The 54,923-nt window shown below is 70.3% G+C and carries 58 protein-coding genes (2 of these 58 running past the window's edge); 22 read left to right on the top strand and 36 right to left on the bottom strand.

Going from position 1 to position 54,923, the window contains the following annotated elements:
* From tkt to BMZ47_RS18140, 5 genes are all read left to right on the top strand, one after another.
* Positions 1-17: the end of a transketolase gene (gene tkt, locus BMZ47_RS18160; RefSeq protein ID WP_007562438.1), read on the top strand. The gene continues 2,059 nt to the left of window position 1, outside the view; the window shows 17 of its 2,076 coding nt (coding positions 2,060-2,076); its start codon lies off the left edge, out of view; the stop codon is at positions 15-17.
* A 281-nt stretch (positions 18-298) separates the two neighbouring features.
* On the top strand, positions 299-3,145 hold the full coding sequence (locus BMZ47_RS18155) for a bifunctional transaldolase/phosoglucose isomerase (RefSeq protein ID WP_091863684.1): 2,847 nt from the start codon (positions 299-301) through the stop codon (positions 3,143-3,145).
* A gap of 54 nt (positions 3,146-3,199) precedes the next feature.
* Complete coding sequence (gene gnd, locus BMZ47_RS18150) at positions 3,200-4,180, top strand: phosphogluconate dehydrogenase (NAD(+)-dependent, decarboxylating) (protein ID WP_007562434.1); 981 nt, start codon at positions 3,200-3,202, stop codon at positions 4,178-4,180.
* 25 nt (positions 4,181-4,205) lie between these two features.
* The gene (gene pgl / locus BMZ47_RS18145) at positions 4,206-4,931 is read left to right on the top strand and encodes a 6-phosphogluconolactonase (protein WP_091863683.1); all 726 of its coding nucleotides are present in this window, start codon (positions 4,206-4,208) and stop codon (positions 4,929-4,931) included.
* Positions 4,932-5,268: 337 nt separating this feature from the next.
* A complete protein-coding gene (locus tag BMZ47_RS18140; RefSeq protein WP_091863682.1) occupies positions 5,269-5,790 on the top strand; it encodes a cysteine dioxygenase family protein in 522 nt (173 codons plus the stop codon).
* 106 nt (positions 5,791-5,896) lie between these two features.
* On the opposite strand, the gene BMZ47_RS18135 is transcribed toward BMZ47_RS18140, so the two are convergent.
* Positions 5,897-6,358, bottom strand: coding sequence for an Lrp/AsnC family transcriptional regulator (locus BMZ47_RS18135; protein WP_007562427.1), 462 nt, complete (start codon positions 6,356-6,358; stop codon positions 5,897-5,899).
* 38 nt (positions 6,359-6,396) lie between these two features.
* Complete coding sequence (locus BMZ47_RS18130; protein WP_091863681.1) at positions 6,397-7,536, bottom strand: 2'-deoxycytidine 5'-triphosphate deaminase; 1,140 nt, start codon at positions 7,534-7,536, stop codon at positions 6,397-6,399.
* A gap of 263 nt (positions 7,537-7,799) precedes the next feature.
* On the opposite strand from BMZ47_RS18130, the gene apaG reads away from it, so the two are divergent.
* From apaG to speG, 3 genes are read left to right on the top strand one after another with little or no spacing between them, the layout of a single operon-like run.
* Positions 7,800-8,192, top strand: coding sequence for a Co2+/Mg2+ efflux facilitator ApaG/CorD (gene apaG / locus BMZ47_RS18125; RefSeq protein WP_007562424.1), 393 nt, complete (start codon positions 7,800-7,802; stop codon positions 8,190-8,192).
* Positions 8,193-8,227: 35 nt separating this feature from the next.
* On the top strand, positions 8,228-9,397 hold the full coding sequence (argE, locus tag BMZ47_RS18120; protein ID WP_091863680.1) for an acetylornithine deacetylase: 1,170 nt from the start codon (positions 8,228-8,230) through the stop codon (positions 9,395-9,397).
* Positions 9,394-9,960: a spermidine N1-acetyltransferase gene (speG, locus tag BMZ47_RS18115; protein WP_007562420.1), complete on the top strand. Its 567-nt coding sequence runs from the start codon at positions 9,394-9,396 to the stop codon at positions 9,958-9,960. Before argE ends, speG begins: the two co-directional genes overlap by 4 nt.
* Before the next feature lie 45 nt (positions 9,961-10,005).
* Here speG and BMZ47_RS18110 read toward each other — a convergent pair whose 3' ends face one another.
* The 4 genes from BMZ47_RS18110 to BMZ47_RS18095 form a co-directional block, all read right to left on the bottom strand.
* On the bottom strand, positions 10,006-11,148 hold the full coding sequence (locus BMZ47_RS18110) for a hypothetical protein (RefSeq protein ID WP_091863679.1): 1,143 nt from the start codon (positions 11,146-11,148) through the stop codon (positions 10,006-10,008).
* A 172-nt stretch (positions 11,149-11,320) separates the two neighbouring features.
* Positions 11,321-12,325 carry an Hsp33 family molecular chaperone gene (locus BMZ47_RS18105; RefSeq protein ID WP_047170784.1) on the bottom strand — a complete coding sequence of 335 codons (1,005 nt, stop codon included), beginning with the start codon at positions 12,323-12,325 and terminating at the stop codon, positions 11,321-11,323.
* A gap of 308 nt (positions 12,326-12,633) precedes the next feature.
* Entirely contained in the window at positions 12,634-13,614 is a 981-nt protein-coding gene (argF, locus tag BMZ47_RS18100; RefSeq protein ID WP_091863678.1) for an ornithine carbamoyltransferase, read from the bottom strand.
* 179 nt (positions 13,615-13,793) lie between these two features.
* The gene (locus tag BMZ47_RS18095; RefSeq protein WP_007562412.1) at positions 13,794-14,984 is read right to left on the bottom strand and encodes an aspartate aminotransferase family protein; all 1,191 of its coding nucleotides are present in this window, start codon (positions 14,982-14,984) and stop codon (positions 13,794-13,796) included.
* A gap of 283 nt (positions 14,985-15,267) precedes the next feature.
* On the opposite strand from BMZ47_RS18095, the gene BMZ47_RS18090 reads away from it, so the two are divergent.
* From BMZ47_RS18090 to BMZ47_RS18070, 5 genes are all read left to right on the top strand, one after another.
* Positions 15,268-15,741, top strand: coding sequence for a RidA family protein (locus BMZ47_RS18090; protein WP_007562410.1), 474 nt, complete (start codon positions 15,268-15,270; stop codon positions 15,739-15,741).
* A 2-nt stretch (positions 15,742-15,743) separates the two neighbouring features.
* Positions 15,744-16,493, top strand: a complete 750-nt coding sequence (locus BMZ47_RS18085) for a glycerophosphodiester phosphodiesterase family protein (protein ID WP_091863677.1) — start codon at positions 15,744-15,746, stop codon at positions 16,491-16,493.
* Positions 16,490-16,918: a lysozyme inhibitor LprI family protein gene (locus tag BMZ47_RS18080; RefSeq protein WP_091863676.1), complete on the top strand. Its 429-nt coding sequence runs from the start codon at positions 16,490-16,492 to the stop codon at positions 16,916-16,918. Before BMZ47_RS18085 ends, BMZ47_RS18080 begins: the two co-directional genes overlap by 4 nt.
* A 215-nt stretch (positions 16,919-17,133) precedes the next feature.
* Positions 17,134-18,411, top strand: coding sequence for a GNAT family N-acetyltransferase (locus BMZ47_RS18075; protein WP_091863675.1), 1,278 nt, complete (start codon positions 17,134-17,136; stop codon positions 18,409-18,411).
* Positions 18,408-19,565 (top strand): M20 aminoacylase family protein, encoded by a 1,158-nt coding sequence (locus tag BMZ47_RS18070; RefSeq protein WP_091863674.1) that lies wholly within the window; start codon positions 18,408-18,410, stop codon positions 19,563-19,565. The genes BMZ47_RS18075 and BMZ47_RS18070 overlap by 4 nt, the downstream gene beginning before the upstream one ends.
* A gap of 9 nt (positions 19,566-19,574) precedes the next feature.
* Here the strand turns inward: BMZ47_RS18070 and BMZ47_RS18065 are convergent, their stop codons facing one another.
* Both BMZ47_RS18065 and BMZ47_RS18060 read right to left on the bottom strand, forming a co-directional pair.
* Positions 19,575-20,129 carry a TetR/AcrR family transcriptional regulator gene (locus BMZ47_RS18065; RefSeq protein WP_091863673.1) on the bottom strand — a complete coding sequence of 185 codons (555 nt, stop codon included), beginning with the start codon at positions 20,127-20,129 and terminating at the stop codon, positions 19,575-19,577.
* Positions 20,130-20,134: 5 nt separating this feature from the next.
* Complete coding sequence (locus BMZ47_RS18060) at positions 20,135-20,602, bottom strand: nuclear transport factor 2 family protein (RefSeq protein ID WP_091863672.1); 468 nt, start codon at positions 20,600-20,602, stop codon at positions 20,135-20,137.
* 597 nt (positions 20,603-21,199) lie between these two features.
* Here BMZ47_RS18060 and BMZ47_RS18055 point away from each other — a divergent pair.
* Positions 21,200-21,802, top strand: coding sequence for a PAS domain-containing protein (locus BMZ47_RS18055; protein WP_091863671.1), 603 nt, complete (start codon positions 21,200-21,202; stop codon positions 21,800-21,802).
* 17 nt (positions 21,803-21,819) lie between these two features.
* Here the strand turns inward: BMZ47_RS18055 and BMZ47_RS18050 are convergent, their stop codons facing one another.
* From BMZ47_RS18050 to modC, 3 genes are all read right to left on the bottom strand, one after another.
* The gene (locus tag BMZ47_RS18050; RefSeq protein ID WP_091863670.1) at positions 21,820-23,469 is read right to left on the bottom strand and encodes a TadG family pilus assembly protein; all 1,650 of its coding nucleotides are present in this window, start codon (positions 23,467-23,469) and stop codon (positions 21,820-21,822) included.
* Positions 23,466-23,870, bottom strand: a complete 405-nt coding sequence (locus BMZ47_RS18045; protein WP_244536858.1) for a TadE family protein — start codon at positions 23,868-23,870, stop codon at positions 23,466-23,468. Before BMZ47_RS18045 ends, BMZ47_RS18050 begins: the two co-directional genes overlap by 4 nt.
* 164 nt (positions 23,871-24,034) lie before the next feature.
* A complete protein-coding gene (modC, locus tag BMZ47_RS18040) occupies positions 24,035-25,141 on the bottom strand; it encodes a molybdenum ABC transporter ATP-binding protein (protein ID WP_091863668.1) in 1,107 nt (368 codons plus the stop codon).
* 65 nt (positions 25,142-25,206) lie between these two features.
* Here modC and BMZ47_RS18035 point away from each other — a divergent pair, with 65 nt between their 5' ends.
* Complete coding sequence (locus BMZ47_RS18035; RefSeq protein WP_091863667.1) at positions 25,207-25,863, top strand: glutathione S-transferase; 657 nt, start codon at positions 25,207-25,209, stop codon at positions 25,861-25,863.
* A 39-nt stretch (positions 25,864-25,902) separates the two neighbouring features.
* Here BMZ47_RS18035 and modB read toward each other — a convergent pair whose 3' ends face one another.
* The 4 genes from modB to BMZ47_RS28635 form a co-directional block, all read right to left on the bottom strand.
* Positions 25,903-26,595 carry a molybdate ABC transporter permease subunit gene (gene modB, locus BMZ47_RS18030; RefSeq protein ID WP_091863666.1) on the bottom strand — a complete coding sequence of 231 codons (693 nt, stop codon included), beginning with the start codon at positions 26,593-26,595 and terminating at the stop codon, positions 25,903-25,905.
* Positions 26,596-26,605: 10 nt separating this feature from the next.
* A complete protein-coding gene (gene modA / locus BMZ47_RS18025) occupies positions 26,606-27,412 on the bottom strand; it encodes a molybdate ABC transporter substrate-binding protein (protein WP_091863665.1) in 807 nt (268 codons plus the stop codon).
* A 115-nt stretch (positions 27,413-27,527) separates the two neighbouring features.
* Positions 27,528-27,845, bottom strand: a complete 318-nt coding sequence (locus BMZ47_RS28995; protein ID WP_007562373.1) for a hypothetical protein — start codon at positions 27,843-27,845, stop codon at positions 27,528-27,530.
* Positions 27,846-27,888: 43 nt separating this feature from the next.
* Positions 27,889-28,032 (bottom strand): hypothetical protein, encoded by a 144-nt coding sequence (locus BMZ47_RS28635; RefSeq protein WP_167369063.1) that lies wholly within the window; start codon positions 28,030-28,032, stop codon positions 27,889-27,891.
* Between the two features lie 309 nt (positions 28,033-28,341).
* Here BMZ47_RS28635 and BMZ47_RS18015 point away from each other — a divergent pair, with 309 nt between their 5' ends.
* Both BMZ47_RS18015 and BMZ47_RS18010 read left to right on the top strand, forming a co-directional pair.
* A complete protein-coding gene (locus tag BMZ47_RS18015; RefSeq protein ID WP_039902755.1) occupies positions 28,342-29,262 on the top strand; it encodes a 50S ribosomal protein L11 methyltransferase in 921 nt (306 codons plus the stop codon).
* 30 nt (positions 29,263-29,292) lie between these two features.
* Positions 29,293-29,481, top strand: coding sequence for a ribosome modulation factor (locus BMZ47_RS18010; protein WP_091863664.1), 189 nt, complete (start codon positions 29,293-29,295; stop codon positions 29,479-29,481).
* A gap of 12 nt (positions 29,482-29,493) precedes the next feature.
* Here the strand turns inward: BMZ47_RS18010 and BMZ47_RS18005 are convergent, their stop codons facing one another.
* A complete protein-coding gene (locus BMZ47_RS18005) occupies positions 29,494-29,754 on the bottom strand; it encodes a hypothetical protein (protein ID WP_007562364.1) in 261 nt (86 codons plus the stop codon).
* Positions 29,755-29,954: 200 nt separating this feature from the next.
* On the opposite strand from BMZ47_RS18005, the gene BMZ47_RS18000 reads away from it, so the two are divergent.
* The 4 genes from BMZ47_RS18000 (at position 29,955) to BMZ47_RS17990 (ending at position 35,015) form a co-directional block, all read left to right on the top strand.
* Entirely contained in the window at positions 29,955-31,787 is a 1,833-nt protein-coding gene (locus BMZ47_RS18000) for an aminopeptidase P family protein (RefSeq protein WP_091863663.1), read from the top strand.
* A 131-nt stretch (positions 31,788-31,918) separates the two neighbouring features.
* Positions 31,919-32,212 (top strand): hypothetical protein, encoded by a 294-nt coding sequence (locus BMZ47_RS17995; protein WP_139221016.1) that lies wholly within the window; start codon positions 31,919-31,921, stop codon positions 32,210-32,212.
* Complete coding sequence (locus BMZ47_RS28105; RefSeq protein WP_139221015.1) at positions 32,184-32,708, top strand: hypothetical protein; 525 nt, start codon at positions 32,184-32,186, stop codon at positions 32,706-32,708. Before BMZ47_RS17995 ends, BMZ47_RS28105 begins: the two co-directional genes overlap by 29 nt.
* A gap of 156 nt (positions 32,709-32,864) precedes the next feature.
* Entirely contained in the window at positions 32,865-35,015 is a 2,151-nt protein-coding gene (locus BMZ47_RS17990; protein ID WP_091863661.1) for a protein-disulfide reductase DsbD family protein, read from the top strand.
* 13 nt (positions 35,016-35,028) lie between these two features.
* On the opposite strand, the gene phoB is transcribed toward BMZ47_RS17990, so the two are convergent.
* The 6 genes from phoB to pstS all read right to left on the bottom strand — a co-directional run bounded on the left by phoB (position 35,029) and on the right by pstS (position 40,851).
* Positions 35,029-35,724: a phosphate regulon transcriptional regulator PhoB gene (gene phoB / locus BMZ47_RS17985; protein WP_007562354.1), complete on the bottom strand. Its 696-nt coding sequence runs from the start codon at positions 35,722-35,724 to the stop codon at positions 35,029-35,031.
* Between the two features lie 177 nt (positions 35,725-35,901).
* A complete protein-coding gene (gene phoU, locus BMZ47_RS17980; protein ID WP_007562352.1) occupies positions 35,902-36,624 on the bottom strand; it encodes a phosphate signaling complex protein PhoU in 723 nt (240 codons plus the stop codon).
* Positions 36,625-36,999: 375 nt separating this feature from the next.
* Complete coding sequence (gene pstB / locus BMZ47_RS17975) at positions 37,000-37,815, bottom strand: phosphate ABC transporter ATP-binding protein PstB (RefSeq protein ID WP_007562351.1); 816 nt, start codon at positions 37,813-37,815, stop codon at positions 37,000-37,002.
* A gap of 22 nt (positions 37,816-37,837) precedes the next feature.
* Positions 37,838-38,734, bottom strand: coding sequence for a phosphate ABC transporter permease PstA (gene pstA, locus BMZ47_RS17970; protein ID WP_091863660.1), 897 nt, complete (start codon positions 38,732-38,734; stop codon positions 37,838-37,840).
* A 12-nt stretch (positions 38,735-38,746) separates the two neighbouring features.
* Positions 38,747-39,724, bottom strand: a complete 978-nt coding sequence (gene pstC, locus BMZ47_RS17965; RefSeq protein ID WP_007562346.1) for a phosphate ABC transporter permease subunit PstC — start codon at positions 39,722-39,724, stop codon at positions 38,747-38,749.
* Positions 39,725-39,810: 86 nt separating this feature from the next.
* Positions 39,811-40,851, bottom strand: a complete 1,041-nt coding sequence (pstS, locus tag BMZ47_RS17960; protein WP_007562343.1) for a phosphate ABC transporter substrate-binding protein PstS — start codon at positions 40,849-40,851, stop codon at positions 39,811-39,813.
* A 334-nt stretch (positions 40,852-41,185) separates the two neighbouring features.
* Between pstS and BMZ47_RS17955 the strand changes: the two genes are divergently transcribed.
* Positions 41,186-41,377 carry a hypothetical protein gene (locus tag BMZ47_RS17955; protein ID WP_244536860.1) on the top strand — a complete coding sequence of 64 codons (192 nt, stop codon included), beginning with the start codon at positions 41,186-41,188 and terminating at the stop codon, positions 41,375-41,377.
* A 67-nt stretch (positions 41,378-41,444) separates the two neighbouring features.
* Here the strand turns inward: BMZ47_RS17955 and BMZ47_RS17950 are convergent, their stop codons facing one another.
* From BMZ47_RS17950 to murG, 14 genes are all read right to left on the bottom strand, one after another.
* Positions 41,445-41,645 (bottom strand): hypothetical protein, encoded by a 201-nt coding sequence (locus tag BMZ47_RS17950; RefSeq protein ID WP_050732823.1) that lies wholly within the window; start codon positions 41,643-41,645, stop codon positions 41,445-41,447.
* Positions 41,646-41,762: 117 nt separating this feature from the next.
* Positions 41,763-43,436, bottom strand: coding sequence for a DNA repair protein RecN (gene recN, locus BMZ47_RS17945; protein WP_091863658.1), 1,674 nt, complete (start codon positions 43,434-43,436; stop codon positions 41,763-41,765).
* 200 nt (positions 43,437-43,636) lie between these two features.
* Positions 43,637-44,518, bottom strand: coding sequence for an outer membrane protein assembly factor BamD (locus tag BMZ47_RS17940; RefSeq protein WP_007562336.1), 882 nt, complete (start codon positions 44,516-44,518; stop codon positions 43,637-43,639).
* Positions 44,519-44,710: 192 nt separating this feature from the next.
* Positions 44,711-45,658 carry a UDP-3-O-acyl-N-acetylglucosamine deacetylase gene (gene lpxC / locus BMZ47_RS17935; protein WP_007562335.1) on the bottom strand — a complete coding sequence of 316 codons (948 nt, stop codon included), beginning with the start codon at positions 45,656-45,658 and terminating at the stop codon, positions 44,711-44,713.
* 440 nt (positions 45,659-46,098) lie between these two features.
* Entirely contained in the window at positions 46,099-47,877 is a 1,779-nt protein-coding gene (ftsZ, locus tag BMZ47_RS17930; protein ID WP_091863657.1) for a cell division protein FtsZ, read from the bottom strand.
* A 91-nt stretch (positions 47,878-47,968) separates the two neighbouring features.
* The gene (ftsA, locus tag BMZ47_RS17925; RefSeq protein ID WP_007562333.1) at positions 47,969-49,291 is read right to left on the bottom strand and encodes a cell division protein FtsA; all 1,323 of its coding nucleotides are present in this window, start codon (positions 49,289-49,291) and stop codon (positions 47,969-47,971) included.
* 52 nt (positions 49,292-49,343) lie between these two features.
* A complete protein-coding gene (locus BMZ47_RS17920) occupies positions 49,344-50,300 on the bottom strand; it encodes a cell division protein FtsQ/DivIB (RefSeq protein ID WP_091863656.1) in 957 nt (318 codons plus the stop codon).
* Positions 50,267-51,190, bottom strand: coding sequence for a D-alanine--D-alanine ligase (locus tag BMZ47_RS17915; RefSeq protein ID WP_091863745.1), 924 nt, complete (start codon positions 51,188-51,190; stop codon positions 50,267-50,269). The genes BMZ47_RS17920 and BMZ47_RS17915 overlap by 34 nt, the downstream gene beginning before the upstream one ends.
* 35 nt (positions 51,191-51,225) lie before the next feature.
* The gene (locus tag BMZ47_RS17910) at positions 51,226-51,582 is read right to left on the bottom strand and encodes a type II toxin-antitoxin system PemK/MazF family toxin (protein WP_091863655.1); all 357 of its coding nucleotides are present in this window, start codon (positions 51,580-51,582) and stop codon (positions 51,226-51,228) included.
* Positions 51,569-51,802: an AbrB/MazE/SpoVT family DNA-binding domain-containing protein gene (locus BMZ47_RS17905; RefSeq protein WP_091863654.1), complete on the bottom strand. Its 234-nt coding sequence runs from the start codon at positions 51,800-51,802 to the stop codon at positions 51,569-51,571. The genes BMZ47_RS17910 and BMZ47_RS17905 overlap by 14 nt, the downstream gene beginning before the upstream one ends.
* 30 nt (positions 51,803-51,832) lie before the next feature.
* Positions 51,833-52,765, bottom strand: coding sequence for a UDP-N-acetylmuramate dehydrogenase (murB, locus tag BMZ47_RS17900; RefSeq protein WP_091863653.1), 933 nt, complete (start codon positions 52,763-52,765; stop codon positions 51,833-51,835).
* Positions 52,762-53,301, bottom strand: a complete 540-nt coding sequence (locus BMZ47_RS17895) for an endonuclease domain-containing protein (protein WP_091863652.1) — start codon at positions 53,299-53,301, stop codon at positions 52,762-52,764. The genes murB and BMZ47_RS17895 overlap by 4 nt, the downstream gene beginning before the upstream one ends.
* Before the next feature lie 5 nt (positions 53,302-53,306).
* Positions 53,307-54,713 carry a UDP-N-acetylmuramate--L-alanine ligase gene (gene murC / locus BMZ47_RS17890; protein WP_091863651.1) on the bottom strand — a complete coding sequence of 469 codons (1,407 nt, stop codon included), beginning with the start codon at positions 54,711-54,713 and terminating at the stop codon, positions 53,307-53,309.
* Positions 54,714-54,848: 135 nt separating this feature from the next.
* A protein-coding gene (gene murG, locus BMZ47_RS17885) for an undecaprenyldiphospho-muramoylpentapeptide beta-N-acetylglucosaminyltransferase (protein WP_091863650.1) crosses the window boundary here: on the bottom strand, positions 54,849-54,923 show its 3' end. 1,035 nt of this gene lie beyond the right edge of the window; the window shows 75 of its 1,110 coding nt (coding positions 1,036-1,110); its start codon lies off the right edge, out of view; the stop codon is at positions 54,849-54,851.

Genomic DNA, 54,923 nt, shown 5'->3' with positions numbered 1-54,923 from the left:
CCAAGCATAAGGCATAACGGGCGTGCGCGGCGTGATCCGTTGCCCCGATCGGGGCTTGGGCGGTGATCGTCGCACCGGGCGCGTGTCCCCCCTCTCGAAGGGAGGGGGACAGGGTGAGGGGTGGGACTTCTGCGGAAAGGTCTCGACCCTCACCCCAACCCACTCCCACACGGGAGAGGGGCCTGTCGCGGCCGGTTCTGCCGGCCGTGGCCCTGATCGGTAGGAACCAAGGCCTGCCTATCGGCGAATCAGAGCGTTCCGGACGAGAGAACGCGGTACGGGACAACGAGGAACCGACATGAACGCGCTCAAGGCCCTGCACGACGAACAGGATCAGGCGGTTTGGCTGGACTTCGTGGCCCGGGGCTTCATCCAGAAGGGTGAGCTGAAGCGCCTCGTCGAGCAGGACGGCCTGCGCGGGGTGACGTCCAACCCGTCGATCTTCGAGAAGGCGATCGGCCACTCGGACGAGTACGATGCCAGCCTGAAGGCCGTGCAGGAGACCGGCGACAGCCGGGTCATCGACCTCTACGAGGGCCTGGCGATCGCCGACATCCAGGCCGCCGCCGACGTGCTCCGCCCGGTCTACGAGGCGAGCGACGGAGCGGACGGCTATGTCAGCCTCGAAGTGTCGCCCTACCTGGCGCTCGACACCGAGGCGACCCTCGTCGAGGCGCGGCGCCTGCACAAGGCGGTCGCCCGCGACAACCTCATGGTGAAGGTGCCGGCCACCCCCGAAGGCATCCCGGCGATCCGCCAGCTGACCAGCGAGGGCATCTCGATCAACGTGACGCTCCTGTTCTCGCAGGAGGCCTACGAGGCGGTCGCCCGCGCCTTCATCGACGGGCTCGACGAACGGGCGAAGGCCGGCCACGACGTATCGAAGGTGGCGAGCGTCGCGAGCTTCTTCATCAGCCGGATCGACGTGCTGGTCGACAAGCTGCTCGACGAGAAGATCGCCGAGGCCAACGACCCTGACGAGAAGGCGGCGCTCGGCCAGCTCAAGGGCAAGGTGGCGATCGCCAACGCCAAGCTGGCCTACCAGCGCTACCGGAAGATCTTTTCCGAGGCGAAGTGGACGGCCCTGGCCGAGAAGGGCGCTAAGGCGCAGCGGCTGCTCTGGGCCTCGACGGGCGTGAAGAACAAGGCCTATTCCGACGTGCTCTATGTCGAGGAGCTGATCGGGCCGAACACCGTCAACACCATGCCGCCCGCCACCATGGACGCGTTCCGCGACCACGGCACCGTGCGGGCGACGATCGAGGAGGACGTGCCGGGCGCCGAGGCCGTCATGGCCCGGCTGGCCCGCGCCGGCATCGACATCGAGGCGGTGGCCGAGCAGCTGGTGAAGGAGGGCGTGCAGCTCTTCATCGACGCCGCCGACAACCTGCTCGGCGCGGTCGCCGGCAAGCGCGCCGCGCTCCTCGGCCAGCGCCTCGACGGCCAGAGCCTCGTCATGGACGACACCCTCGCGGCCGAGGCGAAGAAGACCGTCGAAGCCTGGCGGGCGAGCGGCGCGATCCGCCGGCTCTGGGCCGGCGATGCCACGGTCTGGTCCGGCCACGACGAGGCGAACTGGCTCGGCTGGCTGCATATCGTCGAGGACGAGCTCAAGAAGGCCGCGGACTACGCCACCTTCTCCGACTGGGTGAAGCAGGAAGGCTTCACCGATGCGGTCGTGCTGGGCATGGGCGGCTCCAGCCTCGGCCCCGAGGTGCTGAGCCTGACCTACGGCCAGCGCGAGGGCTTCCCGAAGCTTCAGATCCTGGACTCGACCCATCCGGATCAGGTGCGCGCGCTGGAGGCGAGCATCGATCTCGGCCGGACCCTGTTCATCGTCTCGTCCAAGTCCGGCTCGACGCTGGAGCCCAACGTGTTCCGCGACTACTTCCTGGGGCGCGTGAAGGAAACGCTGGGCGACCGGGCGGGCGACCATTTCGTCGCCGTGACGGACCCTGGCTCCGATATGGAGCGCGCCGCGCAATCCGATAAATTCAAGAAGATCTTCTACGGCGTGAAGCAGATCGGCGGCCGCTACTCGGTGCTGTCGGCTTTCGGCCTGGTCCCGGCGGCCGCCCTCGGCCTCGACGTGAAGGCGCTCTTGGAGACGGCCCGGATCATGGTCCGCTCCTGCGGGCCGGTGGTGCCGCCGGCCCAGAACCCGGGCGTGCTGCTCGGCACCGCGATGGGCGCGGCCGGTCTCGCCGGCCGCGACAAGGTGACGGTCATCGCCTCGCCGGGCATCGACAGCTTCGGCGCCTGGGCGGAGCAGCTCATCGCCGAATCGACCGGCAAGCAGGGCAAGGGCCTCGTGCCCGTGGACGGTGAGCCGGCGAGCGTCCCGGCGGTCTACGGCCGCGACCGGTTCTTCATCTACCTGCGCCTCGACGGCCAGGCGCAGGAGGCCCAGGACGAGGCCCTGCGCGCCCTGGAGCGCGACGGCCATCCGATCGCCCGCATCACCCTCGACTCGATCGAGCAGCTGCCGCAGGAATTCTACCGCCTGGAAATGGCCACCGCGGTGGCCGGCGCGGTGCTCGGTATCAACCCGTTCGACCAGCCCGATGTCGAGGCCAGCAAGATCGAGACGAAGAAGCTGTTCTCGGAGGCCGAGCGCAACGGCGCCCTCCCCGCCGAGACGCCGCTGTTCGAGGACGACGCCATCGCCCTGTTCGCCGACCCGAAGAACGCCGAGGCCCTGCCCCAGGCTTCCGACGGCCTGGAAGCGGCGTTGAAGGCTCAGGTCGCCCGCCTGAAGGACGGCGACTATCTCGGGCTCCTCGCCTACGTCCCCCGCGACGCGAAGACGGCCGGCATCCTCCAGGAGGCCCGGCTTGCGGTGCGCGATGCCCGGAAGGTCGCGACCTGCCTGGAATTCGGGCCGCGGTTCCTCCACTCGACCGGCCAGGCCTACAAGGGCGGCCCGAACACCGGCGTGTTCCTTCAGATCACCTCGGCGCCATCCGAGGACCTGCCGATCCCCGGCCGGGCTCTGGGCTTCAGCACCGTGGTGGCCGCGCAGGCGCGCGGCGACTTCGCGGTGCTGGCCGAGCGCGGCCGCCGGGCGCTGCGGGTCCATATCAAGGGTGATCTCGAGACCGGGCTGAAGCGCATTGCGGCGGCGCTGAAGGCCGCGGTGGCCTAGGCGACGACGCGCCCCGCGCCGCGACGGCGAGGGGCAATCCTGAGGAGATCAAAGATGCAACTCGGCATGATCGGCCTCGGCCGGATGGGCGGCAATATCGTCCGGCGCCTCCTGCGCGACGGGCACACGGCCGTGGTGTTCGACCAGAACCCGGCGGCGGTGGCCGGACTGGTCGAGGCCGGGGCAATCGGCGCGTCGAGCCTGGAGGATCTGGTCTCCAAGCTCGAAGCCCCCCGCACCGCCTGGGTGATGCTGCCGGCGGGCGCGATCACCGAGGAGGCGGTCACCACTTTGGGCGGCCTGATGCAGGCGGGCGATTGCATCATCGACGGCGGCAATTCCTTCTACGGCGACGACGTGCGCCGGGGCATCGAACTCAAGGCCAAGGGCCTGCACTACGTCGATGTCGGCACATCGGGCGGCGTCTGGGGGCTGGAGCGCGGCTATTGCATGATGATCGGCGGCGACACCGAGACCGTCGACCGCCTCGACCCGATCTTCAAGACCCTGGCGCCGGGCATCGGCGACATCCCGAAGACGCCGGGCCGCGAGGGCCGCGACCCGCGCGCCGAGCAGGGCTACATCCATGCCGGGCCGACCGGGGCCGGCCACTTCGTCAAGATGGTCCATAACGGCATCGAGTACGGCCTGATGCAGGCCTATGCCGAGGGCTTCGACATCCTGAAGCACGCCAATTCGGAGGCGCTCCCGGCCGAGCGCCGGTTCGACCTGAACATGGGCGACATCGCGGAGGTCTGGCGGCGCGGGAGCGTTGTCTCCTCCTGGCTCCTCGACCTGACCGCCCAGGCCCTGGCCGGCGACGAGAGCCTCCACGATTTCTCCGGCTACGTGGAGGATTCGGGCGAGGGCCGCTGGACGATCAACGCCGCCATCGAGGAGAGCGTCCCGGCGACGGTGCTGTCCGCGGCCCTGTACCGGCGCTTCCGCTCCCGCGAGCAGGAGAGCTACGCCGACAAGCTGCTCTCGGCCATGCGCAAGGGCTTCGGCGGCCACCAGGAACCGAAGAAGTCGTGAGGCCGGGAAACGCCGAGATTCGCCGATGAGCCTTCCCACCGGAACCCACGTCCTGCCCGATCCGCAGGCGGTCGCCCGCGAGGCGGCCGAGCGACTGATCGTGGCCTGCAGCGAGACCGAATCCGAGCGGATCGCGATCTGCCTGGCCGGGGGTTCGACCCCGAAGGTGCTCTACGGCCTGCTCGCCGGGCCGGACTACGCCGCCCGGGTGCCGTGGGAGCGGATCCACTGGTTCTTCGGCGACGACCGGGTGGTCCCCTGGGACGATGAGCGCAGCAACGTCCGGATGGTCCGCGAGGCGTTCGGCCACGGATCCCGGATCCCCGCGACCCACCTGCATTTCATCCCCTCCGACGCGGGCGCCGAAGCCGGGGCGCGGGCCTACGAGCGGATCCTGCTCGACTTCTATGGGGCCGACAGGCTCGATCCCGCCCGTCCGCTGTTCGATCTCGTCCTGCTCGGCATCGGCGAGGACGGGCACACCGCGTCGCTGTTCCCCGGCAAGCCGGCGCTCGGCGAGACGGACCGGCTGGTCGCTCCGGTAACCGAGGCCGGCCTGGAGCCGTTCGTGCCGCGCATCACCCTGACCTTCCCGGCCCTGGCCTCCTCGCGGCACGTTCTGTTCCTGGTGACCGGTGCCGGCAAGCGCCGCGCCTTGGCCCGGCTTGCCGCGGGCGAGGCATTGCCCGCCGGCCGGGTGACCAGCCAGGGCGACGTGGCCTGGCTGCTCGACGAGGCCGCCGCCGGCTGAGCCCCCGACCGCACATTCCGGTCTGATCCGGCGGCGCTGCCCCGGGGCGCGCCGACGGATCGATCGTGCTGCGCGCGCGACGATGGTGCGACGGGCCGCGAACGGATCGACCGGTCACCCCATCGACTCGTCCGCGGCGTCGTTGCGTCGGTAAGCCCCCTCGCGCCAGCAAACAGCGGGTTTGTCGACCGTCGGGAAACGGGTTTCGGCTCTCCCGCGATTTGACGAAATGTCATTGCTCGCCCGGGCGATCCGAGCCCGAACTTCGCAATCCGTCTCCGGCCCCGCCGCGCTAGGCTTCGCCCAGCCTGACGGAGGGCATTTGAGGAGGCCGCGCATGACCCCGCTGACCCAGCCGGCTGACGTCGAAGCCATGATGGCGGATCTCGCTCTCTCGGCTGAAAGCTCCGCGGAGGCCTATCTGGCCTCGGCCCGGGCGACCCTGCTGAAGATCCTGGCGCGGCCCGATCTGCTGGACCGGACGCGACTGGTCGCGCCGCCGGGAGGGCTCGGCCGCAACCTGTTGTTCGGCACGCGGGCGATCAGCGTCTGGGCCATGGTGTGGAGCCCGGGAGCGGTCACGCCGGTCCACGACCACCATTGCTCCTGCTGCTTCGGGCTGCTCAACGGCAGCCTGCGGGAAACGTGGTATCGCCCGATCAGCGACACCCACGCGGTCGCGACCCTGGATGCGGTCCGGGTCCCCGGCTACGTGGCCTGCATGATGCCCACCGGCCCGAACCTGCACCGGATCGCCAACGCGGGTCCGGACACGGCGATCTCGATCCACGTCTACGGCTACGATCACCGGGAGCAGGCCTCGTCGATCCACCGGACCTACGAGGTCGCGCCGGGGTGATGTGAGGCCCGCGCCGCCATGGCCGGGGCAGCGCGCGGTTTCAGCGCGCCGGGGTGCCGCGTCGCGCTCGCGATGACGGGGGCGCCGACGCTCCAGGTCGAAACCGTCAATCCATGTAGATCGTCGGCACGGCGGTCGTGTACTTCATCTCCTCCATGGCGATGGACGAGGACAGGTTCGAGAATTCGAGCTTGGCGATGAGCCGCTGGTAGACGGCGTCGTAGGCCTCGATATCGGGCACGACGATGCGCAGCAGGTAGTCGATCTCGCCGGTCAGGCGCCAGGCCTCGACGATTTCCGGGAAGCCCGCGACGACCCGGCGGAACGCGTCGGACCAGTCGGCCGCGTGGCGCGGCGCCTTCACCGCCACGAACACCGTCGTCGGGACGTTGACCTTCCGGCGATCCACCAGGGCGACCCGGCCCCGGATCACCCCCGACGCCTCCAGCTTCTTGACCCGGCGCCAGCACGGGGCGGCGCTCACCCCGACCCGCTCGGCCAGCTCGGCGACCGGCAGCGTCGCGTCCTGCTGAAGGACGTCGAGAATCTTTCGGTCCACCGCGTCCATGCGAAAGCTGCTCCCGCGCGGGGTCCAGGCTGCCGGGGCTACAGGAAGAAGTGCTTCGAGAGCTTCAGCCCCTGGGCCTGGTAATTCGAGCCGGCCCCGGCGCCGTAGAGCGTGCCGGGGATGGCCAGCATGCGCTCGTAGACGAGCCGGCCGACGATCTGGCCGTCTTCCAGCAGGAACGGCACGTCGCGCGATCGGACCTCGAGCACCGCGCGGGCGCCCGCGCCGCCGGCTCCGGCATGGCCGAAGCCGGGATCGAAGAAGCCGGCGTAATGGACCCGGAACTCGCCGACCAGGGGATCGAACGGCACCATCTCGGCGGCGTGGTCCGGGGGGACCTGCACCGATTCCTTCGAGGCCAGGATGTAGAACTGGCCGGGATCGAGGATCAGGGCGCCCGAGCCGTCGGCCGGCAGGGGCTCCCAGAAATCCACGGCCCGGTGGCGACCCGGGGCGTCGACATCGACCAGCCCCGTATGGCGCTTGGCCCGGTAGCCGATCAGGCCATCGAACCCGGACAGGTCCACCGAGACCGCGACGCCGCCCTGGAAGGACGGGGCGTCGGAATCGACCAGCGGGGAGCGCAGATGCAGCTGGCCGAGTTCCGCCTCGGTGAGGCGCGGCGAACCCTGGCGGAACCGAATCTGCGACAGGCGCGAGCCGGTCCGGACCAGGACCGGAAAGGTGCGCGGCGAGATCTCGGCGTAGAGGGGCCCGGTATAGCCGGGCTCGACCTGATCGAACGCCTCGCCGCGGTCGGTGATCACCCGGGTGAACACGTCGATGCGTCCGGTGGAACTCTTCGGGTTCGCGGCCGCGGCCAGGTCACCGGGCAGCGCCAGGCTTTCCTGCAACTCGGCGATGTAGACGCAGCCCGTCTCCAGCACCGCGCCCGGCCGCAGGTCGATCCGGTGCAGCGACAGGCGCTCGACGCAGGCCTGGACCGTGCGGGCGGCGCCGGGAAGGAAGCTGGTCCGGACCCGGTAGGCCGTGGCGCCGAGGCGCAGGTCGAGACTGGCCGGCTGGATCTGGTCGCCCGCGAAGGGCTCGGCCGCGCGGATGCCGCCCGTCCGGGCCAGGGCCGCGATCGCCTCGGCCGGCAGGATGCCGGAGCGGGTCTCTACGGCCGAATCGGTGGCCTGCGAATCGGCGGCATCCATGCCTGCGCCCGCGTTCATCGCGCCTCGACTCCTTCGCGCGCCTCCGGGTGGATCCGCGTCCGGGAACGTTCTCCGCCGGGACTGGCTAATGCCGGCTTAATCCTATCGGCGCAGACCCGGGTCGGCGACCGCGATGCCCGTCCGACCGGCCTGCGGCATCATCCGCGCGAGGTAGTCCGCCGCAATTGACGGCGATTTCACCGCCCACTACCACCGCCAGTGAAGCGTGTTCAATCCGTGTTCATCGGATCGCACCGTTCGAAGAAGGGCCTTATAGGGCGATGTACAAGGCCGAGACGCGAGGAATTCGAGTGACCGTTCAGCCTCGCTTCGTCGAGGAGGAATCCTCGCCGAATGAGAGCCGGTATTTCTTTGCCTACACGGTCGAGATCGTGAACACCGGCAGCGAGCAGGTCCAGCTGCGCTCCCGCCATTGGCGCATCATCGACGGGCACGGGGCCTGCCAGGAAGTGCGCGGGACCGGCGTGGTCGGCAAGCAGCCCGTGCTGGAGCCGGGCGAGTCCTTCTGCTACACCAGCGGCTGCCCGCTCAACACGCCCGATGGCCTGATGGCCGGCAGCTACACCATGGCGACGGTGGCCGGCGAAAGCTTCGAGGCCGAGATTCCCGCCTTCTCCCTCGACAGTCCGCACGTCCGCCGCAGCCTGCACTGAGGTCCCGAGCCCGGGGCTTCGCTCCGGAGGGATTTATGTCTGGGATCGGCGAGCGGCTCAGCCCGCTCGACATGCTCGCCCGCCTCGTGTCGTTCGATACCGAGAGCGACAAGTCGAACCTCGCCCTGATCGATTCCGTCTGCGCCTATCTCGACGGCTGGGGTGTCCCGTATCTCCGCCTGCCGAACGCCGCCGGCGACAAGGCGGCCCTGTTCGCCACGATCGGCCCGATGGTCGAGGGCGGCGTCGTCCTCTCCGGCCATACCGACGTGGTCCCGGTGGCGGGCCAGGCCTGGACCAGCGACCCCTTCACCCTGCGGGTCGCCGACGGCCGGGCCTATGGGCGCGGCGCCGTCGACATGAAGGCGTTCGACGCCCTGGCGCTGGCCCTGGTGCCCGACATGCTGGGCGCCGATCTCAGGCGGCCGATCCACATCCTGCTCTCCTACGACGAGGAGACCACCTGCCTCGGCTCGATGGATGCGATCACGCGGTTCGGCGCCGACCTGCCGCGGCCTAATGCGGTGATCGTCGGCGAGCCGACCGGGATGGAGGTTGCCGACGCGCACAAGAGCATCGTCACCTGCCTGACCATCGTGCACGGCCACGAGGCCCATTCGGCCCGGCCGGCGCTCGGGGCGAACGCGGTGGCGGCGGCCTGCGAGCTGGTCGCCGGCCTCAGCCGGATCGCCGACCGGATGGTCGAGCGCGGCGACGCTTCGGGACGGTTCGATCCGGCCGCCACCACGATCCATGTCGGCACGATCCAGGGCGGCACGGCCCGCAACATCCTCGCCAAGGAGTGCCGCTTCCACTGGGAGTATCGCGGCCTGCCCGACCTCGACCCGGGCGAAATCCCGCGCCTGTTCGCCGAGGAGGTCGAACGGGTGACGCGGGAGCGCCTGAACCGGTACGGTGATTACGGGCGAATCGAGACGATCGAGGAGGTCGACATTCCCGGGCTCGCACCCGAACCCGGCTCCGAGGCCGAGCGGCTGTGCCTGCGGCTCGCGGGGCGCAACCGCACCATCGCGGTGCCCTACGCCACCGAGGCCGGGCGGTTCCAGCGGGCCGGGATCCCGACGGTCGTGTGCGGACCCGGCGACATCGCCCAGGCCCACCAACCCGACGAATTCATCACCCTCGACGCGCTCGGCAAGGGCGAGCGGTTCCTGAGGGCCCTGATCGAGGCTTCCGCGTCATGAACGCGCTTACCGGCATCACCATCAAGCTGCGACCGCTGGAACGCGAGGACCTGCGCTTCGTCCACCAGCTCAACAACAACGACAGCATCATGCGCTACTGGTTCGAGGAGGCCTACGAGTCCTTCGCCGAACTGCAGCAGCTCTACGAGCGCAACATCCACAACCAGACCGAGCGCCGCTTCATCGTGGCCGATCCGAGCGGCGAGCCCGCGGGCCTGATCGAGCTCGTCGAGATCAATCACCTGCACCGGCGCTGCGAGTTCCAGATCGCGATCCACCCGAGCTTCCAGGGCCGGGGCTATGCCTGGCAGGCGACCCGGATCGCCATGGATTACGCGTTCAGCGTCCTCAACATCCACAAGCTGTACCTGCACGTGGACCGGGACAATGCCCGGGCGGTGCGCATCTACGAGCGCTGCGGCTTCCGGCCCGAGGGCGTGCTGAAGGACGAGTTCTTCGTGAACGGCCGCTATCGCGATGCCGTGCGGATGTGCCTGTTCCAGCCGGATTATCTGAAGGCCCGCGGCGGCGGCGACATCGCCGAGCCGGTGCTGAAGGTCTGACCCGATGATGCGGGAGGGGCCACCGAGGCCCCTCCCCATTCGTGCTCAGTTGCGGCCGGCGCCGGACTCGCGGCCGGCCTTGCCGGCGCCCTGCGCTGCGCCGCCCTGAGACGGGCTGGCATTCATGCCGCCGCGCTCGGCGCCGCCCATCCGGCCGCTGTCGGTGCCGGCCGGCCGCGCGCCGCCCTGCGGGTCACCGCGCTCCGAGGCGTTGCGGATGCCGTCCTGCTGGCCGCCCCGCATGTCGCTGTTGCGGGTACCGTCGTTCCGGCCCTCGCGATTGGCGGCCCGGTCCGTGTCGCGCCCTTCATTGCGCACCGCGTTGCGGGTTCCGTCGCGCGCGTCGCGGCGGTCGCTGCGGATGCCGGCGCGGGTCTCGGTCCGGAAGCTGGCATTGACCGTGCCGCCGCCGCTCAGCCGGCGATATTCATCCGAACCGTAGCGCACCCGCTGGCCGCGGATCGTCACGAACCGCTCCTCGCGCACCGATACCAGACGGCGGTATTCGGGCGAGCCGTAGACGACGCGCTGGCCCCGGATGGTCACGAAGCGCTCGCGCGGTCGGCTCTCACGGGTGCTGACAAGGCGGCGGTACTCGGGCGAGCCATAGAGGACGCGCTGGCCGCGGATCACGACGTAGCGGACCCGGGGGCCGCGATTCTCGGTGACGATGAGGCGCCGGTACTCGGGCGAGCCGTACACGACCCGGCGACCGCCGATGAACACGAACCGGCCCTCGCGGCGCAGACCGCCTTCGACCCGATCCGACCGGATATCGGTCCGGCGCTCCGTACGGCTCTCCGTCCGGCCACGGATATCGGCGCGGTCGCCCCGTTCGGCGCGCGCGCCATCCCGGTCACCGCGCGGATCCCGCTCGGCGCGGTCGCCGCGGCGCTCGCCGGCTTCCGGGCCGGCTCGGCCGCGATCCTGGGCCATCCGGTCGCCGGATTCCCGCCCGCCATCCCGGCCCTGCGCGGCCCGTCCGGTTTCGGCGCCGGCGCGACCCGAGGCAGCCTGGTCGCCATTCTGCGATCCGCTCCGGTCGGCCCCGCTCCGCATGCTCGATTCCGAGCCGCCCGCCCCGGCCCGGCCGGCCATCCCGCCACCGCGATCGGCTCCCGCCGATTGCTGCGCATAGGCCGAGGTGCTGATCAGCAGCGCGGCCAACCCGATCGACAACGTTCGCATGGCGTCTCCTCCGATATTGAAGCAGCCACGCAACGTCGAAGGTCCGGAAACGGTTCGGTTCGCGATCCTCAAAAATTCACGCAACGAATACTGATGCATCCGCGTTTCGCGTGCAGAAGCTTGGCCGTTGTTGGCCGAAGAGCCGCGCCGATCGTACGCGCGGCCCGGGCCTCTACTGGTTCGGCTGCGCGCCGATCTCGGCCTCGACCTCCTGCGGGTCGAGATCGTAGCGGCGGGAGCAGAATTCGCAGGTGATGACGATGCGCCCGTCATCCGCCACGATGTCGCGCCGCTCCTCGGGCGAGAACGAGCGGATCATGCCCATGACGCGCTCCCGCGAGCAGCGGCAGGCCTCGTGCACCGACTGGCGGTCGAACACCCGCACGCCCCGTTCGTGGAACAGCCGGTAGAGCAGGCGCTCGCTCGACACGCTCGGATCGACCAGCTCATGATCCTCAACGGTGCCGACGAGCGAGCGCGCCTCGACCCAGGCATCGTCCTCGACCGCCTGCCCGGACAGGTGCGTGTGCCCCTCCGGGATGTCGCCCGGCGGCAGGTCTGCGAGGCGAGCCCGGTCGATCGACTGGGGCAGGAACTGCACGATCAAGCCGCCGGCGCGCCAATGCCCGGCGCCCTCCTCCACGGCCTCGGCGACCGCGAGGCGCACCTGCGTGGGGATCTGCTCCGACTGGCGGAAATACTGGTGCGCGGCCTCCTCCAGGCTCTGACCCTCCAGGGCGACGACGCCCTGGTAGCGGCTGGCGGCGGAGCCCTGGTCGATGGTCATGGCCAGATGGCCGGCACCGATCAGGTCGGCATCCTTCAGCGGACGCGCGCCCAGGGCCGCAACCTTTTCCGCGTCGAACCGCGCGGTGGCGCGCAGGCGGTCGGGCGCCTCGAAATCGACCACGATCATCGCCACCGGGCCGTCGGTCTTGGTCTGGAGCTGGAACCGGCCCTCGAACTTGAGCGACGAGCCGAGCAGCACCGTCAGCGCGGCGGCCTCACCCAGGAGCCGGGCGACGGAATCCGGGTAGCCGTGGCGGCGCAGGATCGTGTCCACCGAGGGCCCCAGCCGGACCAGGCGCCCGCGCACGTCGAGCGCCTCGACCGCGAAGGGCAGCACGGCGTCATCCGTACCGCCATGGCCGTTGCCGACAGGTTGCCCGGCCTGCATCTGGGATTGCGACTCTGGTCCTGAGGTCATGCCCGCTCCGATCGATACGCCCGGCTCCGGCGGCGGCCGCTCCGACGTGCCGGGGCGCAGATCCCGCTCCGGCGAGGAGCGGGATGGCGTGAGGAACAGGGCCCGTTCGGAACGATCTGATCCCTCACCCCGCCCGCGCCCGCACGGGAGAGGGGGCGCGTCGCGCCACATCCGTCGCCGGGGTGCTGCCGTCCGGCAGCCGTGATGGGGAGGCGGGCCGCGAGAGCCGCCCGCTCACCCCCATATGGGGCGCGGTCCCGAAAAGCGCGAGCCCGGGATCAGGGCGTGCCCGCGCCCAGGCACCAGGCCAGGATCCCCTTCTGCGCGTGCAGGCGGTTCTCGGCCTCGTCGAACACCACGGAGCGCGGCCCGTCCATGACGTCGGCCGTGACCTCCTCGCCGCGATGGGCGGGCAGGCAGTGCATGAAGATCGCGTCCGGGTTGGCGGCCGCCATCAGCTTGGCGTTCACCTGGTAGGGGCTCAGCAGGTTGTGGCGGTGACCCTCGTCGTCGTCGCCCATCGAGACCCAGCAATCCGTCACCACGGCATCGGCGCCCTGGACGGCTGCGAAGGCGTCGGTGGTGACGTTGATCTTCGCGCCCTCGCGCTTGGCCCAGGCGACCAGAGCCGGCGGGGGCGCGAGTTCGGGCGGGCTGGCGATGTCGAGGCTGAAATCGAGCCGCGCGGCGGCGTGGACCCAGCTCGCCAGGACATTGTTGGAATCGCCGGACCAGGCCACCTTGCGGCCCTTGATCGGCCCGCGATGCTCCTCGAAGGTCATCACGTCGGCCATGATCTGGCAGGGATGCGAGACCTTGGTCAGGGCGTTGATGACCGGCACGGTGGCGTACTCGGCCAGTTCCAGCATCTGACCGTGGTCGAGGATGCGGATCATGATCGCGTCGACGAAGCGCGACAGCACCTGGGCGGTGTCGCCGATGGTCTCGCCCCGGCCGAGCTGCATCTCGGATCCGGTGAGCATCAGGGTCTCACCGCCGAGTTCGCGCATCGCCACGTCGAACGAGACGCGGGTGCGGGTCGAGGGCCGGTCGAACACCATGGCGAGGGTCTTGCCCACGAGCGGGCACTCGGCGGCGCGCTCGCCCTTGCGGCGGCGCGCCTTCATGGCGGCGCTCGCATCGAGCACCCCGCGCAGCTCCGCCCCGGAGAAGTCCTTGAGGTCGAGGAAGTGGCGGGGGCCGGCACCGTTCAGGTGCGGGACTGGGGCACGCGCCCGGCCGTCAATCTGGGCTTTCATCGCGTCACGTTCGCTAGAGCCTGCTCCACGATCACCTGATCATGAACGACACTCTATCTCCTGGTGAGGGGCATTCTCGTCACGCGCGGCGGGGATCGACCGCACCCGAAAATGCTTCGCACCGCCCTGCGCCGGAACGCGGCGCAGGGCGGTGATTCTGAAACTGCGGGATCGACGTGCTATTCGGCGGCCCCGCGCAGGGCTTCGAAGGATGCGGCGGCCTCGTCGAGCCGCCGGACCGCCTCGTCGATCTCGCTGTCGCTGACGATCAGCGGCGGCAGCAGGCGGACGATGTTGTCGCCGGCCGGGATGACCAGGAGATGGGCAGCCCGGGCGGCGGCGGCGAAATCGGTGTTCGGCACGCCGAGCTTGAGGCCGAGCATCAGGCCCTCGCCGCGGATCTCCTGGAAGACATGCGGGTGGCGGTCGCGCAAGGACGCGAGCTTCTGCTTGAGCAGGAGCCCGGCATGGGCGACGCGGTCGAGGAAGCCGTCCTCCAGCACCACGTCGAGCACGGCGTTGCCCACCGCCATGGCGAGCGGGTTGCCGCCGAAGGTGGTGCCGTGGCTGCCGGCGGTCATGCCGCGGGCCGCCTCGCGGGTGGCGAGGCAGGCGCCCATCGGGAAGCCGCCGCCGATGCCCTTGGCCACGCTCATGATGTCCGGGGTGATGCCCGACCATTCATGGGCGAACAGCTTGCCGGTGCGCCCGACGCCGGTCTGGACCTCGTCCATGATCAGCAGGAGGCCGTTCGCGTCGCAGATCTCGCGCAGGCGGCGCAGGTCCGCATGCGGGATCACCCGCACGCCGCCCTCGCCCTGGATCGGCTCGATCATCAGGGCCGCCGTTTCCGGGCCGATCGCGGCCTCCAGCGCGGCGTAGTCGCCGGCCGTGACCTGGTCGAATCCGTCGACCTTGGGGCCGAAGCCCTCGATGTATTTCTGCTGCCCACCGGCCGCCAGCGTCGCCAGGGTCCGCCCGTGGAAGGCGCCCACGAAGGTGACGATCCGGTAGCGCTCCGGATTGCCGCCGGCGGCGTGGTACTTCCGGGCGATCTTGATCGCCGCCTCGTTGGCCTCGGCCCCCGAGTTGCAGAAGAACACCACGTCCGCGAAGGTCGCGTCCACCAGGCGGCGGCCGAAGCGCTCGCCGCCCGGGATCTCGAACAGGTTGGATGTGTGCCAGATCCGGCTGGCCTGCTCGGTGAGCGCGCCGACCAGGTGCGGATGCGCGTGGCCGAGGCCGTTGACCGCGATGCCGGCGCCGAAATCGAGGTATCGCTCCCCGGCTTCCGTCACGAGCCAGGCGCCCTCGCCGCGCTCGAAAGCGAGCGGCGCGCGGACGTAGGTCGGCAGAAGGGCTGACGTCACGGATCCCGTCTCCGTCGTTGTAAAGGCTTGGAGCAAGCGTTAGCCGGCTCCAAATGAAAGTGCCGCCTCGTCATGGGCGGCACGCGCGCGATTACTATGAATCAACCGCCTCCTGTCAACGTTGCAGGGACCATGCCGTTCGCCCGGCCGCTCTGCGCGAGGCTTGCGCGGACCGGATTTCAGTGACGCCTTAACGGGCTAGTCCGCTTGGCCTATCCCCTTGCGCGGCGGGGGGCGGGCATGCTCCTGCTCCCGCAGATTCGAGTCAGCGCGGGAGAATCGCATGAGCACGATCAAGGACCGTCTCGAGAAGCTGGGCCTCACCCTGCCGAAGGCGGCGGCACCGGTGGCGAATTACGTGCCGTTCGTCCGCACCGGCAATCTCGTGGTCATTTCCGGCCAGGTCTGCTTCGGGCCGGACGGGACCATCGCCCCCGAGCACAAGGGCAAGGTCGGCGGCAACGTCTCGGCCGAGGCCGGCAAGGCGGCGGCCCGGCTCTGCGCCCTCAACGTGCTGGCCCAGCTCGAGGCCGCGGTGGGCGACCTCGACCGCGCCCTGGAGCAATGCGTCCGACTCGGCGGCTTCATCAACGCCGCGCCCGGCTTCTCCGCGGTGGCGGGCGTGATGAACGGCGCCTCGGACCTCATGGTCGAGCTGCTGGGCGATTGCGGCCGCCATGCCCGCTCGACGGTCGGCGTCGCCGAACTGCCCCTCGACGCCGCCGTCGAGGTCGAGGCGATGTTCGAGGTCCGCTAGACGTGGCCGCTCCCGACTGGCTCACCGCGCGGCCGATCGCGCATCGCGGGCTGCACGACCGCGCGGCGGGCCGGCCGGAAAACACCCTGGCCGCCGCCCGCGCCGCTGTGGCGGGCGGTTTCGCCATCGAGTGCGACGTCCAGCTGAGCGCCGACGGCGAGGCCATGGTGTTCCACGACGCCGCGCTCGGCCGGCTCACCGGGGCGAGCGAGGCGATCGGTGCCAAATCCGCAGCCGAGCTGGGCACGTTGTCCGTCGCCGGGACCTCTGAGACGATCCCGACCCTGGCGGACTTCCTGGCGGCGGTCGCCGGGGCGGTGCCGGTCGTGATCGAGGTCAAATCCCGCTACGACGGCGATCCCCGGCTGGCGGCCCGTGCGGCCGAGCTGGCCGCCGCCTATGGCGGTCCCGTGGCGCTCAAATCCTTCGATCCGCAGGTGATCGCGGCTCTGCGCGACCTGTGCCCGCCGGCGATGCCCCGCGGGATCGTCGCCGAGACAACCCAGGACGACCCGGCCTATGCCGCGATGCCCTGGGCGACGCGCCGGGCCTTGTCGAACCTGCTCCATTTCGCCGACAGCCGGCCCGATTTCCTGTCCTGGCGGGTCGATGATCTGCCCTGCGCGCCGACCTACCTGTGCCGGCTCCTCAGCCGCATCCCGGTGATGGCCTGGACGGTGCGGAGCGAGGATCAGCGCGCCCGCGCGGGCGCACACGCCGATCAGATTGTGTTCGAGGGTTTCGTTCCATGACAGCGACGATCGCGGTGCGCCGTCGGATCGTCGGGGCGGCGGCCGGCCTCGCCGCAATCCTGCTCGCGTCGATCCCCGCTTTGGCGGCCGATCCGTGCGAGAGCATGGTCCAGTCCGACCTCAACGAATGCGCGCGTGCCGATTATCGCACCGCCGACGCCGCGCTGAACGCGGTCTATGTCCAGCTGATGAAGAAGGTCGGTCCGAAGACCAAGGACGCGCTGCGGGCTGCGCAGAAGGCCTGGCTCTCGTATCGGGATGCGACCTGCGCCCTCGAAACCATGGGCCTGGAGGGCGGCTCCGCCTACCCGATGGAATTGAGCGGCTGCCTCAAGGGGCTGACGGATGCGCGCACCAAGGCGCTGACGGCATATCTCGCCTGCAAGCCGGATGACGTGAACTGCGTCGGCGCATTCCAGGAGTAGGCCGGGGTCGAACGCGAGGGGCTCGGTGCGCGGCCGCCTCCGCAGGCCCGGTCCAGGCGCGCCCGGACGATCACATCGTCGCGCCGGGTTCCGGCAGCCGCCCATCGCCCAGCTGCGCCAGAGGGCGTGACGCGACCGGCGATCTGACAAGGCCGCCGGGCAGCCGCGCGCATCCGCCCGCTTGCCCGGCTGCCGACCCCGGTTAGATTGAGCCCATGAAGCAAGAACCCGGGCCGGCGCCGGAGACTCCCACACTCACCGTGCGGGCGATCCCCGGCTTGAAGGAGATCGGCGCGGCGGCCTGGGATGCCTGCGCGTTCTCCCCCGAGACCCTGGCGGCGGGCGACGAGACCCACAACCCGTTCGTCTCGCACGCCTTCCTGTCGGCGCTGGAGGAATCCGGCTGCGTCTCGCGCAAGACCGGCTGGCTGCCGCTTCACGTGTCGGTGGAGCGCGACGGCACGCTGCTCGGCCTGGCACCCTGCTATCTGAAGTCCCACAGCCAGGGCGAATACGTGTTCGATCACGGCTGGGCCGACGCCTACGAGCGGGTCGGCGGCTCCTATTACCCGAAGCTGCAGGTGAGCGTGCCGTTCACGCCCGTGACCGGTCCGCGCTTCCTGATCGCCCCGGACGCGGATCCCGATGAGGCCACCGCCGGCCTCGTCGCGGGCCTGCGGGCGCTGCGGGGCGAGACCAAGGCGTCCTCGGTCCACGTCACCTTCATGCGCGAGGCCGAGTGGGACCGGGCCGGGGCGGCGGGTTTCCTCCAACGGACCGACCAGCAGTTCCACTGGGAGAATGACGGCTACGCGAGCTTCGACGATTTCCTCAACGCCCTCGCCTCGCGCAAACGAAAGAACATCCGCAAGGAGCGGCGCGACGCGCTCGCGCCCGGGATCACCGTCGAGCACCTGACCGGCGCCGCCATCACCGAGGCCCATTGGGACGCGTTCTACGCCTTCTACATGGACACGGGCGCGCGCAAATGGGGGCGCCCCTACCTCAACCGCCGGTTCTTCTCGATCCTGTCGGAGCGCATGGCCGACCGGGTCCTGCTGATCATGGCCAAGCGGGACGGCGCGTACATCGCCGGCGCGATCAACCTGATCGGCGACACGGCGCTCTACGGGCGCAACTGGGGCTGCATCGAGGACCACCCGTTCCTGCATTTCGAGATCTGCTACTATCAGGCGATCGATTTCGCGATCAGCCGCGGCCTAAAGCGGGTCGAGGCCGGGGCGCAGGGGGAGCACAAGCTCGCCCGCGGCTACAAGCCGGTGCTGATGCACTCCGCCCACGACATCGCCGATCCGGCCTTCCGCCGCGCGGTGGCCGATTACTTGCAGCGGGAGCGCGCCCACGTCGCCGAGGCGGTGGACGTCCTCGACACGCTCACGCCGTTCCGGCGGACGGCCGAGGTCCGCGCGCCCGGAGCATGCGACGCCGCGGCAGACCCCGCACGAAACGCCCCCGAGAGCCCGAACACATGAGCCCCATCGACCACATCAAGACCTTTGCCGACGAGCTGACGGCCCTGCGCCGTGACCTGCACGCCCATCCGGAACTCGGCTTCGAGGAGGTCCGCACCTCCGGCATCGTCGCCGACCTTCTGGAGACGTTCGGCTGCGAGGTGCATCGTGGGATCGGCGGCACCGGGGTGGTCGGGCTGCTCAAGGGCCGCACCGACAACGGACGGCGGATCGGCCTGCGCGCCGACATGGATGCCCTGCCGATGGATGAGGAGACCAACCTCCCCTATCGCTCGACCTATCCCGGCAAGATGCACGCCTGCGGCCATGACGGCCACACGACCATGCTGGTCGGCGCCGCCCGTTACCTCGCCGAGACCCGCAACTTCGACGGCACCGCGGTCTTCGTGTTCCAGCCGGCCGAGGAGGGCCGCGGCGGCGCCCGGGCGATGCTCAAGGACGGGCTGTTCGAGAAATTCCCCTGCGACGAGATCTACGGCCTGCACAACCAGCCGGGCGGCCACGGGCGGATCAAGCTGCGCCCCGGCCCGGTCATGGCGGCGGCCGACTTCTTCGACATCCACATCCGCGGCACGGGCGCCCACGCGGCCCAGCCCCATGGCGGCAACGACCCGATCATCATCGCCACCGGCCTCGCCCAGGCGCTGCAGTCGATCGTGTCGCGCAACGCCGACCCGCTGAAGTCGATCGTGCTGTCGATCACCCGGATCGAGGCGGGCACCGCCTACAACGTCATCCCGGAGACGGCGCACCTGGCCGGCACGATCCGCACCTTCGACAAGGAGATCCGGGCGCTGGCGGGGACCCGCATGCGCGCGATCGCCGCCGGCTTCGCGGCCGCCTACGGGGCCGAGGTCAAGGTCGAGATCCACGACATGTTCTCGGTCCTGGAGAACGCCCCCGAGCAGGCCGCCGCCGCCACCGCGGTCGCGACCGAGCTGCTCGGGGCCGCGAATGTCGAGCCGAACGCCGTCCCGAAAATGGGCAGCGAGGATTTCGCCGACATGGCCCAGGTGGTGCCGGCCGCCTATGTCTGGCTCGGCTCCAACCCGGGTCCGGGGCTGCACAACGCCAGCTACAATTTCGACGATTCGATCATCCCGATCGGCAGCGCTTTCCTCGCCCGGATGGTCGAGAGCCGCACCGCCGCCTGAGGCGGCCGCTCAACCCGCTGCGGTCGCCATCCGCGACCGCAGCGTCGCCAGGGCGCGCGCGAAGAGCGCGGGCTGATCGAGCGCCCGAGCCAGCACGATCGCTCCCTGGATCTGCGCGACGACCTCTTCCGCGAGCGCCGTGCTCGCGGCCTCGTCCTGCCCCGACCTCCGCAGGGCGTCGGCCAGGGCGGCGACCCAGCGGGCGAAGTAGCCGCGCACCGCCTCGGCGAACAGGTCGCGGCTCGTGCCCAGAGCCAGCACGCCGACCAGGCAGACCCGTTGCCCGGACCGGAAATAGCTCGCGACGGAATCGAACATGTCCGAGATCGCCTGCTCGGGCGGATCCCGTTCGCGCAGCGGACGGTACAGGTTGGTCTCGAACCAGGCGTCGATCTCCTCGAGGACGCAGGCTGCCATCTCGGCCTTGCCGCCCGGGAACAGGTGATACAGGCTGCCCTTGCCCAGGCCCGTCGCTTGGCTGATCAGCGCGAGGCTGGCACCCGCATAGCCGTGCTCGCGGAACACCTCCGCGAGCGCCGGCAGGATCTCGGACCGCGCCGTCACTGCTTCTAGAGGCCGAGGTCGCTCAGGCCCGGGTGATCGTCCGGGCGCCGGCCCAACGGCCAGTGGAATTTCCGGTCGACTTCCGCGATCGGCAGGTCGTTGATGCTGGCGATCCGACGCCGCATCAGCCCGTTCGCATCGAAGTCCCAGTTCTCGTTGCCGTACGAGCGGAACCACTGTCCCGCCGCATCGCGCCACTCGTAGGCGAAGCGCACGGCGATCCGATTGCCGCCGAAGGTCCAGAGTTCCTTGATCAGCCGGTAATCGAGCTCGTGCGCCCATTTCCGCTGGAGGAAGGCCACGATCGCCTCGCGTCCCGTCAAAAACTCGCTGCGGTTCCGCCAGACGCTGCCCGGCGTGTAGGCCAGCGACACCCGCTCCGGGTCGCGCCCGTTCCAGGCATCCTCGGCCATGCGGGCCTTCTGCGCGGCGGTCTCTTCGGTGAAGGGCGGAAAGGGCGGGCGGTCCGACATCGCGCGTGTCCTCGTGATTTTTGTACCGATCGGTACAAAGTTGTCTGCCGTCTGCTCCGTCGTGTCAACTGATCGCTTTCTCCCGTCAGACCAGGCCATGCTGAGCAAGCGAACCCGAAGTGATCGGCGATTCAGGTTCGCCTGCGCCGCAAGAAGAGCCAGCACAATTGCGATTTCGGTCTCCTTCCCGCCGTCGACAGCCAAGCCGATCGGTGCGACTCTTGCCCGCAAAGACCGCGCGGAGCGGGAGCGGGTGGGACAAACGGGGAGGCCTATGACGCCGGATGTTCGGGAATCGCGGGCGGCTTTGATCCTGCTCGCGGCGGTGGTCGGCGCGGTTCTGCTGTTCGGTGCGTTCACGTTGATCACGCAGATCGGCTGAGGCCGTTGTCGAAACGTACAACTCTCGGGCGTTCGCGCTGCCGGGAGAACGCCGCAAGCCGCGGGCTGCTCGCGCCAAATTGTCTCGCTGCGTCAGTAGAATGACCGGGAGGGAATTGGGGTTGCGCTGTTGAGTTAACCACCTCTTAATTCCATCAAGGGTTGTATGACTGCGAGGGATGCGTGCGAGGGGCACGCCGGTTTCGGAGGTCGCCCATGGTTGTTGACGCGATCAAGCGCACGCGCGGCTTGCCGGTCGATCTGTCGGCAGCCCTGGACGCTTCCGGCGTCATCGGTGCGTGGTCGTGGTCGCCCCGCTCCGAGCGCTGCATCCTGGATGCCGGCGCCGCCGAGGTGCTGGCGGGCGATCCCGGCTTGGCCGGCCGGCCGATCCCCCTGGAGATCGCCCGATCCTGCATCCATCCCGAGGACCGCCCGGCCCTGGTGCGCCATTTCCAAGCCGTATGTGAGCGCGGCGGCCCGTTCGTGGCCGAGTACCGCACCCTGTCGCCGTCCGGTCAGGTCCGGTGGATCCTCGACCGCGGCCGCGTGCCCGCGAGTGCCTCGAGCCGACGGACCGGGCACGGCCTGATCATCGACGTGACCGACAGCCGGCGCGACGCCGATCAGGATGTCGCCGCGCGCATCGAGCCGCTGGACGCGCTGTCGGTGGCGATCGACCGGGCCATCGAGTGCAGGGATGCGCTGGAAGGCGTGGCGGATTCCGAGCTACAATTGCTGATCGATATGCTGCTGCTGCGCCTCGGCCAGAGCATCGCCAAGGCGCCAGTCGGCAACGGGGGCCGGCGCGGCCATTGAGGGGCCGGGCGACGGCCTCACTGCACCAGCACGGCCTGGCTGCAGAGGGTGCCGTCCATCTCGATATCCGCGTAGCCGATCCGCAGGCCGAGGCTGCGCAAGACCTGGTCGAGCACGAAGTCCAGGGGCCCGGCGGCGAGGCCGAGCGTCGTGGCGAGGGCGGATTGCAGCAGCGGGTTCAGCCCCAGGCCGTTCAGGTTGAGGCTGAGGTTGCCGAGCAGGCTGCCGGTCAGGGATTGCAGGACGTTCCCCGACGATACCGTCCGCACGGTGTGGTTGGCGATGTCCGCATCCGTGAAGGTCAGCGTCTGCGTGCCCGCGCCGATATTCGTCACCGTCCGGCCGGAGACGTTCACCAGCGGCAGCCCGATCAGGACGGCGGGCTGCGACAGGTCCGGGCTCGTGCTGCCACCCTGGATCGAGGCCCGCGACACAGCGGCGATCGCCAGGGTCGCGAGCCCTGTCTGCGCCTCGATGGTGGCCTGGCGCCCACCGCTCGCACCGGAGCAACTGAGCGTGCGCAGGGTCGCCTGGGCCGGCGCGATCTCGGCGTAGATCGGCAGGTACACGGTCCCGAGCCCGAGCGGCGCCGAGACCGTGGCCTCGATCAGCAACCGGGTCTGCGCGGTCTTCACCGTGGCGTTGGGGCTGCCGGGGCGGACCCAGCCGGAGCTGCGGCGGCGTTCGCCGATCGCCAGGGTCAGCCGGGTCGAGAGCAGGCCCGGCACGGTGGCGCCGAGGTCGATCGCCACCTGGTTCTGCCCGTTGGCCAGCGACGCCGTGGCGGCGACGAGGTCCATCAGGTTCAGCGAAGGGCCGGCCAGGCCGCGCCCGGGGGCGAGCGCCGCCACATCGCCCAAGGCGTCGACCTGCCCGACCGGCACGAGGTTGCCGGCATTCGGCAGGGCGTTGAGGATGCCGGAGAGGGCCGAGACGGCGGCGGAATTGCCCTGTGCGGCGACCCGCATCGCCATCAGCATCTGCCCGACGCTGGCATGGGCCTGGACGATCTCGGTGTAGTTGGCCGCCTGCAGGTTGAGGCTCGCCGCGAGCGCATCGAGCACGCGCAGGCCGTCGATCTTGGCGCTGGCCAAAGCGGCGTAGTCGCTGACGCCCAGCGACAGCTTGGCCCCGAGCAGGGCGCCGAGCACGGCATTGGGGATGCCGTCCTTCAGGCCGGCGGTGCCCGAGCCGATCGTGAACGCCGCGAATTGCGCGCTGGCGGCGGTTCCGGTGACCCGGATCGGCACGGTGCCGGGCAGCCCGAGCGCCCGGCCGAAGGTTACCGGCACGGTGGTCGCCAGGCCGACCCGCACGGCGTTGGCCGGGCTCACCCCAGGGTTGAAACGACTCCCGGGGGCGACGTTGGGGGCGCTGGCATCGTAGCCGCCGGTCGCCACCGTCGCCTGCGCGGCGTCGTAGCCGTTGTCGCCGAGGGAGCGACGCGCCACCGCGTCGGCCTTGGCCGGGTCGACGGCCGCCAGCATGGCGGCGATGTCGGCCGCGCCCTGCGCCTTGCGCCGGGCCTGGAACACCTGGCCGAGATCGATCCCGACCGCGCCGGCACCCATCAGCAGGGAACTGCCGAGCGCCACCAGGATCACCACGTTGCCGCCCCGGGCCCGGCCGAAGCTCCGGGCCAGAACCGCTGCCCGCCCTCCGGTCACAAGCCGCCCTTCCGGATGCTGATGGTGCTGCGCAGGACTGTCGGCAGCATCGGGATCAGCTTGGAAAAGGCGTTGATCCCCAGCGTGTTGGCGTCCAGGGTCACGGTGACCGTGTACATCGTGGCGTCCTTCGGGTCGGGACCGACCAGGACCTTGACGCTCTCCGGACGGAACATCGCGCCGCTGCTGAGGCTGCGCAGCACCATGGTCTGGGCCAGGGTCTCCCGCTCCTTGTCGGTGACGCCCGCGATGGAGGCGCGGGCGGCTTCGGCCGCGATCTGACGCAGGTTGTGGGCGGCGCCCAGGCAGATCCCGAAAGCGGTGATGCCGGCGAACAGCATCAGCAGGATCGGCGCGACCAGGGCGAATTCGACTGCGGAACTGCCGCGGCGGCAGGCCAATCCGGCGCGACCGTTTCGCTTAAGGACCCGGAGCCAGCTCATCGAAACGCCCTTCAAAGCTCGTGCAGCCGCTGCAGCCGCACAACCCATGGTGGCATTGATTTTCTAATCAAAGGTTGTGGTCATCGCCCGAATTCCAGTGCTTCGGCACGAATACGGGCGGCTCAGATTTCCACGGCGGGTCGCAGCGTCCCAATTCCCGCCGGATCGAAGGCGGCGCTCTTGATCACGACATGGACCGGGCGCCCCGGCGCCAGGCCCAGCTCGCGGATCGCGGCCGCGGTGACGCGCGCGGCGATCAACGCGCCGTTGCAATCGATCTCCACCGAGACCTCGGCGCCGCTCGGAGTCAGCGTCGCGACCCGGCCGGGCAGGATGTTGCGCGCGCTCAAGCCACAGGGACGCTCGGTCGCCACCAGCACGTCGCGGGCGGGGATCCGCACGCGCAGCCGCGTCCCGATCGCGCGGGCCGCCAGGCCCGGCACCAGCAGCTGCCCGGCTTGGCCGGTCAGCCGGGTGAGCCCGGTCTCGGGATCGGCTCCCGCGACGACCATGTCGAGGAGCGCCCCGGCTTCCGCCTCGTGGATCGGCACGAGATCGGCCCGGCGCAGGATCGCCTCGGCGGGGCCCGACGCGGCCACGCGCCCGGCTTCCAGCACGATCACCGTCGTGGCGAGCCGCGCCACCTCGGCGACCGCGTGGCTGACATAGACGATGGGCACGCCCGCCTCGTCGCGCAGGCGCTCGATATAGGGGAGGATCTCGGCCTTCCGGGCTTCGTCCAGGGCTGCGAGCGGCTCGTCCATCAGCAGCAGGCGCGGCTTGGCGAGCAGCGCCCGCCCGATCGCCACCCGCTGGCGCTCGCCGCCGGAGAGGCCCGCGGGCCTCCGGTCGAGGAGGTGGCCGATCCCCAGCATCTCGGTCACTGCGCTGAAGCCGGCCGGGTCGGCTTGCTGGCGCCCGAAGACGCGGCCGTAGCCGAGATTGGTCCGCACGCTGAGATGCGGGAACAGCCGCGCATCCTGGAACACCACCCCGACCCGACGGCGATGCGGCGGAAGGAAGATCCCCGCCGCGCTGTCGACCAGCGTCGCGCCGTCAGTGACGATCCGGCCGTGATCCGGCCGGGCCAGCCCGGCGATGAGGTCGATCAGCGTCGTCTTGCCGGAGCCCGAGCGGCCGAACAGGGCGGTCAGACCCGGCCCCGCCGCGAACGCCGCGTCGAGGGCGAAGGCGCCGCGCCGGAGATGGACATCGACCTGGATGCTCACGGGCCGCGTCCCTGGCGGCACGGGCGGCGGCGCGACGCGTTGGACAAAGCCACGGAGCGCCTACGATGATCACCGTCCACCATCTCGAGAATAGCCGCTCGCAGCGCGTGCTCTGGCTGCTCGAGGAACTCGGCCTGCCTTACACGGTCAAGCGCTACGCCCGGGATCCCAAGACCATGCGGGCGCCGCCCGAACTCGTGGCCATCCACCCGCTCAGCAAGTCCCCGGTCATCACCGAGGACGGGATCGTCGTGGCCGAGACCGGCGCCATCGTCACCTACCTGACCGACCGGGCCGGGGGTGCCCTGGTGCCCGCGCCGGGAACGCCCGAGCGGGCGCGCTACACCTACTGGCTGCACTACGCCGAGGGCTCGGCCATGCCGCCGCTGCTGCTCAAGCTGGTCTTCGCGCGTCTCGCCCCGGGCAGCCCCTGGGCCCTGCGGCCCCTGGTTCGCCGGATCGCCGACACGGTGCTGCAGAGCTTCGTCGATCCGGACCTGCGCCGACACGCGGCCTTCTGGGAAGGCGAGCTCGCCGACCGGCCGTATTTCTGCGGGGCCGACTTCACCGCGGCCGACATCATGATGAGCTTCCCGCTCGAAGCCTTCGCGGCGCGCGGGACCGGCGCCGGGCCGCGGGTCACCGCCTGGCTGGCGCGCATTCATGCCCGCCCGGCCTACCGGCAGGCGCTGGAGCGGGGCGGACCTTACGCCTACGCCTGATCGCGGCCGGCCGGCCGGCCTTCTGGCTCGTCCCGCCATTCAGCCGGCTCGCAGACGTCGCGCGGCGCGCGAGGCCAGAAATTCCGAGACCAGCAGGGCCGCCACCGACAGGGCGACCGAGATCAGGGTCAGGCGCAGAGCCGGCCCCTCACCGCCGGGGACCTGGGTCAGTGTGTAGATCGCCGAGGGCAGGGTCTGGGTCTCCCCGGGGATGTTCGACACGAAGGTGATCGTCGCGCCGAACTCGCCCATCGCCTTGGCGAAGGCGAGCACGGCGCCCGCGATGCAGCCGGGCAGGCTGAGCGGCAGCGTCACGGTCAGGAAGACCGCGAGCGGGCTCGCCCCGAGGGTGCCGGCCGCCTGTTCGAGCCTGGGGTCGACCGCCTCGATCGACAGCCGCATCGCCCGGACCATGAGCGGGAATCCCATCACCGCGCAGGCCAGGGCCGCCCCGGTCCACCGGAAGGCGAAGACGATGCCGATCTCCGCCAGTGCGCTGCCCAGGAAGCCGCGCCGCCCGAGCGCGAGCAGCAGCAGGTAGCCGGTCACCACCGGGGGCAGGATCAGCGGCAGGTGGACCAGCCCGTCGAGGAGCGCGCGGCCCGGGAAACGGCGCCGCGCCAGCAGCCACGCCACGGCGAGGCCCGGGAGCAGGCTCACCAGCGTGGCGACGCTCGCCACCCGCAGGCTCAGGGCGACGGCGTTCCAGGCGTCGGGGGGCAGGCCGAACAAGGTCGCGGGTCTAGTGGCCGGCGCCGGGCGTCCCGACCAGTGTAAAGCCCTGGCGCTCGAAGGCGCCCCGGGCCGCCGGGCTGCGCAGGTAGGTCAGCAGGGCAGCGGCGTCGGGATTGCGCGACTCCTTGATGAGGGCCGCCGGGTAGATGATCGGCGGGTGGCTGTCGGACGGGAAGGTCGCGACCACATGGACGTTCGGCTCGGCCGCCGCATCCGTGGCGTAGACGAGGCCGAGCGGCGCCTCGCCCCGGGCGACCAGCAGCAGGGCGGCCCGGACGTTCTCGGCCTGGGCGACCTGGCCCTTCACCGAATCCCAGGCGCCGAGCTTCTCCAGGGCGGCCTTGCCGTATTTCCCGGCCGGGACGGCATCGATCGTGGCCATCGCCAGCTTGCCGCCCCCGAGCATCCGGGTGAGCGTCGCGTCGAGATCCGGCGCGAGCGCCACCTGCGGATCCGAGCCGACAGTCTTCGGGCCCGTCGCGATCAGCACCAGCGCGTTGCGCAAGAGGTCGATGCGGGAGCCCGGCTTCAGGCTGCCGGCCTTCTCGGCATAGTCCATCCAAGCCTGATCGGCCGAGATGAACAGGTCCGCCGGCGCCCCGGCCTCGATCTGCTTGGCGAGCGCGTTCGAGCCCGCATACGAGATCCGGACCGCCTTGCCGGTCTCCTTGGTCCAGTTGGCCGTCGCGTCGTCTAGCGCGTTCTTCAGGCTGGCAGCCGCGAAGACGATGACGGGCTCGGCCGCGTGACCCCGGCCCGCCGGGACGAGCGCCAGCGCGGCGAGCAGGATCCAGATCCGTCGGGAGACGCGCATCGGCTCGGGAATCCCCTATTCGCGACCCGTCATCCGGCCGGGTGCCCGGGGACCATAAGACCGCCGCCTCCGCGGGCCAAGCGCGGCGCCGGGGCTGGCGGGCATTCCGACATGTTCAGGCGTGCGGCGGCTCCCGGCGCTCCTTCGGCGTGGCTTCCGCCCGGTGGAGCCGGCTCAGCAAGACCAGGAGATGGCCCGGCAGCGGACCGTCCGGGGCAGGCCCGCCGAAGAGCCGCTCGCGGGGGGACGGAAGGACGGCACCGTCATTCACGACGACGGGCCCGCGCGGTCCGGAACGCTTGGACTTGATCACGCTGTACGCACCCTGCTCGATGATGCCTCTCGAGAAAGCCGGCAAAAACGCCGCCTCGCGCAGCCGGTTCCGCAGGCAATCGGTGGATTCTGTGGTTAACGCGCAGACACGCTGCCGCATTCCTGGGCGCCATCCGCTGCGAATCGCGGAAGCCGTCGCCCGGTCACCAGGTCCGGATGTCGCGCTGGTCCGTCGCGTCGCCGTCCGGCGCCGGCGCCATGCCGGTCGCGACCAGCGCGGCCCAGAGCGTGGCCGCCAGCGTGGTCGTGAGCTTGACGGCAAGGCTGACGAGAAGAGGCGAGTTCATGGCTGCGCTGTCATCAGATCAAAACGGGCGCGCCGGACCCCGAAGAGCGGCGCGCCAGAGTTGAGGGTCTGGCCTTGGGGAAGCCGAGACTGTTGTAATCTGCGATGTCGCGAGCGGAAACTGATTTAGATGGTTTCTAGCACGTGTATTGTCAGATGTGTCTGAGCAGCAACAAACCACCGTGGCCGATCGACGGCCGGCCTCGATCCGCCCGGCCGTGCCGGGTCGGCTCCCTCGGACGGACGGGAATACGTTTTTTTCGCCCCTGCCCCTGTGATGCGGCGCGCCCGGGCGCTACAGCCGGGCATCATGCTCGAAGGTCTGCCGCCCCACCGCCCGACTCACATCCTGCGCCTCACGACCGACGAGCGGTCGGCCCGGGCGATGACGGATCTGCTGGGCGAGATGTTCGATCCCACTGAGACCGCCGTCGCGGCGTTCGAGGATGAGGATGGCCGCACCTGGCGGCTGGAGGCCTATTTCGCCGACGCGCCGGACGAGGACTACGTCCGCGACCTGATCCGCCCGGTGATCGGGGACGAGGCCGATATCGCCGAGTTCCGCACCATCGATCAGCAGGATTGGGTCCGCACCTCTCTGGAGGGGCTGAAGCCGGTCCGTGCCGGCCGCTTCCTCGTGCACGGCTCGCATGACCGCGACGCGGTGCGCGGCAACGACCTGCCGATCGAGATCGAGGCTGCCCTGGCCTTCGGCACCGGCCATCACGGCACCACCCTCGGTTGCCTGCGGGCGCTGGTCTCGGAGCTGAAGCGGCGGCGCCCGGCGCATGTCCTCGACGTGGGCACCGGGACCGGGATCCTGGCCTTCGCGGCCGCCAAGGCGTTGCGGCAGCCGGTGGTGGCCGGCGACCTCGACGGCGTGGCGGTGCGCACCGCCCGGGAGAACGCCCGACTCAACGGTCTGGGGCCCTACCTCAAGCTCTACGAGGGGCCCGGGGTGCGCCACCGGCTCGCGGACCGGCCGCGGCACTTCGACCTCGTCTTCGCCAACATCCTGGCTCGTCCCCTGCGGCGGCTGGCCCCGAGCCTGTCCCGGGTGGTCGCCCCCGCGGGCGTGCTCGTGCTCTCCGGGCTGATCGAGCGCGACGTGCCCGGCGTGCTCTCGACCTATCGCCACCAGGGGTTCCACCTCGTGCGCCACGGCCTGATCGAGGGCTGGGTCGCCCTGGTGCTGGCGCGTGGCGGTGCGGCGAAGCGGCCGCGCCGCTGAACCGGCGACCGGCCCGCGCATTGCCCGGGCATGAGCCAGACGCTGCACCACGATCCCCTTGCCGATCCGATCACCGAGGGCGCGTATGCACGGGCCCGGGGCCGGCCCAAGGATGCCTGTCCCTATCCGGCTAACTCGCCCGCCCGCATCGCCTGGCTCGAAGGCTATGACGGTGTGCCAACCGGCCGTGCCCAGGACCTGCCGTCGGCGAGCGCCTGACCGGCGGCCGCGCTATCGCGCGGTTCGGAGCGTCCCCGGTCGGGCCGCATCCTCCGGGGCCGTCTCGGCGTCCGGGCTCCCCGCCGCGTCCGCTTGCGCCACCGGAGCGCCCAGCGCGGCCATCAGCACGCGCAGGCCCTCCACCCATTCCTCGGCCTCGGCCAGCGAGCCGAAACCGTCGCGCCGGATCACCGTATCGGGCTCGATCGTGGTGATGGCGTCGAAGAGGCCGTCGGGTCTGTCGCTGATCCGGTAGAAGACGCGGCGTGGCATGAGCGGGAGATAGGGCAAAGAACTGGCGTGATAAGATTGCGCACGACACTAAACCATAGGTTACAGCGTCGGGCTGCGTTCAGTGAAGGGGTTGAGCGAAGGGATTGTCGGCGTCCGGGAGCCCTGATGCTGAACCGAGCAGCGCGCTTCCGGATCCCACGCGGTTGCGACCAGGGACCACCCGGCGATAGGCTCCCCCGATGACAGAGCCATGTCCGCCCCGACCCCGTTTCCAGACCTTCGACGATCCGAGCCACCGCAAGGGGGCGGAGCGGATCGAGGCGCTGCGCGCGGCCCTGCGCGAGAGCGCGCTGGACGGCTTCGTCGTGCCCCGGGCCGATGAGCACCAATCGGAATACGTGCCGGCCGACGCGGAGCGGCTCGCCTGGCTGACCGGCTTCACGGGCTCGGCCGGAACCGCGGTGGTGCTGATGGAGTCGGCGGCGCTGATCGTCGACGGCCGCTACACCCTGCAGGCGCCCGAGCAGGTCGATACCGGCGTGATCACCGTGGTGCCGCTGTCCGAATCGACCGCCGAAGCCTGGATCGCCGACAACCTGAAGCGCGATCAGGTGCTCGGCTACGATCCCTGGCTGCACACCTCGGATGGTGTTGCACGCCTGGAGCGGGCCGCGGTGAAGGCCGGCGGTTCGGTGCGCCCCGTTCCGAACCTGGTCGATGCCGTCTGGGCCGGGCGCCCGAAGCCCCCCGCCGGGCCTGTCGTCGTCCATCCCGAAGCCTTCGCGGGTGAAACGGTCGCCGAGAAGCTCACGCGGGTGCGCGACGCCCTGGCCGAGGGCGGCTGCGACGCCCTGGTGATCTCGGACCCGCACAACCTCGCCTGGGCGTTCAACCTGCGCGGCTCCGATGTCGGCCACACGCCGCTGGCGCTCGGCTACGCGATCCTGCCGCGCGAGGGACGAGCCCGGCTGTTCCTGTCCTCACCCAAGGTCGATCCGGCGCTGCGGGCGGCCCTGGCGCCGGTGGCCGAGATCCTGTCGCGCGCCGATCTCGATGACGGGCTCGGCTCGTTCAGCGGCGTGCGCGTCCGGGTCGATTCCGCCACGGGCGCCGTCGCCCTGAAGGAGAAGATCGAGGCTGCGGGCGGGACCGCCGATATCGGCAAGGACCCGATCACCGGCATGAAGGCGGTCAAGAACGCCGCCGAGATCGCCGGCGCCCGCGCCGCCCATACCCGCGACGGCGCAAGCGTCGTGCGCTTCCTGGCCTGGCTCGACGGCGCCGCCGAAGCCGGGAACTTGAGCGAGATCGCCGCGGTGGAGGCCCTGGAGGATTTCCGCGCGGCCGGCGGCGACCTGCGCGACGTGTCGTTCCCGACGATCTCGGGTTCCGGCCCGAACGGGGCGATCGTCCATTATCGGGTGACCCGCGCCAGCGACCGGATCGTGCGGCCGGGCGAGCTGTTCCTGATCGATTCCGGGGCGCAATACCCGGACGGCACCACCGACATCACCCGCACGGTCGCGGTCGGCGAGCCCACCGAGGCGATGCGCGACCGGTTCACCCGGGTCCTGAAGGGCCACATCGCCATCGCCCGGGCGGTCTTCCCCAAAGGCACCACCGGCGCCCAGATCGACGCCTTCGCCCGCGCGCCGCTCTGGCAGGCGGGGCTCGATTTCGACCATGGCACCGGCCACGGCGTCGGCTCGTTCCTGTCGGTGCACGAGGGGCCGCAGCGCATCGCCAAGACCGGGACCGTCGCCCTGGAACCCGGCATGATCCTGTCGAACGAGCCCGGCTACTACGCGCCCGGCGCCTACGGCATCCGGATCGAGAACCTCGTCCTGGTTGAGCCGCGCGCCATCCCGGGCGGTGAGCGCCCGATGCTCGGCTTCGAGACCCTGACGCTCGCCCCCTACGACCGGCGGCTGATCCGCCCGGATCTTCTCGCACCGGAGGAGCGGGCCTGGATCGACGCCTATCACGCCCGGGTGCGCGACACCCTCGCGCCGCTCCTCGATGCGGAAACCCGCGGCTGGCTGGACCGCGCGACGGCGCCGCTGGCGGAGTGAGGGCGGGCTGTCGCTTCATGCACGCCCTTGTGTAGGCGGAGGCGGCACGCCAGAATGACCGGACGACGGAGTCAGCTTCTGTTCGTTCGGGACATAGGCCGGCCAGCCAGGGTCAACGAGGGTGCTCGATCATGCCCCGGCGTTCTCCGGATCTCGCAGAAATTGCCAAGAAGGCTGCCAACGCGTCCTTCGGCAGCCCTCTGGTGCAGGCGGTCCGCCTCGGCGACATGGAAGGGGCCGATGGCGATGATGTCCGGCGCGTGCAGCTGATCGTCTCCGACGACGCCATCGACCAGCTCGACGGCGACAAGCTGCTCGATGCCGGCTTGGCGATCCGCAAAGCCCTGCAGAAGGCCGGCGAGACGCTGCGCGTGGTCGTCGAGTATGCCGAGCAGCGTGAGCTCGACGAACTTGGCGCTCATTAATTCCGAGCATCTGTTCAGCCAGGCGGATGCGCTTCTTCTCCAAACCGGCCGCGGCTCGTTGCGGCAGGCTGACCTACGCCGCACCTTCTCCAACGCTTATTACGGCCTGTTTCACGCGATCCTGACGGCTGCGGCCGATGAGGCCGTTGGAAGGACGCGGCGGAACGATCCACTTTGGACGCTGGCCTATCGTTCCATATCGCACCAACGATTGAAGACCGTGTGCAACGATCTTCAGGCAGCGACACTCAAGCCGAAGATCAGGCGTTATGAGCCGCCCGGCGGATTTGGTGGTCACATCGTCACGATTGCCGGTGCCGTTTCAGAATTGCAGGACCGGCGGCACGCCGCCGACTACGATCCGTCCCAGTCGTTCCTGCAAACGGATGCGCGGGCGGCGCTCCAGACGGCCCGGTCCGCAGTCCACCGGCTGGCTCACCTGGAGGCGGATCAGCGAAGAGCGTTCCTCTACCTCCTCCTGTTCGAGCCCCGCTGAGCGACCCCAGCGGCGTCATGGTCTCCGTCTCACCGCGCGGAGCGGAGGACAGGATGCGGACCCCCGCGCTATAAGTCGCCTTGTCACGGAAAAGCCGGCGCCGGTCCCGCGGACCCCCGTGTGAAACCGCGACCGCCCCGCGCGCGAAGGGACAGTATGATCCGCCGCCTCGCCTTCCTGGTCCTGATGCTCTTCGCGAGCCTGTCGGCCGCGTCGGCCCAAGGTTTCCGCACGCCGCCCGATCTCGTGCGGGCGAGCCTGGTCGCCGAGCCCGTCGCGGTGGCGGGCGCGCAGCCATTCGCCCTGGCGGTGCGGATGCAGGTGAAGCCGGGCTGGCACGTCTACTGGCGCAATCCGGGCGATTCCGGCCTGCCGCCCGAGGTGACCTGGACCCTGCCGGCGGGCTTCAATGCCGGCGCGATCCGGTGGCCGGCGCCCGAGCGCATCGCGATCGCGACGCTGATGAATTACGGCTACGAGGGCGAGGTCACCTTGCTCGTGCCGGTCACGCCGCCGCCGAGCCTCGACCCGGCGGATCCCGTGCGGATCCGGGCCAAGCTGACCTATCTGGTCTGCGAGACCGAATGTGTGCCGGGCTCCGCCGACCTCGCCCTGACCCTGCCGGTGGGCGAGCCTCGGCCCGATGCCGATCAGGCCGCCCTGTTCGCGCGCGCCCGGACCGCCCTGCCCGCCCCGGCGCTCTGGCCGCTGCGCCTGTCCAGCCAGGGCGACACCCTGCAGCTCGATTTCGCCGCGGCGGGTCTCAAGCCCGAGACCATCAAGAGCGCGTCCTTCTTCCCCTATTCCGAGACCGCGATCGACAATGCCGCCGCGCAGGTGATGACCGTCGACGAGGCCGGCCTGCACCTCACCCTGGCCCGGAGCAGCCCCGCCGAGCCGGCGCCCGCCGCCCTGCCCGGCGTGCTGACCGTCGAGGAGGCGACCGGCGCCGGCACCCACCGCCTCGCTTTCGCGTATGGCGACGAGCCGGTGCTGCCGGCCCCGACGGCGGTGCCCGAGGCCCCGGCCGCGCCGCAGGCGGCCCCCGCCTTCGACGCGCTGACGCTGGCGAGCGCGGTCGGGCTCGCCTTCCTCGGCGGCCTGATCCTCAACCTGATGCCCTGCGTCTTCCCGGTCCTGTCGATCAAGGTGCTGGGCCTTGTGCGGCACGCCGGCGAGAGCGCCGCCCGCGTCCGGCTGCACGGCCTCGCCTACACGGCGGGCGTGCTCGTGAGCTTCCTCGGCTTGGCCGGCCTGTTGCTCGCCCTCAAGGGCGGCGGGGCGGCGATCGGCTGGGGTTTCCAGCTGCAATCGCCGGCGGTGGTCGCCGGCCTCGCCTATCTGCTGCTGGCGATGGGCCTGAGCCTGTCGGGGGTGGTCCATCTCGGCGGGCGGCTCGCCGGATTCGGCGACGGCCTCGCCCGGCGCTCGGGGCTCAGCGGCTCGTTCTTCACCGGCGTGCTGGCAACGCTGGTGGCGACCCCCTGCACGGCGCCGTTCATGGGCTCGGCGGTGGGCTTCGCGCTGACCCAGAGCGCCGGCGTCGCCCTCGCGGTGTTCGCGAGCCTCGGGTTCGGCCTCGCCCTGCCGTTCCTGGTGCTCACCCTGTGGCCGCCGGCCCTGCGGGTGTTGCCGCGTCCGGGCGCCTGGATGGAGACGCTGAAGCAGGTTCTGGCCTTCCCGGTCTACGCCACGGTGGCGTGGCTGGTCTGGGTCCTGGCGCAGCAGGTCGGGCCGCAGGGGCTGCTCTCCGGGCTGATCGGCCTCGTGCTGGTGGGCTTCGCCGCCTGGGCCTGGGAGCATGGGCGCGTGGCGACGCCGGGCTTCGGGCGGGTCGCCCAGGGGCTCGCGGTGCTGACGATCCTGGCGGTGGCAGGCCTGACGCTCAGCCTCGACCGCGACCGGGCGGCCCCCGCCGCCCAGGCCGCCGCCGACGGCGTCCAGCCGTTCACCCAGGCCCGCCTGGACTCCCTGGTGAACGAGCGCCGGCCGGTCTTCGTGAACATGACCGCCGCCTGGTGCATCACCTGCGCGGTCAACGAGACGACCTCGCTCTCGACCAAGGCGGTGCGGGCGGCGATGGCGGATCGGGGCGTCACCTACCTGAAGGGCGACTGGACCAACCAGAACCCGGAGATCACGCGCCTGCTGGAGAAGCACGGGCGCAGCGGCGTGCCGCTGTACCTGCTCTACACCGGCACGGGGGAACCCCAGGTGCTGCCGCAGATCCTCACCGAGGGGACGGTGCTGGCGGCCCTGGAAACGGTGCCGGCCTCAGCCAACAAGAGCGCGGCGCTGGCCCGCTGACCGGACAGGCGGTCTAGGCTTCCAGCGAGAACGTCTCGTCGAAAGCGTAGCCCGAGCCCCGCACCGTGCGGATCGGGTCGGCCTGCCGGGGCGCGTTGAGCGCCTTGCGCAGGCGCCCGACATGCACGTCGACGGTGCGCTCGTCGATATAGACGTCGTGGCCCCAGACCCCGTCGAGGAGCTGCTCGCGGGAGAAGACCCGGCCGGGGGCCAGCATCAGGAATTCGAGCAGGCGGAATTCGGTGGGGCCGAGATGGAGCTCCTCGCCGGCGCGGCGGACCCGGTGCCCGGTGCGGTCGAGCTCGATATCGCCGGCCGCCAGCCGGTCGGCGACATGGGCGGGCTTGGCCCGGCGCAGCAGCGCCCGCACCCGGGCCAGCAGTTCCGGCACCGAGAACGGCTTGACGATGTAGTCGTCGGCGCCCGTGCCGAGGCCGCGGACCCGGTCCCCCTCCTCGCCCCGGGCGGTGAGCATGATCACCGGCAGCCGCTCGGTCTCGCGCCGGGCCCGGATGCGGCGGCACAGCTCGATCCCAGAGAGGCCCGGCAGCATCCAGTCGAGCAGCACCAGATCCGGGGTGCGCTCGGCCAGGAGCAGTTCCGCGTCGTCGCCGCGCGTCGCCGAATCGACCAGGAAGCCCTCGGCCTCCAGGTTGTAGCGCAGCAGGGTGGTCAGGGCCTCCTCGTCCTCGACGATCAGGACTTGCATGCTCACGTTCGTTAACCTGTTCCGTACTCGGTACCGGCCGGCGCGCCCGCGCCGGGGGACCCGGACGCGCCGATGGTGCGGCAGAGGCCGCCATCCCTCAAGCCGCAGGCCGCCACAATCGGGCGTTGCCCCACAGGGCAGCGTGCGGATCGGGCCGACCGCACCGCGACCCGCCTGTTACGGGGCCGTGGCGGCGGGGCCGACGGTCGCGTAGTTCGACGCGTCGTTCTTCGGCCGCTCGCCCGCCAGGGTCTCACCGGTGGCGAGGTAGTGGATCGTCTCGGCGATGTTGGTGGTGTGGTCGCCGATGCGCTCGACGTTCTTGGCGCAGAACAGCAGGTGCGTGCAGAACGAGATGTTGCGCGGATCTTCCATCATGTAGGTCAGGAGTTCGCGGAACAGCGAATTGTACAGCGCGTCGATCTCGCCGTCGCGCTCCCAGACGTCGTAGGCGGCCTTCACGTCGCGGCTCGCATAGGCGTCGAGGATGTCCTTGAGCTGCGCCTCGGCGAGGTCGCTCATGTGGCGCACGCCGAGCACGATCTTCTGCGCCGGCGCCTGATCGGAAATCGCCACGACGCGCTTGGCGACGTTCTTGGCGAGGTCGCCGATCCGCTCCAGGTCGCCCGAGACGCGGATCGCCGAGATGGTCTCGCGCAGGTCGATCGCCAGGGGCTGCCGCCGGGCGATGAGCAGCACGGCCCGCTCCTCGATGTCGCGCTGGAGCGCGTCGAGACGCTTGTCGGCGACGATCACCGCCTGGGCGAGCGTATCGTCCCGGCGGACCAGAGCGTCGGTCGCCTCGGCGGCCATCTTCTCGGCCACGCCGCCCATCTCGGAGATGGAGCGACGCAGGTCATCGAGGTCGGTGTCGTAGGAGCTGACGATATGGCCGGGCATGGTGGATCCTTCGATGGCGTCCCGCAAACCTTGATCCGCGAGGTCTGGCGGAAACCCGCCGCTGCGGTCACGGGCGCCGGGGCGCGTGCCCCGGTGCCCACTCCCTTGCATTGTCTGGAACAGGCTGCGGAGCGGTGAGGATCGGCATCCCGAGCCGAGCCCGCGACCGGAACAACCGGACCGTGCCGATGTTCCCCGACCGAGCAGCCTGTTCCGGAGTCGCGCCGGCGCTTGTTGCGCTTGGGCGCGGCCCCTAGTCTTTAGAGCGGTGCTCTTTTCTCGCCGAAACCGTATTCAACGTTACGGAAAGCGGTAAACATCCCGTTTGACGTCTTCGCATCCCGGAGGTGAGCGTCCGCCCTCCGGGGTCTTGGTTCAGCCGAACCGGCCGGTGATGTAATCCTGCGTGCGCTGCTCGACCGGGTTCATGAACATGCGGTTCGTGGGTCCGAATTCGATCAGCTCGCCGAGATACATGAAGGCGGTGAACTGCGAGATGCGGGCCGCCTGCTGCATGTTGTGGGTGACGATCACGATGGTGAACTCGTCGCGCAGCTGCTCGATCAGCTCCTCGATCCGGCCGGTGGAGATCGGGTCGAGGGCCGAGGTGGGCTCGTCGAACAGGATCACCTCCGGGCTCTGGGCCACGGTGCGGGCGATGCACAGGCGCTGCTGCTGCCCGCCCGACAGGCCGGTGCCGGCTTGGCGCAGCTTGTCCTTCACCTCGTCCCAGAGGGCGGCCTTGCGCAAGGCCTGCTCCACCCGCCCGTCGAGTTCGGATTTCGGCAGCTTCTCGTAGAGGCGCAGGCCGAAGGCCACGTTGTCGTAGATCGACATCGGGAAGGGCGTCGGCTTCTGGAACACCATGCCGATGCGCGAGCGCAGCTCGTTCAGATCGATCGCGGGATCGAGCACGTTCTGGCCGTCGAGCAGGATCTGCCCCTCCGCCCGCTGCTCCGGGTAGAGGCTGTAGATCCGGTTGAAGCAGCGCAGCAGGGTGGACTTGCCGCATCCGGACGGGCCGATCAGCGCCGTGACCTGCCGGTCATGGAAGTTGATGTCGACATTCTTCAGCCCGTGGAAGCTGCCGTAGTAGAAGTTCAGGCCCTTCACGGCGATGCGGACCGCCCCACTCTCGTTGGCGTGGTTGCGGGTGAGATCGACCGTGGGGATCGCGGAGGCGGCGTTCATCGTCGTGTCCTCGAGAAGGGTCTTAGCGCGACATCTGCGGCTTGATGACGAGACGGGCGATGATCGACAGCACCAGGATCGTCGCGGTGATCAGGAGCGCCCCGGCCCAGGCGAGGCTCTGCCAGTTCGGGTAGGGCGAGAGGGCGAACTGGTAGATCATGACCGGGAGGTTCGCGACGCCGCCCATCAGGTCCGGCGAGAACCAGGAATTGTTGTTGAGCGCCGTGAACAGGAGCGGCGCGGTCTCGCCCGCGATGCGGGCCAGCGCCAGGATGATCCCGGTGACGATGCCGGCCGAGGCCGCCCGCCAGGTGACGCTGATGATCACCGTCGAGGGCGGCGCGCCGAGCGCCGCGCCGGCCTCGCGCAGGGTGCCGGGCACCAGGCGCATCATGTCCTCGGTGGTGCGCACGATCACCGGGACCGCGATGATGGCGAGCGCCACGCCGCCGGCCCAGCCCGAATAGGTCCCCATCGGCCGCACCATCAGGGTGTAGACGAACAGGCCGATCAGGATCGACGGCGCCGAGAGCAGGATGTCGTTGAGGAAGCGGATCACCCCGGCGATCTTGGAGAAGCGGCCGTACTCGGCGAGGTAGGTCCCGGCCATGACGCCGATCGGCGTCGCGATCGTGATGCCGATCCCGGTGAGCACGAGGCTGCCCAGGATCGCGTTGGCGATGCCGCCGCCCTCGGATCCGGGGCCGGGGGTCGGGTGCGCGAACATGGCGGGCGTGAAGCCACGGACGCCCTGGACGATCAGCATCAGCAGGATCGAGCCGAGCACCACGGCGCCGACGATCGTGGCGATCAGGCAGGCGGTGCGCAGCACCCGGTCGGCGACCCGCCGGCTGGAGCGGACCCGCCCGGTGCGGCGCGGCGTGGCGTTGGCGGTGGTCATGGGGTTTGACGCGTCCATCGTGAGCCCTCCTCAGGCAGGCTTGACGCGGCGCGTCAGCAACCGGGCGATGATGAGCACCACGAAGGTGATGACGAAGAGGATGCAGCCGAGCGCCATGAGCGCGTTCAGCTGGAGGCCGTCCGCCTCGTTGAACTCGTTGGCGATGCGCGACGCGATGGTCGAGCTCGGGTCGAAGATCGAGGCCGAGAGGCGGTTGGCGTTGCCGATCACGAAGGTCACCGCCATCGTCTCGCCGAGCGCGCGGCCGAGGCCGAGCATGATCGCCCCGATGATCGAGACGGAGGCCTGCGGCACCAGAACGTGGCGCACCACCTCCCAGGTGGTGCAGCCGATGCCGTAGGCGCTCTCGCGCAGCACGGTGGGGATCTGGTCGAGCATGTCGCGGGCGATCGAGGCGATGAACGGCACGATCATGATCGCCAGGATGATGCCGGCGGTGAAGACGCCGACGCCCGAGGGCACCCGGGCGTAGAACAGCGTGCCGACGATCGGCATGCCCTCGACCAGGTTCGAGACCGGGATCTGGACGAAGCGCGCGAAGAGCGGCGCGAACACGAACAGGCCCCACATGCCGTAGATGATGCTCGGCACCGCGGCGAGCAGCTCGATGGTCATCGCCACCGGCTTGCGGGCCCAGCCCGGGCAGAGCTGCGTGAGGTAGACGGCGATCCCCAGGGAGACCGGCACGCCGATCAGCAGCGCGAGGGTCGCGGAGGCCACGGTGCCGATCACGGCCACCAGGGCGCCGTACTGCTCGGTCCCGACGTTCCAGGCGCTGGATGTGAGGAAGGCGAATCCGAATTCGCGGAAGGCGGGCCAGCCGCCGTAGAGGATCGACCCCAGGATTCCGGCGAGCACGACGAGCACGAACAGTGCCGCGCCGTAGGAGCAAGCCCGGAACAGGTTGTCGAGGCTCCGGCTCGGCCCTTTACGCGCGGCGACGGCGCGGGGTCGTGCGAGGGCAATCGTCTCGGTCAAGGCGGGCATCCGCGATTCTCTGCGAAGGGGGGCGTGGTAGCGCGGTGCAGTCCGCGAAGCGAGGGAGGAGGCTGCAAGCCTCCCCCCTAAATCACTCACATGTTGAAGACGGGCTTACCGTCCTTGCCCTTCACGTTTTTCCACTCTTCGTGGATCAGGGCGACGACGTTGTCCGGAAGCGGCACGTAGTCGAGGTCAGAAGCAAGCTTATCGCCGTTCTTGTAGGCCCAATCGAAGAATTTGAGCGTATCCGCGGCCTTGGCCGGGTCGGCCGGATCCTTGTGGACCAGGATGAAGGTCGCCGCCGTGATCGGCCAGGCATCCTCGCCCGGCTGGTTGGTCAGCGAGATACCGAAGCCCGGAGCCGACTTCCAGTCGGCGCTGGCGGCGGCGGCCTGGAAGGCCTTGTCATCGGGCTGCGGATACTTGCCGGCCTTGTTCTGAAGCAGAGCGTAAGCGAGCTTGTTCTGCTTGGCGTAGGCGGATTCGACGTAGCCGATCGCGTTCGGCACCTGCTTCACGGTGGCGGTCACGCCCTCGTTGCCCTTGCCGCCCTGCCCGACCGGCCAGGAGATCGTGGTGGCCGCGCCGTAATCCTTCTTCCAGGTCTCGGAGACCTGCGACAGGTAGGTGGTGAAGATGTTGGTCGTGCCCGAGGCGTCGGACCGGTAGACCGGGGTGATGGTCGCGTCGGGGAGCTTCACGCCCTCGTTGAGCTTGGCGATCCGCGGGTCCGACCACTTCGCGATCTTGCCGGCGTAGATGTCGGCCAGCACGTCGCCGGTCAGCTTCAGCTTGCCCGGCTCGAGGCCGGCGATGTTCACGACCGGCACGACGCCGCCCATCACGGTGGGGAACTGGACGAGACCGTCCTTGGCCAGCTGCTCACCCTTCAGGGGGGCGTCGGTCGCGCCGAAATCGACGGTCTTGGCCTGGATCTGCTTGATGCCGCCGCCGGAGCCGATGGACTGGTAGTTCAGTCCCGAGCCGGTCTCCTTCCGGTAGGCTTCGGCCCACTTGGAGTAGACCGGGAACGGGAACGTTGCGCCGGCACCCGTGATATCGGCAGCGAGTGCCGCGGACGCCAGCTGAACCGTCGCGAGGCCGACGGCGAGCGCGTAAGCGAAGGGTCTCAAGGGTATCTCCGTTGCCGTCGGGCGAGAGCCTGCGCCTCTCTGCCGGCAAGCCCATGCCCGCGGCAGAGCTGTGCGGCCGGTCTTCCAAGAGACCCGGCGCCGGCCGCCCGATGAGCCGGGCGTTACGACAGTGAGATGACATCGCCATGACAGCGCGCGACGGCACGGTTTGCGGCGCTCGTGCGTTCACACCGGGTGGCGGCACCGGACGATCGGCCGAGGATCGGCGAGCGATGCCGCGCAGTGATCAGAAGGTGTTCGGATCGTGGATGACCAGGGGACCGAGGCAGGGGCAGGTCCCGACGCGGCCGGCCCGGATGCGGCCTGGCTCGCCATGCATGCCGCCCGCGAGGCCGTGGAACGCGCCCTGACCCTGGCTCAGGCGCGCCAGCGTTTCGGCAGCGACGCGGAGGCCGTCGCGCAGGCGCGACGCGAGGAGGCGGAACTCCTGGTGGACCTCGACCGGATTCTCACGCAGATCCGGGCGGCGGAGTATCGTCGGCGGCCCGGCTCGCGGCGCTGGTAGGGCTCAGCAGCCTTCCGCCGGGAGGAACTCCACCCCGGAACGCGTGCCGATTCGGTGCACGGGGCCCCTAACCGACCCGGCGCAGTTCCCGCTCCTTCTGACGAAGGCGAAGCAGCAGTTCCACGTGGGTGTCCGTGATCGGCTGCGTGTCGACGCTGCCCTCGTAGACGGTGCGGAGCGTCAGCCCGAGCTGTTGCGTGTCGATCGCCTGCTTGAGGGACCGGCCCATATGCGGGCTTCCCTCGGACGTGACGATAGACGGCTTCATGTTTTCCTCCCGCCCTTCAACCGCGTACGCCTGAGCACGGCACCGGGATGGAAGCAGTCTCGCGAAGAATGGTTAACGAAAGGTTACGCGCAACCAACGGTTAAGGTTGACCGGCGTTCACGCATCCGCGCCTTGAAGCAGCCGAGCCGCCGCCGCCCGCGCCTCATCGGTGACCGTCGCGCCGGCCAGCATCCGGGCGATCTCCTCGCGGCGCTCCGCCACCGGCAGGCTCGCCACCCGGGTCGCGACGCGTCCGGCACCTTTGACCGGGGTCTTGGCGATCAGGAAATGCGTGCTCGCCCGGGCGGCCACCTGGGGCGCATGGGTCACCGCCACGACCTGCACGGTGCTGGCCAGGCGCGCCAGGCGTAGGCCGATCGCGTCCGCCACCGCGCCGCCGACGCCGGTGTCGATCTCGTCGAAGATCAGCGTCGGGGCCGAGCCCTTGTCGGCCAGCACCACCTTCAGCGCCAGCATGAAGCGCGACAACTCGCCGCCGGAGGCGACCTTCATCATCGGGCCGGGCTTCGTCCCGGGATTAGTCTGCGCCCAGAACTCGACGCGGTCGATGCCCGCGGGATCGCGCGCCTCCGGATCGGTGACGATCTCGGTGATGAACCGGGCACGCTCCAGCTTCAGCGGCGGCAGCTCGGCCTTCACGGCCGCGTCGAGCTGCTTGGCCGCCCGGCGGCGCCCGGCGCTGAGCTTGTCCGCCGCCTCGGCATAGTGGGCCTCGGCCTTGGCGCGGGCCTGTTCCAGCCCCTCCAGGGCCGCCTCGCCGGCATCGAGGGTCGCGACCTCTCCGGCGTAGCGCTCCGCCAGGGCGGCGAGGTCGTCGGCCGGGACGTCGTATTTGCGCGAGGCGGCGCGCAGCGCGAACAGCCGCTCCTCCGCCCGCTCCAGGTCGCGGGGGTCGAACTCGGTCTCGGCCACGGCGGCGTCCAGCACCGCCCGCGCCTCGTCGAGGGCGACCATGGCGGCGTCGAGGGCGTTGACGCAGGGGTCGATCAGCGCCGGGAGCTGGCCGGCGCGGCGCTCCAGCTTGCGCAGGGCGGCCGAGATGTGCGGCACGCCGGAATGCGGCCCACCGACCGCGTCCAGCGCCTCGTTCAGCTCGCGGGCAACCTTCTCGGATTGCTGCATGATGCTGCGGCGCTCGGCGAGCTGGGCCTCCTCCCCGGGCTGGGGCGCCAGGGCCGCGAGTTCCTCGACCGCGTGGCGCAGGAAGTCGGCCTCCTTGCGGGCCGCATCGATGCGGGCGCGATGCTCGGCGAGTTCGGCGCGCGCCGTGCGCACGGTCTTGGCGGCCGACGCGACCTTCGCGAGCTGGCTTTGCAGCCCCCCGAAGGCGTCGAGGATCGCCCGGTGCGAGGCCGGATCGGACAGGGCCCGGTCGTCGTGCTGGCCGTGGATCTCCACCAGCGCCGCCCCGATCGCCCGCAGGACCTGCACGCCCACCGGCTGGTCGTTGACGAAGGCGCGGGTGCGCCCGTCCGCCATCTGGGTCCGGCGCAGGATGAGGTCGCCCTCGGTGTCGATCTCGGCCTCGGCCGCGATCCGGCGCGCCGGATGGTCCAGGGGCAGGTCGAACACCGCCGTGACGCCGCCCTGCGGCTCGCCGTGACGCACGAGGCGGCCATCGCCGCGGCCGCCCAGGGCCAGGGCAAAGGCGTCGAGCAGGATCGATTTGCCCGCACCGGTCTCCCCGGTCAGGACACTCAGCCCCGTCCGGAAATTCAGTTCGAGCCTGTCGATCAGAACGATGTCGCGGATCGCGAGCTGCGCCAGCATGCGGCGACGGGATTCCTGAGAATGGGACCGCAGACATAAGGCTGCTGCGGCGCGGATTCACCCCAAAAATGCACCGCGGCGCATCTGCAGTGCCGCGGGGCTGCGCGGACGAGAAAGGCCCGGAGCGGCGGCTCCGGGCCCTGGGGCGTTTCACGGCGCGCCGAAGGCCGCCTGCGGCAGGACGCGGCCCGCCGGTATCGTCACTCGGCCGAGGCGGTCTTGCCGGTCACGCTCCGGTAGATCTTGGAGAGGAACGAGCTCTTCTCCTCGCGGGGCTCGACGCCGCCCTTGGCGAGGAGCGCGTGGGCGTCCTTGTACCAGGGGCTGTCGGGGAAGTTGTGGCCCAGCACGGCCGCGGAGTTCTGCGCCTCCTGGGTGATGCCGAGCGCCCAGTAGGCCTCGGTCAGGCGCTCGAGCGCCTCTTCCGCGTGGCGGGTGGTCTGGTACTTGGCGACCACGTCGCGGAAGCGGTTGATCGCGGCCGGGAAGTTGCGCCGCTCGAGGTAGAAGCGGCCCACCTCCATCTCCTTGCCGGCGAGCTGATCCCGGGTGATCTGGATCTTGGACCGCGCGTCGGTGGCGTATTCGGAGGTCGGATACTTCTGGACCAGCTCCTGCAGGGCGACGAGCGCCTTCTCGGACCGGTCCTGATCGCGGGTCACGTCCGGGATCTGCTTATAGTTCGACATCGCCATCAGGTACTGCGCGTAGGCGGCGTCCTTGCTGGCCGGGTGGCGCTGCAGGTACCGCTTCGCGGCGCTGATCGCGTCGTCGTACTTCTGGCCCTCGTAATTCGCGTAGGCGGTCATCAGCAGCGCCTTCCGGGACCATTCGGAATACTGGTACTGCTTGTCGAGGTTGTCGAACTTCTTGATCGCCCCCTCGTAGTCGCTGTCCTCCAGCTTGGCCAAGCCCTCGCTGTAGAGCTTGTCCGCCGGGACATCCGGAACGACCTCGGGCTTGTACTTCTCGGCGAAGAGGTTGGTCGGGTCGAAGTCGCAGCCGCCGAGGCCCAGGCCGAGGACGGCCACGAAGGGCGCCACGAAGGCCGCCGCCCGGCGATGACGAATGGTGACAGGCATCTGGCGCTCTTTCCCGGGACCGGCGCACGTCCCGCGCCGTCGTGCCATCGCGTGATTGGATCCGGCCCGACCGAGCCGGGCCCGTCGTTCACGGACCGTTAAACCCTGACGTTTGATTCGGGCATGAAAGCGGCAAGGCTGCGGCCGCCCGTATTGGTTGCCGGCTGTGTCCCGCGGGTCACAGGGCTGCGGTCAGAGCTCGCCCGCGAAGGCGGCGATGCCCAGGCCGACGCCGAGCTCGGACAGCACGGTCTCGCGGCGCGAGCCCTGCGCCTCGACGATGGCGTAGTTCGACCGGTCGGCGAACAGGGCGGAGAGCACGCCGACATTCATCCGGTGGCCGCCGCAATAGGAGCGGTAGGCGCCCTGGATCGGCAGGCCGGCCAGCGCGAGGTCGCCGACCGCGTCGAGGATCTTGTGGCGGACGAACTCGTCCGGGAAGCGCAGGCCCTCGGGGTTGACCACGGCGGTCTCGCCGACCGCGACGGTGTTCTCCAGCGAGGCGCCCAGCGCGAAGCCGGCCTTCCAGTAGCGCTCCACGTCCTTCATCATCCCGAAGGTGCGGGCGCCGGCGATCTCCCGGCGGTAGGTGGCGGGCGAGAGGTCCATCGCCTTGCGCGAGCGGCCGATCACCGGGCTATCGAAATCGATCTCCACGTCGAGGCGGAAGCCCCGGTCGATCGGGCGCAGCTCCGCGAAGGCGCGGCCGGTCTCGATGCGGACGTGGCGCAGGACCTTGAGCCAGCGGCGCGGCGTGTTGCAGGTCGCGATCCCGACCGTGTCGATGGCCTGAACGAATTGGAGGGCGGACCCGTCGAGGATCGGCATCTCCGGCCCGTCGATCTCGACCAGGGCGTTGTCGATGCCCAGTCCGTAGAGGGCCGACATCAGATGCTCGATGGTGGCGACGGCACCGGTCTCGACGTCACCGATGACGGTGCAGAGTTCGGTGGCGGAGACGAGGGCGTGGTGGGCCTTGATCAGGCGGTCGTTGCCGTGGGTGGTGCTGGTGCGGAGAAACGCGATGCCGTGATTGGCCGGAGCGGGGCGGATCGTGATCTCGGCCGGGTTCCCGGAATGGACCCCTACGCCTGAGAGCGTCACCGGACCCTTCAGGGTCGTCTGTTTATGCGTTCGCATTCATTAGCCCCCGGCCGCGATCAGGTCCCGCCATCCCGACCCGGGATGGTGAGGAAACTGTCCGATCCGTCCGCTGCTTGAAGCCCCTATCCGCGCTATCAGGTTGTGTCCTGCAACGCGTCTCATTGGTCTGCGAGTGTCTATAGCTGCACCGCACAGGGCAGCCAAATCACGGATTCTTACGCTCTGTTACAGACACGCTTGCCGTTTGGAACCGCTAAAAACCTGACGGCACAAAGGCTTAAAGCTTGGTTAATGCGTGGCTAACCGACGGCCATTCTGTGGCTCCGATGCATCACGTGCCTGGGGATAGCGTCACAAACGTTAACCCCGCTGTGACCGCAATCCTGTCTTTCCGCAACTAAGAGTTGCTTCGTTGCAGCGCAAAGAGCCGGCGGTTTCCCGCCGGCTCCCGCTTCTGATCCCGGGTCTTGCGCCGTTCAGTTTGCCTGGCGGCGGAGGAAGGCCGGGATCTCGAGCTGGTCGTCGTCCATCATCCGCGACTGCGGCGCCACGCGGCCCTGGGCATCGAGGCTCCCCTGGGCCGGCCGGTATTGCGGCGCCGCCGGAAGCGGTGCGCGCGGGGCCGGCGGCACGTGAGGCTGAGCCAGGTGGGGCTGGGCCAAGTGGGGCTGAGCCCCATTCGGCTGGGCGGCGTGCGGCTGCGGCGCGACCGGGGCCGCCGCCCGCGGGGCGGGCACGCCCTCCATCTCGTCGCGCCGGCCGCCGAAGCCGACGGTGGCGAGGCGACGCAGCAGCGAGGTCCGCTTGGATTCCGGCGCCGCTTCCTCGGCGGCCCGGTTCGCCAGGATCTGGTTCTGGGCGATCGGCGGCAGCTCGTGAATCTGCGGCATGCGCGGGGCGCGGGCGAGCGGCGCGGCCGCGGGGGCGGCCGGACGCGGCGGCACGAACGGGCCGGCCTGGAACTGCGGCGCCGGCTCGGCCTGCTGCGGGGCGGGGGCCGGGACGAACGGCGCGGCGGCGCGCGGCTGGGCCGGGGCGAGGACGACCTCGTCACGGGCGACCGGGGCCGGGGCGTCGAACCGGGTCTCGGTCCGCGCCTCGGGGGCCGGCTGCGGGGCGGCCGGCGCCGGGTTCTGCGCGGGGGCCTGGGCGACCGAGTCCGTGCGGATGCTCGGAACCGGCGAGGAGGCCCGGGCCCGGGCCTCGGCCCGCAGGCGCTCGGCCACCTCGGCGATGCGCTGCTCGGTCTCGGCGATCGCCGGGTTGTTGGTCGAGTTGGCGGAGATCAGCAGCGGCTCGATGCCGGTGGCGACGACCGACACGCGGATGATGCCGTCGAGGCTCTCGTCGAAGGTGGCGCCCAGGATGATGTTGGCGTCCTGATCGACCTCCTCGCGGATGCGGGTGGCGGCCTCGTCGAGCTCGTACAGGGTCAGGTCGGAGCCGCCGGTGATCGAGATCAGCAGGCCGCGGGCGCCCTTCATGGAGACGTCGTCGAGGAGCGGGTTGGCGATGGCCGCCTCGGCGGCGCGGTTGGCGCGCTTCTCGCCGGACGCCTCGCCGGTGCCCATCATGGCCTTGCCCATGCCGCGCATGATCGCCCGGACGTCGGCGAAGTCGAGGTTGATCAGGCCTTCCTTGACCATCAGGTCGGTGATGCAGGCGACGCCGGAATAGAGCACCTGGTCGGCCATCGCGAAGGCGTCGGCGAAGGTGGTCTTCTCGTTGGCGACCCGGAACAGGTTCTGGTTCGGGATCACGATCAGGGTGTCGACCGCGGCCTGCAGCTCCTGGATGCCGGACTCGGCGGTGCGCATGCGGCGCACGCCCTCGAACTGGAACGGCTTGGTCACGACGCCGACCGTGAGGATGCCCATGTCGCGGGCGGTGCGGGCGATGACCGGCGCGGCGCCGGTGCCGGTGCCGCCGCCCATGCCGGCGGTGATGAAGCACATATGGGCGCCCGAGAGCTGGTCCCGGATCTCGTCGATCACCTCGTCGGCGGCGGCGGAGCCGACCTCCGGGTGGGAGCCGGCGCCGAGGCCCTGGGTGACGCCCAGGCCCATCTGGATCACCCGCTCCGCCTTCGAGGAGGTGAGCGCCTGCGCATCGGTGTTGGCGACCACGAACTCGCAGCCGAGCAGGCCCGACTCGATCATGTTGTTGACTGCGTTGCCGCCTGCGCCGCCGACACCGAAGACGGTGATGCGGGGCTTGAGTTCCCGGATGTCCGGCGCCTGGAGGGTAATGGCCATGGTGTCGAGCCTCTCGCTTACTCTGCTTTCCGTGCGGCGCTGCGGCGCCGATATTTTTTCGATCCCCCGCCGAACAGGACGGGGGTGAAACCTAGAAGCTGTCCCGGATCCAGCGCCCGACCCGGCTGATGTACCGGTCCGATCCCGTGGCCGCGAAGGCGCCGTGGCCCCGCGGCTCGAAGTGCTCGGCATGCGCGACCTGCGGGTAGACCAGCAGGCCGACGGCGGCCGAGAAGGCCGGACCCTTGGCCGCCTCGGGCAGGCCGCGGATCCCGAGCGGCCGGCCGATCCGGACCTGGCCCTGGAGGACCCGCCGGGCGACTTCCGGCAGGCCGACGAGCTGGCTGGCGCCGCCCGTGAGCACCACCCGCCGCCCGGCCTGGGCGGCGAAGCCGGCGTCGCGCAGCCGGTCGCGCACCAGCTCGACCACCTCCTCGACCCGCGGCTTGATGATCCGCACCAGCTGCGAGCGCGGGATATGGGCCGGGGCCTCGCCCTCGTCCTCGCCGACCCCGTGCACGGCGATCATGTCGCGATCGTCGGAGGGGGTGGAGAGGGCCGAGCCGTAGAGGGTCTTCAGCCGCTCGGCCGCGGCCATGCGGGTGGAGAGGCCCCGGGCGATGTCCATGGTGACGTGGTGGCCGCCGACCGCCACCGCGTCCACGTGGACGAGGTGGCCGCCCGAGAACACCCCGACGCTGGTCGTGCCGCCGCCCATGTCGACGACGCACACGCCCATCTCGGCCTCGTCGTCCACCAAGGCCGAGAGCCCGGCGGCGTAGGGCGTGGCGATGACCGCCTCGACCCCGAGATGGCAATGCTCGACCGCCAGCATGACGTTGCGGGCGGCGGCGAGCTCGCTGGTGACGACATGCAGGTCGACCCCCAGCGCCTCGCCGATCATGCCCGACGGGTCGATGACCGCGCCCTGCCCATCCAGCGCGTAGCCGGTGGGCAGCGCGTGCAGCACGGCCCGGCCGGGGCTGACGCCGTGGGCGCTCGCCGTCTCCAGCACCCGCTCGACATCGCTGCCGGTGACGGTGCCCGACCGGACGTTCACCCGGGCCTGGAAATGCTGCGAGGCGAGCCGGCCGCCGGACATGTTGACGATGACCGACTGGACCTCGACCTTCGCCATCCGCTCGGCGGCGTGCACCGCCTGGCGGATCGCGCCCTCGGCGGCGGCGAGGTCGACGATCGCCCCGCCCTTCAGCCCCAGGGATCGCTGATGGCCGATGCCGATGATGCGGGCGAGGTGCGTCCGGCCGCGCAGGGTCGAGAGCGCTTCGGCCGGCTGCAGCTCGGCGATGAGGCAGACGACCTTGCTGGTGCCGATGTCGAGCACCGAGAGGGTGGTCGAGCGCCGGGCGGAGAGCGGCTTCAGTCGCGGCGTGAGGCCGTGTTGGCTGTGCATTGACGCTACCGGACGCAGAAGGCGGGACGGGCGGAGATCGACAGGAAGGGCATCAGCTGGCCGCGCCCTTCTTCTTCGCCTTCTGGGCTTCCGCGCGGGCGGCGGCGGCCTCCTCGGTCAGGCGCACCACGAGGCGGTCGGGCATGCGCAGATCCACCGCGATGATGTCCTTCTCGAGCAGGCCGGCCTCGCGCTCGAACCGGACGAGGCGCGCGAGCGCCGCGGCCGGGTCGATCTCGGGCAGCCGCACGTCGACACCGTCGAGCTTGAGCGTCCAGCGCCGGCCCGAGACGTAGGTCCCGGCCTTGATCCGCTCGGAGAGCGGGCCGGCGGCGGCGATCAGGGCGAGATATTCCGGAAGCTTGTTGTTGGCGTCGTCGCCGACGACCAGGGGCAGGCTGGCGTAGCGGTCGTCCCGCATGGCGTCGATCACGGTGCCGTCGGCGGCGATCACGTTGATCTCGCCGTTCTTCTGCCAGAGGGCGGCGGGCTCGCGCTCGACCTGGGTGATCGCGATCTCGTTGGGGTAGATCTTCCGGACCGAAGCCTGGGCGATCAGGGGCACGCGCAGAAGCTTCTCGCGCACCGCGACGACATCCAGGAAGGGAACCGAGGAGCGCCAGTCGATGCCGGCGGCGGCCAGCACCTCACGCTCGTACATCCTCGAGATGCCCGAGATGGTCACGCGCTCGACGCCGAAGCCGAGGACCCGCGCGGCGATATCCAGGGGCTGGCCCTGCTCGGCCACGAAGGATTCGTAGCGCCCGCTCGCCACGAAGCCGGCGAGCGCCACAGCGGCGAAGGAGAGGGAGACGCCGACGGCGCCGACGCCCCGCGGCAGGCGCTCGGCCATCTGCTGGCCCTTGCGGGACCGGCGCACCGAGAGGGAGCGGGAGGGGACGCGTCCGGTCAGCCGATCCAGCGCGGCGCCGACGAGGCGCGCGGGAAGGCCACGACCGGCAGCGTCACCGCCGCTCAGCGATTCAGAGAAGCGTCCTCCACCATCCATCGGACGAGCTCACCGAAACCAAGGCCCGCATGGGCCGCCATCTCCGGCACAAGGCTCGTCTGGGTCATTCCGGGTTGCGTGTTGACCTCCAGAACCACGAGCAGACCGGTTCCACCCGGTGTGTCGTCGTAGCGAAGGTCGGCACGGCTGACGCCCCGGCAGCCCAGTGCTTGATGCGCCGTTAACGACAACTCTTGGACACGCTGGTAAACATTTGGTTTAAGTTCGGCCGGCAGCACGTGTACCGAGCCGCCCGGGGCGTACTTCGCGTCGTAGTCGTACCAGTCCCCCGTGGCGGCCTTCACCTCGATCACCCCGAGGGCCTTGTCGCCCATCACCCCGCAGGTGAGCTCGCGACCGGCTATGTAAGGTTCTGCAAGGACTTGCTCCCCGAAGGTCCATTCCTCGGAGGCGAGGATCTGGGGCGGGTGCGTCCGGCCGTCGCGCACGATGATGACGCCCACCGAGGAGCCCTCGGCGATCGGCTTGACCACGTAGGGCGGCGGCAGCGGGTGGTTTTTTGCGGCCTCGAAGCGGTTAACGATCCGGCCCTCCGGGACGTCGACGCCGGCGGCGCGCATCACGGTCTTGGCCCGCTCCTTGTTCATGGCGAGCGCCGAGGCGAGCACGCCCGAATGGGTGTAGGGAATCTTCAGGATCTCCAGGAGCCCCTGGATCGTGCCGTCCTCTCCGTCCGGGCCGTGCAGCGCGTTGAAGGCGACGTCCGGCCGCAAGGCGGTGAGCACCGACGCGATGTCGGGGCCGACATCGACCCGGGTGACCTGGAACCCCTCCCCTTCGAGGGCCGCCGCGCAGGCCGCGCCGGAGCTGAGCGAGACCTCGCGCTCGGCGGAGGTGCCGCCCAGGAGGACGGCGACGTGCTTGGACATGGTGGGCTCCGGGGAAAGCTGGGTCAGGGATCGGATCACGCTTGGCCAACCATGCCATGGATCGCGGCGTAGACCGCCGCCGCCGCGTCGGGATGCAGGGCGCCGAGGCGGCGGAGGATCCGGTTGGGTTCGATGCAGGCGATCTTCAGCGGGCGTACCACGGAGGCGACGCCCAGGCCGGCCGCGTCGAGATCCGCGATCGCGATGTCGCCGGCCAAGCGGGTGTTGCGGGCGCTGGTGATCATCGCGATCCACACATAGCCGGCCTCCGCGGTCGCGGTTCCGGACACGACGAGGGCGGGGCGCCGCTTCTCGGCCAGCCGATCCGAATAGGGGAACGGCACGACCACGATGGTGCCGGCCGGAACAGGCGAGGCATCAGAGGTCGGCATAATCTTCGTCGTCGATGGGGCCGCCCCATTCCGTGAACGCCACGAACAGATCCTCCCCTTCCGGCGGAGCCTTGTCGATCTGGATGCCCTCCGGCGTGATCCGGTAGCGCAGACGATCGCCCGGGCCGATCGCGAGATGCGCGCGCACCTCCGCGGGCAGCACCGTCTGGCTCTTGACGGAGATCTTCGAATAGGCGGTGCGCGCGCGTTTTTCGGGCATGGCCGATACGCCTCCGGCTCGACTTACATCTTACCGGCTTACCATCGTCGAATCCACGCCGATCCGCCGGATCTCCCAGCGCAGCGCGACGCCGCTGGTCTCCCGCACCCGCCGCCGGACCTCCTCGCCCAACCCCTCGATGTCGGCGGCGGTGGCGCCGCCGGTGTTGATCAGGAAGTTGCAGTGCATCGGCGAGACCTGGGCGCCGCCCCGGGTCAGGCCCCGGCAGCCGGCGGCGTCGATCAGCTGCCAGGCCTTGCCGCCGTCCGGGTTCGCGAAGGTCGAGCCGCCGGTGCGCTCGCGGATCGGCTGCGCCGCCTCCCGGGCCGCGGTCACGCGCTCCATCTCGGCCTCGATGGCGGCACGGTCGCCGGGCCTTCCGCGGAACAGGGCGCGGGTGAAGATCACGTCCTCGGGCGCATCGGAATGCCGGTAGGAGAATCCCATCGCGGCATGGCTGAAGCGGCGCGACGCGCCCGTCCGGTCGATGCCGTAGGCCTCGACCAGCACGTCGGTGGTCTCGCCGCCATGGGCGCCGGCGTTCATCCGCAGGGCGCCGCCGATCGAGCCGGGGATGCCACGGTAGAAGGCGAGCCCGTCGAGCCCGGCCTCGGCCGCCGCCTTGGCGAGGCGCATATCCGGGACGGCGGTGCCGACCTGCAGGGTGTCGCCGTCGACCGCGATGCTGCCGAACGCCTTGCCGCCGAGGCGGATGACCACGCCCGGCACCCCGCCGTCGCGGACGATCAGGTTCGAGCCGAGGCCGATCACCGTGACCGGCACGTCGGGTTCCAGGGCGGCGAGCAGGCGGGCGAGATCCTCCTCGTCGGCCGGGGTGAACAGAACCTCGGCCGGGCCGCCGACCCGGAACCACGTGAGGTCGGCCAGCGGCTGGTCGGCGAGCAGGCGCCCGCGCAGGTCCGGCGCGGCGGCGCGGATACGGTCGTGGAGCGATGCGGTCATGGTGTGATCTCCCCTCTCCCCGCCTGCGGGGAGAGGGATGCGACGACCCTGTCGTCGTCGCATCGAGGCGGCAGCCGAGGGTGAGGGGGCGGCTCCGGCAAAAGCTCGTCCGGAGCTGCCCCCTCACCTTCGCCCTTCGGGCTTGCCGCGCCGACGGCGAGGTCGTCGCGGCCCTCTCCCCGCGTGCGGGGAGAGGGGGGAAGCGCGGCCAGGATCGTGTCCAGAACCGCTACGATATCGTCCGCAATCTCGGGGTTCCAGAAGCGCAGGACGCGGTAGCCCCGCGCGACCAGCCATGCGTCCCGGACGCGATCGCGCGCATTGTCCGCATGCTGGCTGCCATCGATCTCGACGATCAGACGTGCCTCGCGACAGCAGAAATCCGCGACGTAGCGCCCGATCGATTCCTGACGCACGAACTTGAAGCCGCCGAGGCGTCGGTCGCGCAGCCGGTTCCAGAGACGGCGCTCCGCCTCTGTTTGGGACTGCCGCAGATGCCGACGGAACCGGGTACGTTCCGTCTCGGCCGCTCGCATCCCGCTCAGTTCCCCCGCGCAGCGAGTTCGCCCGGCAGCGCGTAGGCCCATTGGGTGATCGTGCCGGCGCCCAGGCACACGACGTAGTCGCTGGGCTTGGCGAGCTCGGCGATGATCCCGGCCAGCTCCTCCGGCCGGTCGAGGGGACGGGCGTCGCGGTGGCCGCGGGAGCGCAGGCCGGAGACCAGGGCGTCGCGGTCGACGCCTTCGATCGGGGCTTCGCCCGCCGTGTAGACCGGGGCGACGATCACGGTGTCGGCGTCGTTGAAGCAGGTGCAGAAATCGTCGAACAGCGAGGCGAGACGGGTGTAGCGGTGCGGCTGGACCACCGCGATGACGTTGCCGTCGGTCGAGGCGCGGGCGGCCTTGAGCACCGCCTTGATCTCCACCGGATGGTGTCCGTAATCGTCGAAGATCGTCGCCCCGTTCCACTCGCCGGTGCGGGTGAAGCGGCGCTTGACGCCCCCGAAGCCCGCGAGGGCCCGGCGGATCGCGTCGTGCGAGACGCCGAGCTCGTTGGCGACGGCGAGCGCCGCCGTGGCGTTGAGCGCGTTGTGCTTGCCGGGCATCGGCAGGACCAGATCTTCCATCTCCATGCGGAAGCCCGGGCGCCGGTCGCGGATCATGACGCGGAAGCGGCTCTGCCCGCCCTTCAGGTCCACGTCGAGCAGGCGCACGTCGGCCTGGGGATTCTCGCCGTAGGTGATGATCCGGCGGTCCTCGATATGGCCGACCATGTCCTGCACCACCGGATGGTCGGTGCACATCACCGCGAAGCCGTAGAACGGGATGTTGTCGATGAAGCGCCGGAACGCGTCCTTCACCGCATCGAACGAGCCGAAATGGTCGAGATGCTCGGGGTCGATGTTGGTGACGATGGCGACGTCGGCGGGCAGCTTGAGGAAGGTGCCGTCGGATTCGTCGGCCTCCACCACCATCCAGTCGCCCTCGCCCATCCGGGCGTTGGTGCCGTAGGCGTTGATGATGCCGCCATTGATCACGGTCGGGTCGAGGTTGCCGGCATCGAGCAGCGTGGCAACCAGCGAGGTCGTGGTGGTCTTGCCGTGGGTGCCCGCGATGGCGACGCAGGACTTGAAGCGCATCAGCTCGGCCAGCATCTCGGCGCGCCGGACCACCGGCAGCCGGCGCTCGCGGGCGGCCTGGAGTTCCGGGTTGTCCCGGCGGATTGCGGTCGAGACCACCACCAGGGCGGCGGCGTCGACGTTCTCGGCCTGATGGCCGACGAAGGTGCGGATCCCCTTCTCGGCGAGCCGGCGGACATTGGCGTTGTCCGAGGCGTCGGAGCCCTGGACCGTGTAGCCGAGGTTGTTCATCACCTCGGCGATGCCGGACATGCCGATGCCGCCGATGCCGATGAAGTGGATGGGTCCGAGCTTGTCGGGCAGCTTCATCTGTCGTCGTACCTTTCGTAACGTCATGGTTTCGAAAGGTCCGTGACCTTTCGCGGGTGCGGGCGGGGCCCGCCGGTCTCAGGGGCTGCGCCCCGACACCCCGCCAAAGGGCTCTGCCCTTTGGAAACCCCCTTGCTACAAGCGGCGGGCCGTCTCGATGACGACCTCGGCCAGCCGCTCGGCGGCATCGTGAATGCCTGCGCTTCTGGC

It is taken from the genome of Methylobacterium brachiatum, from assembly GCF_900113845.1.
GTDB classification, from domain to species: Bacteria; Pseudomonadota; Alphaproteobacteria; order Rhizobiales; family Beijerinckiaceae; genus Methylobacterium; species Methylobacterium brachiatum.
This window is presented reverse-complemented; position numbering and strand designations above follow the sequence as displayed.

Bases quoted from the DNA above. Each gene is read 5' to 3' on its own strand.
- BMZ47_RS18155 (WP_091863684.1), top strand. From the start codon at position 299: ATGAACGCGCTCAAGGCCCTGCACGACGAACAGGATCAGGCGGTTTGG.
- gnd (WP_007562434.1), top strand. From the start codon at position 3,200: ATGCAACTCGGCATGATCGGCCTCGGCCGGATGGGCGGCAATATCGTC.
- pgl (WP_091863683.1), top strand. From the start codon at position 4,206: ATGAGCCTTCCCACCGGAACCCACGTCCTGCCCGATCCGCAGGCGGTC.
- BMZ47_RS18140 (WP_091863682.1), top strand. From the start codon at position 5,269: ATGACCCCGCTGACCCAGCCGGCTGACGTCGAAGCCATGATGGCGGAT.
- BMZ47_RS18135 (WP_007562427.1), bottom strand. From the start codon at position 6,358: ATGGACGCGGTGGACCGAAAGATTCTCGACGTCCTTCAGCAGGACGCG.
- BMZ47_RS18130 (WP_091863681.1), bottom strand. From the start codon at position 7,536: ATGAACGCGGGCGCAGGCATGGATGCCGCCGATTCGCAGGCCACCGAT.
- apaG (WP_007562424.1), top strand. From the start codon at position 7,800: ATGTACAAGGCCGAGACGCGAGGAATTCGAGTGACCGTTCAGCCTCGC.
- argE (WP_091863680.1), top strand. From the start codon at position 8,228: ATGTCTGGGATCGGCGAGCGGCTCAGCCCGCTCGACATGCTCGCCCGC.
- speG (WP_007562420.1), top strand. From the start codon at position 9,394: ATGAACGCGCTTACCGGCATCACCATCAAGCTGCGACCGCTGGAACGC.
- BMZ47_RS18110 (WP_091863679.1), bottom strand. From the start codon at position 11,148: ATGCGAACGTTGTCGATCGGGTTGGCCGCGCTGCTGATCAGCACCTCG.
- BMZ47_RS18105 (WP_047170784.1), bottom strand. From the start codon at position 12,325: ATGCAGGCCGGGCAACCTGTCGGCAACGGCCATGGCGGTACGGATGAC.
- argF (WP_091863678.1), bottom strand. From the start codon at position 13,614: ATGAAAGCCCAGATTGACGGCCGGGCGCGTGCCCCAGTCCCGCACCTG.
- BMZ47_RS18090 (WP_007562410.1), top strand. From the start codon at position 15,268: ATGAGCACGATCAAGGACCGTCTCGAGAAGCTGGGCCTCACCCTGCCG.
- BMZ47_RS18080 (WP_091863676.1), top strand. From the start codon at position 16,490: ATGACAGCGACGATCGCGGTGCGCCGTCGGATCGTCGGGGCGGCGGCC.
- BMZ47_RS18075 (WP_091863675.1), top strand. From the start codon at position 17,134: ATGAAGCAAGAACCCGGGCCGGCGCCGGAGACTCCCACACTCACCGTG.
- BMZ47_RS18070 (WP_091863674.1), top strand. From the start codon at position 18,408: ATGAGCCCCATCGACCACATCAAGACCTTTGCCGACGAGCTGACGGCC.
- BMZ47_RS18060 (WP_091863672.1), bottom strand. From the start codon at position 20,602: ATGTCGGACCGCCCGCCCTTTCCGCCCTTCACCGAAGAGACCGCCGCG.
- BMZ47_RS18055 (WP_091863671.1), top strand. From the start codon at position 21,200: ATGGTTGTTGACGCGATCAAGCGCACGCGCGGCTTGCCGGTCGATCTG.
- BMZ47_RS18035 (WP_091863667.1), top strand. From the start codon at position 25,207: ATGATCACCGTCCACCATCTCGAGAATAGCCGCTCGCAGCGCGTGCTC.
- modA (WP_091863665.1), bottom strand. From the start codon at position 27,412: ATGCGCGTCTCCCGACGGATCTGGATCCTGCTCGCCGCGCTGGCGCTC.
- BMZ47_RS28995 (WP_007562373.1), bottom strand. From the start codon at position 27,845: ATGCGGCAGCGTGTCTGCGCGTTAACCACAGAATCCACCGATTGCCTG.
- BMZ47_RS28635 (WP_167369063.1), bottom strand. From the start codon at position 28,032: ATGAACTCGCCTCTTCTCGTCAGCCTTGCCGTCAAGCTCACGACCACG.
- BMZ47_RS18015 (WP_039902755.1), top strand. From the start codon at position 28,342: ATGCTCGAAGGTCTGCCGCCCCACCGCCCGACTCACATCCTGCGCCTC.
- BMZ47_RS18010 (WP_091863664.1), top strand. From the start codon at position 29,293: ATGAGCCAGACGCTGCACCACGATCCCCTTGCCGATCCGATCACCGAG.
- BMZ47_RS18005 (WP_007562364.1), bottom strand. From the start codon at position 29,754: ATGCCACGCCGCGTCTTCTACCGGATCAGCGACAGACCCGACGGCCTC.
- BMZ47_RS18000 (WP_091863663.1), top strand. From the start codon at position 29,955: ATGACAGAGCCATGTCCGCCCCGACCCCGTTTCCAGACCTTCGACGAT.
- BMZ47_RS17995 (WP_139221016.1), top strand. From the start codon at position 31,919: ATGCCCCGGCGTTCTCCGGATCTCGCAGAAATTGCCAAGAAGGCTGCC.
- BMZ47_RS17990 (WP_091863661.1), top strand. From the start codon at position 32,865: ATGATCCGCCGCCTCGCCTTCCTGGTCCTGATGCTCTTCGCGAGCCTG.
- phoB (WP_007562354.1), bottom strand. From the start codon at position 35,724: ATGCAAGTCCTGATCGTCGAGGACGAGGAGGCCCTGACCACCCTGCTG.
- phoU (WP_007562352.1), bottom strand. From the start codon at position 36,624: ATGCCCGGCCATATCGTCAGCTCCTACGACACCGACCTCGATGACCTG.
- pstB (WP_007562351.1), bottom strand. From the start codon at position 37,815: ATGAACGCCGCCTCCGCGATCCCCACGGTCGATCTCACCCGCAACCAC.
- pstA (WP_091863660.1), bottom strand. From the start codon at position 38,734: ATGGACGCGTCAAACCCCATGACCACCGCCAACGCCACGCCGCGCCGC.
- pstC (WP_007562346.1), bottom strand. From the start codon at position 39,724: ATGCCCGCCTTGACCGAGACGATTGCCCTCGCACGACCCCGCGCCGTC.
- BMZ47_RS17955 (WP_244536860.1), top strand. From the start codon at position 41,186: ATGCATGCCGCCCGCGAGGCCGTGGAACGCGCCCTGACCCTGGCTCAG.
- BMZ47_RS17950 (WP_050732823.1), bottom strand. From the start codon at position 41,645: ATGAAGCCGTCTATCGTCACGTCCGAGGGAAGCCCGCATATGGGCCGG.
- recN (WP_091863658.1), bottom strand. From the start codon at position 43,436: ATGCTGGCGCAGCTCGCGATCCGCGACATCGTTCTGATCGACAGGCTC.
- BMZ47_RS17940 (WP_007562336.1), bottom strand. From the start codon at position 44,518: ATGCCTGTCACCATTCGTCATCGCCGGGCGGCGGCCTTCGTGGCGCCC.
- lpxC (WP_007562335.1), bottom strand. From the start codon at position 45,658: ATGCGAACGCATAAACAGACGACCCTGAAGGGTCCGGTGACGCTCTCA.
- ftsZ (WP_091863657.1), bottom strand. From the start codon at position 47,877: ATGGCCATTACCCTCCAGGCGCCGGACATCCGGGAACTCAAGCCCCGC.
- ftsA (WP_007562333.1), bottom strand. From the start codon at position 49,291: ATGCACAGCCAACACGGCCTCACGCCGCGACTGAAGCCGCTCTCCGCC.
- BMZ47_RS17920 (WP_091863656.1), bottom strand. From the start codon at position 50,300: ATGGATGGTGGAGGACGCTTCTCTGAATCGCTGAGCGGCGGTGACGCT.
- BMZ47_RS17915 (WP_091863745.1), bottom strand. From the start codon at position 51,190: ATGTCCAAGCACGTCGCCGTCCTCCTGGGCGGCACCTCCGCCGAGCGC.
- BMZ47_RS17910 (WP_091863655.1), bottom strand. From the start codon at position 51,582: ATGCCGACCTCTGATGCCTCGCCTGTTCCGGCCGGCACCATCGTGGTC.
- BMZ47_RS17905 (WP_091863654.1), bottom strand. From the start codon at position 51,802: ATGCCCGAAAAACGCGCGCGCACCGCCTATTCGAAGATCTCCGTCAAG.
- murB (WP_091863653.1), bottom strand. From the start codon at position 52,765: ATGACCGCATCGCTCCACGACCGTATCCGCGCCGCCGCGCCGGACCTG.
- BMZ47_RS17895 (WP_091863652.1), bottom strand. From the start codon at position 53,301: ATGCGAGCGGCCGAGACGGAACGTACCCGGTTCCGTCGGCATCTGCGG.
- murC (WP_091863651.1), bottom strand. From the start codon at position 54,713: ATGAAGCTGCCCGACAAGCTCGGACCCATCCACTTCATCGGCATCGGC.